The sequence below is a fragment of the Variovorax sp. KK3 genome (assembly GCF_001984055.1).
Taxonomy (GTDB): Bacteria; Pseudomonadota; Gammaproteobacteria; order Burkholderiales; family Burkholderiaceae_C; genus Variovorax.
On record NZ_LYVO01000024.1, the window covers coordinates 1 to 55,175 of the forward strand.

Sequence of the window (55,175 nt, forward strand, 5' to 3'; positions counted from 1 at the left end):
GCGCGCCGCCGAAGGCGGTCTGCGGCCCGGGCTCCTGCTGGGGCGGTCGGCGCTTTGCGCCGACTCCGCTGCGGTGCTCGCCCGAAGGCGGTGCCGCAGAACTCGCTTCGCGCCCTTCGGCCGCTGCGCTCAGACAGCTGCGGCAAGCTAGACAACGAAGCACGCCTGTCCTTCGGCAGGCGTGCCCGCCCTCGGGCTGCGCTCCTCGCCGCCCCAGAAGTCGCCCGGGCCGCAGACCGCCTTCGGCGGATCAACCGGCAGAGAGTTGCTTGCGCCGAAGGCGGGAGCGGGGCCAGGGGCCGGATACCGACACGACCTACCCCCGCAAAGGCGGCTGCGGGTGTGCCGGCGTCGCGCCTCTGTGGCGCCGAGGAGCGCAGCGAAGCCGGCCTGCACGCCTGCCGAAGGACAGGCGTGCTTCGTGATCTGACTTGCCGCAGCTGTCTGAGCGCAGCGGCCGAAGGGCGCGTAGCGAGTTCTGCGGCAGGCCGGCTTCGCGAGCACCGCAGGGAAGCCGAAGCGAAGCGCAGGCCGCCACAGTGAAGCGATGCCGGCACACCCGCAGCCGCCTTTGCAGCGCGCAGGCTTATCTAGCCCGCCCCCAAGCTTCCTCTTCTTCAATCAACGCCAACGCCCGAGCCTTCAGCTTGCGCAAGGCAGCCACCAGTTGCTCCGCCTCGCCTTCATCGAGCACAGAACGAAACGCACGGTCCCGCGACCGAGCCGCACGCGCGAGGCCTTTGATCTTCACGCGCCCTTCGTCGCTCAGCGACAGTTGGGCCGAGCGCGCATCGCTGCTGTGTGCGCTGCGTTCCACCATGCCGCGCTCGACCAGGCCGCTGACGATGCGGCTGATCTGCGCCTTGTCGGTGCTCGAATAGTCGGTGAGGGCGCGCAGCGTCACGGGCTGCAGATGCTCGATGAGCGCCAGCGTGCGCCATTCCATCAGGCTCACATCGTGCTCGCGCCGGAAGCGCAGCGCGGCGCTGCGCCGAAGCACGTCGGAGGTGCTGTTGACCTCGTAGCTCAAGAGCGGCAGAAAGGCGGGCGCGGCTGGCATGCGCCTCAGCCCTTCAGGACGGCCGCGTGATGCGCCACGTGGTCCGCCACGAAGCTTTGCACGAAGTAGTAGCCGTGGTCGTAGCCCTCTTGGCGGCGCAGCACCAGCGGCTGGCCGGCTGCGCGGCAGGCCGCTTCGAGGCGGTGCGGATGCAGCTGCTCGGCCAGGAATTTGTCGGCCAGGCCTTGGTCGACGAGGATGCCCTCGGGGTAGGGCGCTGCAGTCTGCGACTGCATCAACGCGCTGGCGTCGTGCGCGAGCCAAGCCTCTCGGTCTGCACCGAGGTAGCCACCGAAGGCTTTCTCTCCCCACGGGCATTCGGTGGGTGCGCAGATCGGCGCGAAGGCCGACAGCGAGCGGAAGCGGCCGGGATGGCGCAGCGCCAGCGTCAGCGCGCCGTGGCCGCCCATCGAGTGGCCGAAGATGCCGAGGCGATGCAAGTCGATGGGGAAGCGCTGGCCCAGGAGCGGCAGAAGCTCCGTCACGATCCAGCTTTCCATGCGCCAGTGCGTGGCCCAGGGCTCCTGCGTGGCGTCGAGGTAGAAGCCGGCGCCAACGCCGAAATCCCAGCTGTCGCTCTCGCCCGGCACGTTCGCGCCGCGCGGGCTGGTGTCGGGCGCGATCAGGGCCAGGCCGTGCTCGGCCGCGAGGCGCTGGGCGCCTGCCTTGACCATGAAGGTCTCTTCGTTGCAGGTCAGGCCCGCCAGGTACAGCAGCGCCGGCACAGGGCCCTGCGCAACCTGCGGGGGCAGGTACACCGAAAAGCGCATCGGCAACCCGATCTCGCGCGACGCATGTTCGAAGAAGCCTTGGGTGCCGCCGAAGCAGCCGTGTTCGGAGAGGGTCTTGATGTCGGGATTCATGGTCCGGGGAACGCGAGTTCGGCCAGTTCGAGCACCGCATCGGCGAAGGCCTGCGGTTTTTCCTGGGGAAGATTGTGGCCGGCGCCTGGCACCACGCGGTGCTGGTGCGGGCCGGTGAAACGGGGCGCGTGCGCGGCGCTGCCACCGATCGGCATCACGCCGTCGTCGGCCCCGTCGAAGGTGATGGCCGGCACGCCGATGGGCGGCTGCGCGGCCAGGCGGCGCTCGATGTCGTCGTAGGCCGGGTCGCCCGGCACCAGCGCGTAGCGATGGCGGTACGAGTGGATCACCACGTCGACGAAGTCGGGGTTGTCGAAGGCCGCGGCACTGCGCTCGAAGCTCGCGTGGTCGAAGGCCCAGGTGGGCGACCACAGTTTCCACAGCAGCTCGCACAGCGCACGACGGTCCTGCGTCAGCCCGGCGCGGCCGCGCTCGCTGTGAAAGTAGTACTGGTACCAGTAGCGCAGCTCGTTCTCGGGCGCCGCCGGCTTCGACGAGGCCGCGATGTCCTGGATGTTGTAGCTGTTGAGCGAGACCAGCCCCGCGCATCGTTCCGGCCACAGCGCCGCCACGATGCAGCAGGCGCGCCCGCCCCAGTCGTAGCCCGCGAGCACCGCGCGCGGAATCGCCAGCGCATCGAGCAGTGCGAGCAGGTCGGCACCGAAGGCGGCTTGCTGGCCGGAGCGCGGCGTGCCCGCATCGAGAAAGCGCGTGCTGCCGTAGCCGCGCATGCAGGGCACGATGACCCGGCAGCCGCGCGCCGCGAGCAGCGGCGCCACCTCTCCATAGGCATGGATGTCGTAGGGAAAGCCGTGCATCAACAGCACGGGCGGCCCGTCGGCCGGGCCGCTCTCGTGGTAGCCCACGTCCAGCACGCCGGCGCGGACCTGGCGCAGCGGCGTCATGGTCGTGGCCACCGCCGACGCCTCAGTAGACGACCACGCCGCGGATCGACTCGCCGCGCTTCATGAGCTCGAAGCCTTCGTTGATCTTCTCCAGCGGCATGGTGTGGGTGATCAGGTCGTCGATGTTGATCTTGTTTTCCATGTACCAGTCGACGATCTTCGGCACGTCGGTACGGCCGCGCGCGCCGCCGAAGGCCGAGCCTTCCCACTTGCGGCCCGTGACGAGCTGGAAGGGCCGCGTGCTGATCTCGGCGCCGGCCTCGGCCACGCCGATAATGATGCTGCGGCCCCAGCCCTTGTGCGTGCATTCGAGCGCCTGGCGCATCACCTGCGTGTTGCCGATGCATTCGAAGCTGTAGTCGGCGCCGCCGTCGGTCAGCTGCACGATCGCGTCGACCACGTTCGCATGGTCCTTCGGGTTGATGAAGTGCGTCATGCCGAACTTGCGCGCCATCGCCTCGCGCGCGGGGTTGATGTCGACGCCGATGATCTTGTCGGCGCCCACCATCTTCGCGCCCTGGATCACGTTGAGCCCGATGCCGCCGAGGCCGAACACGACCACGTTGGCGCCCGCCTCGACCTTGGCGGTGAAGATCACCGCGCCGATGCCGGTGGTGACGCCGCAGCCGATGTAGCAGACCTTGTCGAAGGGCGCGTCCTCGCGGATCTTGGCCATCGAGATCTCGGGCGCCACCGTGTAGTTGCTGAAGGTGGAGGTGCCCATGTAGTGGAAGATGGGCTTGCCGTCGAGGCTGAAGCGGCTGGTGGCGTCGGGCATCAGGCCCTTGCCCTGCGTGCCGCGGATCAGCTGGCACAGGTTGGTCTTGCGCGACAGGCAGAACTTGCACTGGCGGCATTCGGGCGTGTACAGCGGAATGACGTGGTCGCCCTTCTTGAGCGAGGTGACGCCGGGGCCGACGTCGACCACGATGCCAGCGCCTTCATGGCCGAGGATGGCGGGGAAGATGCCTTCGGGGTCGGCGCCCGAGAGCGTGTAGTAGTCGGTGTGGCAGATGCCCGTGGCCTTGATCTCGACCAGCACCTCGCCGTGCCTCGGACCGTCGAGGTCCACGGTTTCGATCGTGAGGGGCGCGGCGGATTTCCAGGCGACGGCGGCTTTGGTTTTCATGGGGGATGGCAGGGAGTGAAAGGCGCGGAGAGGGTTCCGCGCATCACTTTATGCCATAGAACGCGGCGGCATTCGTGCCGCGGATGGCGGCCTGTGCATCGATGGGCAACGCATCGAGCAGCGTGTCGGCCACGGCAATCCATTGCCGGTAGTCGCCGGCGAGCTCGAGCACTGGCCAGTCGCTGCCCCACATCAGGCGCGTGGGGCCGAAGTGCATCACCAGGTGGTCGACCCAGGGGCGAAGGCGCGCGGCGTCCCAGCCGGGGCCGGCCTCGTTGGCCAGGCCCGAGAGTTTGCAGAGCACGTGCGTCTCGGCGGCGAAGCGCGCCATCTGCGACGCCCAGGGCTCGAACTGCGCGTTCGCGATGTCGGGCTTGGCCGCGTGGTCGATGACCATCGGCAGCCGCGGATGCGCACGCGCGAAGCGGAAGGCGGCGTCGAGCTGATGCGGCTTGATCAGGAGGTCCAGCCGCAGGCCGGCCTCGGTCATCGCATCGACGGCCGGTTGCACGGCAGGGCGAAGGATCCATTCCGGATCGGCGATGTCCTGCAGCATCGGGCGCAGGCCCTTCAGCAGCGGCTCTTGCGCGAGCCGGCGGATGCGCGCGGGCGCATCGGCCGGCTCGAAGTCGGCCCAGCCGACCACTGCGCGCACGCCGCTGTCGGGCTGCGCCGCCAGCACGAGCAGCCGCCAGGTCTCCGCCTCGCTGGGCGCGGCCTGCACGAGCACGGTGCCGTCGATGCCGGCTTCGGCCAGCAGGGGTGCAAGGTCGGCCGGGCCGTAGTCGCGGTAGATCGGCCGCAGCGCGGGCGTGTCCTGCAGCCAGCCGTAGTCCTGGTGCGCGGTCGACCAGTAGTGCTGGTGCGCATCGATGCGCAGCGCGGCCACGGTCAGCGCTCCTGGGCCAGCGCGTCCCACAGCGCATGTGGGATGGGCGTGCGCGCCAGTGCGACGCTCTGGGCGATCTCTTCGGCGCTGCGTGCGCCGACCACCACCGCGGCGGCGGCGGGGCAGTCCAGCGCGAAGCGCAGCGCGGCGGCCGGCAGCGCGACGCCGAAGCCGGCGCACATGGCCGCGATGCGCTCGACGTGCGCGCGCACGGCCTCCGGTGCGGGCCGGTAGTGAAAGTGCGCACCGGGCGTCGCCCCGCTGGCGAGGATGCCGGAGTTGAAGACGCCGGCCAGGATGAGCTTCACTCCCCGCGCCACGCACAGCGGCACCAGCTCGCGCCCGGCCGAATCGTCGAGCAGCGTATAGCGGCCGGCGAGCATCATGCAGTCGAAGTCGCCGGCGGCCAGCGCGTCGCGGCAGACCTCCCATTCGTTCACGCCGATGCCGATGGCGCCGACCACGCCTTCGCCGCGCAGGCGATCGAGCGCACGGTAGGCGCCGTCCATCGCTTCGCGAAAGCGCGCGGGCTGCGCCTCGGCGCCGTGCGTGTGGCGGTCGATGTCGTGGATGAGTGCGATGTCGATGCGCGACAGGCCCAGGCGCTCCAGGCTCTGCTCGATGGAGCGCAGCGCGCCATCGTGGCTGTAGTCGAAGCGCGGCGCCAGGGGCAAGCCGCGCACGTAGCCGTCGCGCTCGACGGGCGGTGCGGGGTCGGGGCTCAGCAGGCGGCCGACCTTGGTGGAGAGCACGAAGTCGTCGCGGGGCTTGCGGCGCAGCACCTGGCCCAGGCGCTGTTCGCTGAGGCCGTGGCCGTAGAGCGGTGCGGTGTCGAAGTAGCGCAGGCCGAGGCGCCAGGCTTCCTCGACGGTGCGCCCGGCTTCGTCGTCGTCGAGCGGCGCGTAGAGGTTGCCGAGCGGCGCGCCGCCCAGCCCGAGCGGGCCGATGCGCGACAGCAGATGCGCGGCTGCACTCATCAATGCGGCCCCTCGGGGCGGACCACGCCCTTGCGCAGCAGCACGTTGCCGTAGAGGCGGGTCTCTGCGGTCTGCACGACGGCGAAGGCTTCGCGCGCGCGTGCATAGAAGTGCTCGCGCGGCAGCGGCTCGACGACCAGCGGCCGCGCTTCAAAGCCTTCCGCGAGGCGCTGGAACGCCTGCACCACCGGCGGCAACGTGTCGGGCGCATCGACCACGGCCATGCTGGCGATCGGCGATTCCACGAAGTCGTCCAGCGGCAGCAGGCTCAGCACCGCGGCCAGCACCTGCGTGGCGTCGGCGCCATCGACACGCACCAGCCGGCGCGCGCAGGCGGCGCCGGGAAAGTTGGCATCGACGATGGCCAGTTCGTCGCCATGGCCCATCGCGGCCAGGGCGTGCAGCAGGTCGGGGCCGAGCAGCGGGTCGAGGGTCTTGAGCATGGGGTGGCGGCCGTGTGCGGATCAGGGTGCCTTGCGGATGTTCCAGTACACCGGCACCGCCGCGTTGAGCACGCCGTCGAGCTTGCCCGAATAAGCGCGCACCAGCGACATCTGGCCGAGCGGCACGTAGGGCACGGTTTCGAGCGCGCGGGCCTGCACGGCGGCGGCGATCTCCTTGCGCTTGGCCAGGTCGGGCGCCACCGCGAACTGGTCACGCAGCTTCTCGACCTGCTCGTCGCATGGCCAGCCGAACCAGGCCTTGTCGCAGTTGGAGCGCAGGCCCAGGTGGCCCAGCGGGTCCATCATGTCGGCGCCGGTGGGGGCCGAGATGAAGAGCGACCAGCCGCCTTGCGCCGGCGGGTTCTTGCTGGTGCGGCGCGCGGTGAGCGTGCCCCAGTCCATCGACTGCGCATCGACCTTGAGGCCGGCGTCACGCATCACCTGCTCGGCCACCAGGCTCAGCACGTTGGTCAGGCCCTCGTTGCCGTGCAGCACCACCACCGGCTCGCCCTTGTAGCCGCTGTCCTTGATGAGCTGCTTCGCTTTCGCCATGTCGGGCTTGGGCCAGCCGGCAGCGGTGTAGTACGGCGAGCCGCACATATAGAAGGAGCCGCAGACCTTGTAGAGCTTCGGGTCGTCGACCGCCGCGCGCAGGAAGGTCTCCTGGTCGATCATCGTCAACACGGCCTGCCGCACCTTCGGGTTGTCGAAGGGCGGCTGCGTGGTGTTCATGCGGAACACGGCCTGCACGCCGAGCGAATCCTGCGGCGCCACCTTCACGTTCTTCGCACTCGCCAGGCCCTTGAGCATGTCGGCCGGCACTTCTTCGAAGATGTCGAGCTCGCCGGCCTGCACGGCGTTGACGGCGCTCTGCGGGTCGGGCATGTAGAGCCATTCCACGCGGTCGACCAATGCGCGCTTGGCGCCGGCCAAACCGCTGGGTTCGTCCTTGCGCGGCACGTAGCCGGGGTTCTTGACGTAGACGATCTTCGAACCGGGCACCCATTCCTCCTTCTTCATGATGAAGGGGCCGGAGCCGGTGGCGTCGGTGATAGGCGTGGTGGCCGGCGTCTTCGCGATGCGCTCCGGCATGATGAAAGGCACGTTCGAGCTCGGCTTGCCGAGCGCATCGAGCACCAGGCCCCAGGGCTCGCGCAGCTTCAGGCGCACCGTCTTCGGATCGACCGCCACCAGCTCGGCCGTGCGGCTCGCCAGCTGCTGGCCCAGCCCGTCGCGCTGGCCCCAGCGCTGCAGCGACGCGACCACGTCGGCCGAGGTGACGGCGCCGCCGTCGCTGAACTTGAGGCCCTCGCGCAGCACGAATGTGTACGTCAGGCCGTCGGGGCTGGCGGTATGGCTCTCGAGCATCTGCGGCTTGATCTGCAGCTTGTCGTCGAGCGCGAACAGCGTGTCGTAGACCATGTAGCCGTGGTTGCGCGCCATGTAGTCGGAGTTGACGATGGGGTCGATGCCCTTGAGGTCGCCGAAAGGCCGCACGCGTAGCGTGCCCTGGGCATGGGCGCCGGCGACGGCGGCGAGCAGCAGCGCGGCGGCGAGCACGCGCGGACGGAACGAGCGGGGCATGGTGGTCTCCTTCATGGTTGTGGCGCGGTCGAATCAGAAGCGGGGGAGCCCGCCACCGCGTGGCAGGCGACGAAATGCGCGGGCTCGATCTCGCGCAGGGCGGGCTCTTCGGCCGCGCAGCGCGCATGGGCCAGCGGGCAGCGGGTTCGGAAGCGGCAACCGCCCGGCAGCGCCGCGGCGCTGGGCACGTCGCCTTCGAGCAGCACGTGCTGGCGGCGCCTGCGCGGATCGATGGCGGGCACCGAGGCCAGCAGCGCTTCGGCGTACGGATGCAGCGGCCGCGCGAAGAAGGCCTGGCGCGGCGCACGCTCGACGATCACGCCGAGGTACATCACGGCGACCTCGTCTGCGATGTACTCGACCACGCCCAGGTCGTGGCTCACGAACAGGTAGGCCAGGCCGCGCTCGCGCTGCAGGTCGCGCAGCAGGTTCAGCACCTGGGCCTGCACCGACACGTCGAGCGCGGAGACCGGCTCGTCCGCGACGATCAACGCCGGCGACAGGGCCAGCGCGCGGGCGATGCCCAGGCGCTGCTTCTGCCCGCCGGAGAACTCGTGCGGATAGCGCGACTGCATGGCCACCGGCAGGCCGACGCGTTCGAGCAGTTCGCGCGCCTGGCGCTCGCGCCCGGCGCGGTCGCCCAGGCCGTAGTTGCGCAGCGGCTCGGCCACGATGTCGAGCGCGCGCATGCGCGGGTGCAGCGACGCGGCCGGGTCCTGGAACACCATCTGCATCTGCCGCCACACGCGGCGCAGCGCCGCGCTGCTGCGCGCGTCGACCGCCTCGCCGGCCACGCGCACCTCGCCCTCGCTCGGCGGCAGTAGCTGCATGACGAGGTTGGCGACGGTCGACTTGCCGCAGCCACTTTCGCCGACCAGGGCCAGCGTCTGGCCGCGGCGCACCTGGAAGGAGATGCCGTCCACCGCGCGCAGTTCGCGTCGCGCGCGGCCCCAGCCGCCGTCCATCTGAAAGCGCTTGGCGAGGTCGCGCACGTCCAGCAGAGGAGCCTCAGTCTGCATGTGCCACCTCTTGCGCGGCAACTGCCGTGGGGCCGGGGTTGAAGCAGGCGAAGCCGTGCCCGGCCGCCGGCCAGGCCATCGGCGGCTGCTCGTGCGCGCAGTGCGGCAACGCACGCGGGCAGCGGCCGGCGAAGGCGCAACCCGGCGGCAACGCGGCGGGCGACGGCACGGTGCCCGCGATCTCCTGCAGCCGCGCGGCGCCGGTGCGCAGCGCGCGGCGCGGCATCGCACCCATCAGGCCCTGCGTGTAGGGATGCACGGGCGCGTCGAAAAGCTGCGGCACGGTCGCCTGCTCGGCCACGCGCCCGCCGTAGAGCACCATCACGCGTTCGGCCATCTCGCACACCACGCCGAGGTCGTGCGTGATCAACACGATGGCGGTGCCCTGCTCACGCTGCAGCTCGGCCAGCAGCGCGAGGATCTGGGCCTGGATGCTGACGTCGAGCGCGGTGGTCGGTTCGTCGGCGATCAGCAGGCGCGGCCGGCAGGCCAGCGCCATCGCGATCATCACGCGCTGGCGCATACCGCCGGAAAGCTGGTGCGGATACATCGCGGCGCGGCGCTCGGCATCGGGAATGCGCACGCGCTCCAGCGCCGCGACGGCTTCGCGCCGGGCCTCGCGCCGGCCCAGGCCGCGGTGCAGCACCAGTGCCTCGGCCACCTGGCGGCCGATGTCGAGCACGGGGTTCAGCGAGGTCATCGGCTCCTGGAACACCATCGCCATGCGGTTGCCGCGCAGGCTGCACAGCGTGTCTTCGTCGGCCTGCAGCAGGTCGCGTCCTTCGAAGACGATGCGGCCGGCCTCGACGCGTGTGCCGTTGGGCTGCAGCAGGCCCATGATGGCCAGCGCGCTCAGGCTCTTGCCGCAGCCGCTCTCGCCGACGATGGCGAGCGTCTCGCCTTCGCGCACGTCGAAGGCCAGCTCGCGCACGATGGGGTGGAAGCCGCCCGGCCCGCGCACCGCGATGCGCAAGCCGTCGACCTGGAGCAGGGGAGGCGCGCTCATCAGGGCAGGGCGCGCGCGAGTCGCGGATCGAGGATGTCGCGGCAGGCGTCGCCGGTCACGTTGGCCAGCAGCACCAGCGCGGCGAGCGCGATGCCCGGAAAGGCCAGGATCCACGGCGCGCGGCCCAGGTAGTTGCGGCCCTCGGCCAGCATGTTGCCCCAGCTCGGAATGTCCGGCGGCGTGCCGGCGCCGAGGAAGGACAGCACCGCCTCGAGGATCATCGCCGAGGCGAAGACGTAGGTGGCCTGCACCAGCACCGGCGACATCAGGTTGGGAATGACGTGGCGGCCCATCAGCCGTGGCAGGCGCGCGCCGTTGGTGATGGCGGCCTGGATGTAGGGCTGCGCGCGGATGCCCAGCGTGAGGCTGCGCACCAGGCGCGCCATGCGCGGGATCTCGGGGATCGTGATGGCGACGATCACCGTGCGGATGTCGGCGCCGAACAGCGACATCAGCGCGATGGCGAGCAGCACGCCGGGGATGGCCATCACGCCGTCCATGCAGCGCATGATCACGCCGTCCCAGCGGCGCAGAAAACCGGCCGCCACGCCGATCGCGAGGCCGATGAGGGTGGTGGCCACCGCGACCGCCGCGCCGATGGCCAGCGACACGCGCGTGCCGTAGGCAGTGCGCACCGCCACCGAGCGGCCCAGGTGGTCGGTGCCGAACCAGTGCTCCCAGCCCGGCGCGCGCAGCCGCTGGATGGGGTTGAGGCTGCGCGGGTCCGGCAGCAGCAGCGGCGCGAGCAGGGCGAGCGCGATGAGAAGAAAGAATACGAGGGCGCTGAAGGCCAGCAGCGGATGGCGCCGGGCTCGCCCGGCCCATGCTCGCAGCCGGCCGCTGGCGGGCGACGAGGGTGGGGCAGGGGTGTCGAGCACGGCGGCCATCGCGTCTTTCACGCTCTTCAATATCGGATGCGCGGATCGAAGAGCAGGTAGCCCAGGTCGACCAGCAGGTTGATGGCCGCATAGGTGGCGGCGAAGAGCAGGATCAGGCCCTGCACGATCGGGTAGTCGCGCCGCGAGATCGCATCGGCGGCGAGCCGGCCCAGGCCGGGGATGTTGAAGACCGTCTCGGTGACGACCACGCCGCCCAGCAGCGCGGCGATGCCGATGCCCACCACCGTCAGGATGGGCACCGCCGCGTTCTTCAACGCATGGCGCAGCAGCACCTGCGGGCGCTTCAGGCCTTTGGCGCGCGCGGTGCGGATGTAGTCCTCGGACAGCACTTCGAGCACGCCGGCGCGCGTGACCCGGGCGATCAGTCCCATGTACAGAAAGGCCAGCGTGATCGCCGGCAGGCACAGGCTGCGCAGGCAGGGCAGCAGGCCCTCGGCCAGCGGGACGTAACCCTGGGTCGGGAACCAGCCCAACTGCATCGCGAACAGGTACACCAGCAGATAGCCGACCACGAAGACGGGCGTCGAGTAGCCGGCGACCGCGAGGCCCATCACCGACCGGTCGAGCCAGCTGCCGGCGCGGTAGGCGGCGATGGCGCCGAGCGGGATCGCGCTGGCGACGGCGATGACGATGGTCAGCATGGCCAGCAGCAATGTGGGCTCGATGCGCTGTGCGATCAGGCGCGACACGGGCTGTCCCGAGAATATGGACGCGCCCAGGTCGCCGGACAGCACGCGCCCGAGCCAGCCGAAGAACTGCTCGAGCACCGGCCGGTCGAGCCCGAGCTGGGTGCGGATGGCGGCGATCTGCTCGGGCGTCGCGTAGTCGCCGGCCAGCACCGCGGCCGGGTCGCCAGGGGTGAGCTGCAGCAGCGCGAACACGAACACGGCCACGAAGCCCAGCACCGGCACGACGGCGAGCAGGCGACGCAGCACATAGGCCATCTGGCGGTCCTTTCGTGGGATGTAAAACGTTTTACGAATTTACGTGCTGCTGCGAATGAGTGGCATCGGTGGAAACCTGTGCAAGGGAAAACACCGAAGGAATTCATTCATTCAGAAGCACTGCAGCGCCGGCGGTGCATCATGATTGAATCGTTTTATTCACCGATGACATGAGCGACGCCCGCCCGCCTTCGAACGCCACCATTCACGACGTCGCCCGCCTGGCCGCGGTGTCGGTGGCGACGGTGTCGAACGTGCTCAATGCATCGCGCCCGGTCGCGGCAGCGACGCGCGAGCGGGTGCTGAAGGCCGTTGCGGCGCTGGGCTACACACCGCATGCGGCGGCGCGCAGCATGCGCGGCCGCGGCAGCGGGCTCATCGGTCTGATCGTGGCCGACATCACCAACCCGTTCTTCACCTCACTGGTCCACGCGGTGGAGCGCGCGGCCCAGGGCGCGGGCTACGCGGTACTGCTGTGCAACAGCGACGAGGACCCGGCGCGCGAGCAGCAGCATCTGCAACTGCTGCGCACGCAGCGGGTGGACGGCATCATCCTCGCCGCCACCGGCCATGCCTCGCACGAGCGCGCCGCCGCGCTGGGCCAGACGCAGGCGCCGGTGGTGCTGGTCGACCGCGGCTCGGCCGAGTTCGGGCGCGATGCGGTGATGCTCGACAACCGCCGCGCCAGCCTGGAGGCGGTGCGGCACATCATCGGCTTCGGGCACCGACGGATCGCGATGCTGTCGGGCCCCGCCACCGTGAGCACCGCTGCCGAGCGCCTGGCCGGCTACCGCGAGGCCCTGCTCGAAGGCGGCCTCGCCTACGACGAGCGCTGGGTGCACGACACCGGCTACCGCGAAGAGCGGGCCTACGACGCGGCCTGCGAGATGCTGCGCACGCGCGATCGGCCGACGGCCGTGTTCGCGGCCAACAACCTGATCGCGATCGGCCTGATGCGCGCGATCGCCGACCTGGGGTTGCATTGCCCGGAAGACGTGTCGGTGGTGAGCATCGACGACTTCGCCTGGGCCAACGCCTTTCGCCCGCGCATGACCACGGTGGCGCAGCCGGTCGCGGCGATGGGCGAGTCGGCGGTGCGCATGCTGCTGTCGCGCATCGACCGCAGCGCGGCCGCGCTGCCGCCGCGCACCGAGATCATGGCGCCCATGCTGGTGGTGCGCGACTCCTGCTGCGCGCCGCCGCAGCGCGTGACGGCCGGCGTGGTGGTGTCGTGAGCGACGAACTGATCCGGCTGTCGGCCAGCCGCGTGGCCGACCTGCTGCGCGCGAAGGCGATCCGGCCATCGGACCTGGTGAAGGCCGCGGCCGCGCGCATCGAGGCGGTCGATGGCCGGCTCAACGCGCTGCCGGTGCGCTGCTTCGAGCGCGCCCGCGCGCAGGCGCGCTCGCTCGAAGAGGCAGGCGACGCGGGAAAGTTGCTGGGCGGTATCCCGATCGTGGTCAAGGACAACAACGACGTCGGCGGCGTCGGCACCTCGGGCGGCACGCCGATCTTTCGCGACCGGGTGGCGGTGAGCTCGGATCGCACCATCGCATTGCTCGAAGCGCGCGGCGCGATTCCGGTGGCCAAGGCGAACCTGTCGGAACTCGGCGGTGCCAACACCACCAACCGCGTGTTCGGCGCGACGCGCCATCCTTACGACCTGGCGTTGACCTGCGGCGGGTCGTCCGGCGGCTCGGCGGTGGCGGTGGCCACCGGGCAGGTGTGGCTGGCGCACGGCAACGACGTGGGCGGCAGCCTGCGCATCCCGCCCGCCTTCTGCGGCGTGGTGGGGCTGCGGCCGACGCCGGGGCGGGTGGTGCGCAAAGAGTTGTGCGACCCGTTTGACACGGTGATGGTCGACGGGCCGATCGCCCGGTCGGTCGAAGACGTGGCGCTGATGTTCGATGCGATGGTGGGCTTCGACGCGCGCGACCCGCTCAGTTCACCGTCGCCGGACGGACCTTTTCGCGGGGCGGGGCGCAGCCCGGCGCGGCCCGGCGGGTGCGTGGCCTTCAGTGCCTCGCCGGGTGGCCTGCCGGTGGATGCCGAAATCGCGGCGGTCTGCGAGCGCGCCGTGCAGCGCCTGGCGGCCGGGGGTCTGCACGTAGTGGCCGACGAGCCCGCGACCGAGGGCCTGCGCGACACCGTGCTGGCGCTGCGCGGCGATGCCTATGCCCGCAGCTGGGAGCCGCTGCTCGATGCCCATCGCGGCGACTTCACGCCCGAGGTGCTGGCAGACATCGAACGCGGGCTGCGCCAGCCGCCGGCAGCGCTGCGCGCGGCGCTGCGCCATCGCGCCGACCTGCAGCGCGGGGTGACCGATTTCCTGCAGCGCCACGACTTCTTCCTGTGCCCGGCCACGCAGGCCATGCCCTTCCCGGTCGAGACGCGCTGGCCCACCGACATCGGCGGCGTGCGGCTCACCGACTACGTCGACTGGATCCTGATCGATTACGCCTGGTCGCTGGTCGCCTGCCCCGTGCTGGCGCTGCCGGTCGGGCGCAGCGCCTCGGGCCTGCCGGTCGGCTTGCAGGTGATGGGCCCGCCGCGCTCCGAGGCGGCGCTACTGCGCTTCGGCGCCTGGATCGAGCGCGAACTGGCGACGCCCACCGCGCCGGTCGACCCTCCCCTCTCCCCGGAGCGCGCCGCACCTGCTACAAACGGGCCATGAAAAAGATCCTCGTCCTCAACGGCCCCAATCTCAACCTGCTCGGCACCCGCGAGCCCGCGCAGTACGGCCACGAGACGCTGGCCGACGTCGAGCGCCTGTGCGCCGAGGCGGGCACGAAACTGGGCGTGGCCATCGAGTGCCGGCAGTCGAACCACGAAGGCCAGCTGATCGACTGGATCCACGAGGCCGGCCGCGACGTGGCCGCCGGCACCATGCTGGGGGTGGTGATGAACCCCGGCGCCTACACCCACACCTCGGTCGCGCTGCACGACGCCATCAAGGGCGCCAGCGTGCCGCTGGTCGAGTTGCACATCTCGAACGTGCATGCGCGCGAGGAATTTCGCCACCACTCGTACATTTCGCCGGCGGCGCGCGGCATCATCGTCGGCTTCGGCGTGAAGGGCTATGCGCTGGCGATCGATGCGCTGGTGCGGGTGAGCACTGCGTCGTGAGCACGGAAGGCTTGTTCGCAGGCGCCGACGGCGCGCTGCGCTGCCGCTGGTGCGAGTCCACCGAGGCCTACCAGCACTACCACGACCACGAATGGGGATTCCCGGTGACCGACGACCGGCGCCTGTTCGAGAAGCTGTGCCTCGAAGGCTTCCAGGCCGGGCTCAGCTGGCTGACCATCCTCAACAAGCGCGAGGCCTTCAGGCGCGGCTTCGCGCAGTTCGACGCCGAGCGCGTGGCGCGCTTCAAGGCCAAGGACGTGGAGCGCCTGCTGGGCGACGCGGGCATCGTGCGGCACCGCGGCAAGATCGAATCGGCCATCAACAACGCGCAGCGCGTGCTGGCACTGCGCGAGGAATTCGGGTCGCTGGCCGCCTATGCCTGGCGCTTCGAGCCCGATCCGGCGTCGCGGCCGTCTCGCATCACCTATGCGGCGTTGAAGACCATGACGACCTCGCCCGAGTCGATCGCGATGTCGAAGGATCTGAAGAAGCGGGGCTGGAGCTTCGTCGGGCCGACCACGGTCTATGCGTTCATGCAGGCCATGGGGCTGGTGAACGACCACGTGGAGCAGTGCCACGCTCGCTCGCTGGCGCTGGAGGCCAGGGCGGGGCTGAAGCCGCCGCGCTGACCAGCCCTGCCTTCTGCCTGTCTGCGGTCTGCTAGGCCGACTGAGGGCCGGCCACCTTGCGGTGGCTGATGCGGCCTTGGCTGTCGACGCTCTCCAGGTGCACGTCGAAGCCCCAGAGCCGGGCCACGTGCTTGAGCACTTCCGACGCGTTGTCGTGCAGCGGCCGGTCGTTGTGCTGGGTGTGGCGCAGCGTGAGCGCCCGGTCGCCGCGCAGGTTGACGCTCCAGACCTGGATGTTGGGCTCGCGGTGGTTCAGGTCGTATTGCCGCGACAGCGACTCGCGCAGCTGACGGTAGCCGCTGTCGTCGTGGATGGCCGACACCTCGAGTTCGGGGTCGGCTTCCTTATCGGTGATGGCGAAGAAGCGGAAGTCGCGCATGAGCTTGGGCGACAGGAACTGGCCGATGAAGCTCTCGTCCTTGAAGTTGCGCATGGCGTAGTCCAGCGCGGGCTGCCAGGGCGTTCCGGCCATGTCGGGGAACCAGCGGCGGTCTTCCTCGGTCGGGTTCTCGCAGATGCGCCGCAGGTCGGTGTACATCGCGAAGCCCAGGGCGTAGGGGTTGATGCCGCTGTAGGCGCGGTGGCCGATGGGCGGCTGGTAGACCACGTTGGTGTGCGACTGCAGCCACTCCATCATGAAGCCGTCGGCCAGCAGGCCTTCGTCGTACAGCGTGTTGAGCAGGGTGTAGTGCCAGAAGGTGGCCCAACCCTCGTTCATCACCTGCGTCTGGCGCTGCGGATAGAAGTATTGCCCGATCTTGCGCACGATGCGCACCACTTCGCGCTGCCAGAAGTCCAACAATGGTGCATTTTTCTCGATGAAGTACAGGAGGTTCTCCTGCGGCTCCGACGGGAAACGCTTCGCGGCCTCTTCTTCTTCGGCCGTGCGGCCGGCGCGACGGGGCAGGGTGCGCCAGAGGTCGTTGACCTGCTGCTGCAGATGGTGCTCGCGCTCCTCGCGCCGAGTTTGTTCCTGGCTCAGCGACAGGCGCTGCGGCCGGCGGTAGCGGTCGACGCCGTGGTTCATCAGCGCGTGGCAGGAGTCGAGCAGGTCTTCGACCGCGGCGACGCCGTGGCGCTCCTCGCATTCGCTGATGTAGTTCCGCGCGTAGACCAGGTAGTCGATGATGGACGAGGCATCCGTCCACATCTTGAACAGGTAGTTGCCCTTGAAGAAGCTGTTGTGGCCGTAGGCCGCGTGGGCGATCACCAGGGCCTGCATGGACATGGTGTTCTCTTCCATCAGGTACGAGATGCAGGGATCGGAATTGATCACGATCTCGTACGCCAGCCCCATGTGGCCGCGCCGATAGTTCTTCTCGGTGCTGATGAACTGCTTGCCGTAGGACCAGTGGCGGTAGATGACGGGCATGCCCACCGATGCGTAGGCATCCATCATCTGCTCGGCCGTGATGATCTCGAGCTGGTTGGCGTAGGTGTCGAGCTTGTAGCCGCGTGCCACGCGGGCGATCTCGCTGTGGTAGCGCTCGATCAGGTCGAAGGTCCAGTCGGAGGGACTGGGCAGAGGTTCCCGTTTCTTGGCGTTCAAACCGTCCCCCTCTCTTTCTTGAACAGGTCGCGGAACACCGGGTAGATGTCGGCCGCGTCCGAGACCTTTCGCATCGCGAAGTTCTTGTGGGAGTCGACCAACTGGGTGTATTCCTCCCACATGTTCTGCTCGGCCTCGGCCACCTGTACGTAAGCGTAGTAGCGCACCGCCGGCAGGATGTGGTCGGCCAGCAATTCGCGGCAGCGGCCGCTGTCCTGGTGCCAGTTGTCGCCGTCGCTGGCCTGCGCGCCGTAGATGTTCCACTCGCTGCTGGGGAAGCGTGCGCGGATGATGTCCTGCATCAGCGTGAGCGCGCTCGACACCACGGTGCCGCCGGTTTCGGTGGCGTGGAAGAACTCTTCCTCGCTGACTTCGCTGGCTTGCGTGTGGTGGCGGATGAAGACCAGCTCGATCTTCTCGTAGTGCCGCGTCAGGAACAGGTACAGCAGCATGAAGAAGCGCTTGGACATGTCCTTGCGCGCCTCGTCCATGGAGCCCGACACGTCCATCAGGCAGAACATCACCGCCTTGGCCGACGGGATCGGCACCCGGACGCGGTTGCGGTAGCGCAGGTCGATCGGGTCGAGGTAGGGGATGTGCCGGGCCTTGGCCTTCAGCTCCTCGATGCGGGCCTCGGTGTCGCGGATCTCGCGCTGCAGCAGGGCGTCGTCCACGCGCGGGCTGCGCTTGAGGTGAAGCAGGTGTGCTTCGAGCTCGCGGATCTCGCGCCGCGAGTCGCCGCCCAGCGCGATGCGCCGTGCCAGCGCGCCGCGCATCGAGCGCACCACGTGCAGGTTGGTCGGCATGCCGTCCTGCGTGAAGCCGGCGCGGTGGCTCTTCCATTCCGGCACTTCGGCCAGCTGGGTACGAATCAGGTGGGGCAGGGCGAGGTCTTCGAAGAAGACCCGCATGAACTCTTCCTTAGTGAGGCGGAAGACGAAATCGTCTTCGCCGCCTTCGCCGTCACCGGCCTGCGAGCCGCTGCCGGAGCCGCCTCCGCCGCCTTGCGGACGCTCGATGCGGTCGCCCTTGACGTACTCGCGGTTGCCCGGATGCACGTACTCGCGGTTGCCGCCGGGGCCGTGCCCGAAGACGGGCTCGGACACGTCACGCTTGGGCAGCGTGATGTCCTCGCCTTGCTCCAGGTCGCGGATGTTGCGGCCGCTGACGGCGCGGCGAACCGCTTCGCCGATCTGCTCGCGGTAGCGCCGCAGGAACCGCTCGCGGTTGCCGATGGACTTGTTCTTGCCCGACAGCCGGCGGTCGATGATCTGCTGCAGCATGGCCACGGCCGAAACTCCTTGTCAGTTCATCCTTGACGCTTCGTCATGAACTCTTTCAGGAGCTCTTGCGCACGCGCAGGTACCACTCGCAGAGCAGGCGGACCTGCTTGGCGGTGTAGCCCTTCTGCACCATGCGGTTGACGAAGTCCTCGTGCTTCTTCATCTCGTCGGCGCTGCTCTTGGCGTTGAAGCTGATCACGGGCAACAGCTCCTCGGTGTTCGAGAACATCTTCTTCTCGATCACCGTGCGCAGCTTTTCGTAGCTGGTCCATACCGGGTTCTTGCCGGCATTGCCGGCGCGCGCGCGCAGAACGAAATTCACGATCTCGTTGCGGAAGTCCTTCGGGTTGCTGATGCCCGCGGGCTTCTCGATCTTCTCGAGCTCGGCGTTGAGGGACACCCGGTCGAACACTTCGCCGGTGTCCTGGTCGCGATACTCCTGGTCCTGGATCCAGTAGTCGGCGTAGGTCACGTAGCGGTCGAAGATGTTCTGGCCATACTCCGAGTAGCTCTCGAGATACGCCGTCTGGATCTCCTTGCCGATGAACTCCGCATAGCGCGGCGCCATCAGCTCCTTGATGTACGACAGGTACTTCTGCTCGGTCTCCGGCGCGAACTGCTCGCGCTCGATCTGCTGTTCGAGCACGTACATCAGGTGCACCGGGTTGGCCGCGACTTCGCTGCTGTCGAAGTTGAAGACCTTCGAGATGATCTTGAACGCGAAGCGCGTCGACGTGCCGGCCATGCCTTCGTCGACGCCGGCGTAGTCGCGGTACTCCTGGATCGACTTGGCCTTGGGGTCGGTGTCCTTGAGGTTCTCGCCGTCGTACACCTGCATCTTGCTGAAGATGCTCGAGTTCTCGGGCTCCTTGAGCCGCGTCAGCGCCGAGAACTGGGCCATCATGCGCAGCGTGCCGGGCGCGCAGGGCGCCAGCGACAGCGAGGAGTTGCGCACCAGCTTCTCGTAGATCTTGATCTCTTCGGAGACGCGAAGGCAGTAGGGCACCTTGACGATATAGATGCGGTCGAGAAAAGCCTCGTTGTTCTTGTTGTTGCGGAAGGCCTTCCATTCGCTCTCGTTGCTGTGGGCCAGCACGATGCCGTCGAAGGGAATGGCGCCGAAGCCCTCGGTGCCCTTGAAGTTGCCTTCCTGCGTGGCGGTCAGCAGCGGATGCAGCACCTTGATCGGCGCCTTGAACATCTCGACGAACTCGAGCAGGCCCTGGTTGGCCAGGCACAAACCGCCGGAGTACGCGTAGGCGTCGGGGTCGTCCTGCGCATAGGTTTCGAGCTTGCGGATGTCGATCTTGCCGACCAGCGACGAGATGTCCTGGTTGTTCTCGTCGCCCGGCTCGGTCTTGGCCACCGCAATCTGGCGCAGCACCGAGGGGTAGCGCTTGACGACCTGGAACTGGCGGATGTCGCCGCCGTATTCTTCGAGCCGCTTCACGGCCCAGGGCGAGAGCACGCGTTGAAGGTAGCGGCGCGGGATGCCGTATTCCTTCTCGAGTATTTCGCCGTCTTCGGCCGCGCTGAACAGCCCGAGCGGCGATTCGTTCACCGGCGAGCCCTTGATGGCATAGAAGGGGACCAACTCCATCAACTGCTTGAGGCGCTCGGCAATCGAACTCTTGCCACCGCCGACCGGGCCGAGGAGATAGAGGATCTGCTTCTTTTCTTCGAGGCCTTGCGCCGCGTGACGGAAGTAGGAGACGACCTGTTCGATCGCTTCTTCCATGCCATAGAACTCCCGGAAGGCCGGATAGATCTTGATGACCTTGTTGGCGAAGATGCGTGACAGGCGCTGATCGTTGCGCGTGTCTACGAGTTCCGGATCCCCGATCGCCTTGAGCATCCGCTCCGGCGCGGTCGCGTAGGCCGCGGGCTCCTTCTTGCAGATATCGAGATACTCCTGCAGGGACAGGACCTCTTCGCGAGTCCGCTCGTAACGAGCGGCGAAGTTACTGATGACATCCATAAACACCTCCATCGAGTCAGCGGGGCGCTGCCCGGAGTCTCCGTGCTGCACACATCGCATCGTTCGCAGGAATGGTGCCAGGTGAGTTGAGCACGCTTAGGAAAAACTCCTCGAGCAGTAACTTGGCTCAAAGCATAGAACAAACGACGCGTCGAGCAAATTGGTTTCCAAAAATAAGAACGTAGCGACCGTCTAAAAGTTCCAGCGCGAAAGACCAGGCCATTCGCACCAGACACACGTGCATCATGCAGGCACTCCGTCCACAGGTATAGCGCTTTCGGCACTTGCACAACAGATGTCGATGTAGGACAGCATCGTTGAACGGCCGGGCCTGCATGAGCGGCATATGAGCAAAGTCCATTCCCGCCATAACGCGGGTGCCCGGAATTGCGTAGACGTAAAAAAAAGGCGGCCCTTGAGGCCGCCTTGATGCGTGGCGCGCAAGCGCCGTTGTCGAGCCGATGCGGTTGCTGAATGTTGCAACGCCGCAAGCTCGGCTTTTCAAGGCCGACGCATCAGCTGAAGAATTCCTTCGCCTTGTCCAACCAGCCCTTGTCGGTCGGGCTGTGCTTGTCGCCGCCCTTCTTCAAGGACTCGTCGAGTTCCTTGAGCAGCTTGCGCTGGTGTTCGGTGAGCTTGACCGGCGTCTCGACGCGAATGTGACAGTACAGGTCGCCGGGGTAGCTGGAACGCACGCCCTTGATGCCTTTGCCGCGCAGCCGGAACTGCTTGCCGCTCTGCGTGCCTTCCGGAATATCGATGGCCGCCGGACCATTGAGCGTGGGCACGCTGATCTCGCCGCCGAGCGCTGCGGTGGAAATGCCGACCGGCACCACGCAGTGCAGGTCGTCGCCGTCGCGCTCGAACAGGTCGTGCTTCTTGATCCGGATCTCGATGTACAGGTCGCCGGGCGGGCCGCCGTTGGTGCCGGGTTCGCCGTTGCCGGTGCTCCGGATGCGCATGCCGTCGTCGATGCCGGCCGGGATCTTGACCTCGAGGGTCTTGTTGTTCTTGATCTTTCCCTGGCCATGGCAGGTGTTGCAGGGGTCGGGAACGATCTTGCCGGTGCCATGGCAGAGCGGGCAGGTCTGCTGCACGCTGAAGAAGCCCTGGCGGATCTGCACCACGCCGTTGCCGTGGCAGGTGGTGCAGGTGATCGGCTTGGTGCCGGGCTTGGCGCCCGTGCCTTTGCAGGTGGCGCAGTCGTCCCAGCTCGGAATGCGGATCTGCGCCTCTTTGCCCAAGGCAGCCTCTTCGAGCGTGATCTCCATGGCGTAGCTCAGGTCGCTGCCGCGGAAGATCTGGCGCCCGCCGCCGCCGCCGCGGCCGGCCCGCCCGCCGAAGACGTCGCCGAAGATGTCGCCGAAGGCCTCGGCGAAGCCACCGAAGCCCTCCGCGCCGGGACCGCGCATGTTCGGGTCGACGCCGGCATGGCCGTACTGGTCGTAGGCAGCGCGCTTTTGCGCGTCCGACAGCATCTCGTAGGCTTCCTTGACCTCCTTGAACTTGCCCTCGGCGTCCTTGCTGGTGTCGCCGTGGTTGCGGTCAGGGTGGTGCTTCATCGCCAGCTTGCGATAAGCCTTCTTGATTTCCTCCTCGCTCGCGTTCTTGGGAACGCCGAGGGTTTCGTAGTAGTCGCGTTTGGTGGCCATGATCGATGGTCGGATGGGTCGGATGGGTCGAAAACGGAAAAAGGCCGGACCGCCTCTGCAAGGGGGTCCAGCCTCGAATCAGGGTCGCGAGATCAACCCTTCTTGACTTCCTTGACCTCGGCGTCGACCACGTTGTCGTCGGCCGGCGCGCTGCCTGCAGCTTCCGGGCCAGCACCTGCCGCCCCGCCGGCTGCTCCTGCCGCTCCCGCCGCGCCCTGCGCATCGGCGTACATCTTCTCGCCGAGCTTCTGGCTTGCCGTCATGAGCGCCGTGGTCTTTTCCTCGATCTGGGCCTTGTCTTCGCCCTTGAGCACGTCTTCCAGCTCCTTGATCGCGGCCTCGATCTTTTCCTTCTCGCCCGCTTCCAGGCTGGCGCCATGCTCGCCGAGCGACTTGCGCACGCTGTGCGCCATCGCCTCACCCTGGTTGCGGGCCTGAACCAGCTCGACCTTCTTCTTGTCTTCGACCGCGTTGAGCTCGGCGTCCTTCACCATGTTCTGGATCTCGTCTTCCGACAGGCCGGAGTTCGCCTTGATGGTGATCTTGTTTTCCTTGCCGGTGCCCTTGTCCTTGGCGCCGACGTGCAGGATGCCGTTGGCGTCGATGTCGAAGCTCACCTCGATCTGCGGCGTGCCGCGCGAGGCCGGCGGAATGCCTTCGAGGTTGAACTCGCCCAGCAGCTTGTTGCCTGCGGCGATATCACGCTCGCCCTGAAACACCTTGATGGTCACGGCCGGCTGGTTGTCTTCGGCGGTCGAGAAGGTCTGCGCGAACTTGGTCGGGATCGTGGTGTTCTTCGTGATCATCTTGGTCATCACGCCACCCATGGTCTCGATGCCCAGCGACAGCGGGGTCACGTCGAGCAGCAGCACGTCCTTGCGGTCGCCCGAGAGCACCTGGCCCTGGATCGCGGCGCCCACGGCCACGGCCTCGTCGGGGTTCACGTCCTTGCGCGGTTCGCGGCCGAAGAACTCCTTCACCTTCTCCTGCACCTTGGGCATGCGGGTCATGCCGCCGACCAGGATCACGTCGTGGATGTCGCTGACCGACACGCCGGCATCCTTGATGGCGGTGCGGCAGGGTGCGATGGTGCGCTCGATCAGCTCGTCGACCAGCGATTCCAGCTTGGCGCGGGTGAGCTTGATGTTCAGGTGCTTCGGACCCGACGCGTCGGCCGTGATGTAAGGCAGGTTGACGTCGGTCTGCGCGCTGTTCGACAGCTCGATCTTGGCCTTCTCGGCCGCTTCCTTCAGGCGCTGCAGGGCGAGCACGTCCTTGCTCAGGTCGACGCCCTGGTCCTTCTTGAACTCCCCGATGATGTAGTCGATGACGCGCTGGTCGAAGTCTTCGCCGCCCAGGAAGGTGTCGCCGTTGGTCGACAGCACTTCGAACTGCTTTTCGCCGTCCACGTCCGCGATCTCGATGATCGAGATGTCGAAGGTGCCGCCGCCCAGGTCGTACACGGCGATCTTGCGGTCGGCGCGGTCTTGCTTGTCGAGGCCGAAGGCCAGTGCGGCCGCAGTCGGCTCGTTGATGATGCGCTTGACGTCCAGGCCGGCGATGCGGCCGGCGTCCTTGGTGGCCTGGCGCTGGCTGTCGTTGAAGTAGGCCGGCACGGTGATGACCGCTTCGGTCACGGCCTCGCCCAGGTAGTCCTCGGCGGTTTTCTTCATCTTGCGCAGGATCTCGGCGCTGACCTGCGGCGGCGCGAGCTTCTTGCCGCGCACTTCGACCCAGGCGTCGCCGTTGTCGGCCTTGACGATGCTGTAGGGCATCAGGTCGATGTCCTTCTGGACTTCCTTTTCCTCGAACTTGCGACCGATCAGGCGCTTGACCGCGTAGATGGTGTTACGAGGATTGGTGACGGCCTGCCGCTTGCCCGAGGCGCCGACGAGGACTTCGCCGTCTTCCTGGTACGCGACGATCGAGGGCGTGGTGCGCGCGCCTTCCGAGTTCTCGATCACCCGGGTGGTGTTGCCTTCCATGATCGACACGCACGAGTTGGTGGTGCCGAGGTCGATGCCGATGATTTTGCCCATGTTGTTAGCTCCTGAACGCGAAAGAAATGTTGTTGTGAACTTGTGGATAACCCGTCTCGATTCAAGGGACGAAGCGGGGATTTCCTGTGAGTTTCCGGTGATCAGCCGGCGGGGGTGACGGTGACCAGCGCGGGACGAAGCACGCGCTCGGCGATGGTGTAGCCCTTCTGCAGCACGCCGACGATGGTGTTCGGCTCCTGTCCCGGAACCGGGACGACCGAGATGGCCTGGTGCTGGTGCGGGTCGAAGCGGCTGCCGGCGGCGGGTGCGATCTCGAGCACCTTGTTGCGCTCGAGTGCGCTCTTGAGTTGGCGCAAGGTGGCTTCGGCGCCTTCGCGGATCTGCTCCGGCGTGCCGCCCTCGTGGCTCAGGCCGGCCTCCAGGCTGTCCAGCACCGGCAGCAGGCTTTCGGCAAAACCCTCGATCGCGAACTTGCGGCCCTTGCTCACTTCGTCGTCGGCGCGGCGGCGTGCGTTCTGCACGTCGGCCTGCGCCCGCAGGAACTGGTCGGCGAGCTCGGCATTCTTGGCCTTGAGCTGGGCGATTTCGCCCTCGGCCGCGGCCAATGCGTCGGCTTCATTGGCGGCTTGCGCGGCCTCCAGTTCTTCGGGGCTGGCTTCGCCTTGCAGGGCCTGTGGATTCGATGAAGGATTTTGCGTGTCGGACATGCTCGAAAAAGCTCAAAAAAGCCGGCGGCCACGCCGGAAACAAGGAAAAAACGATGAATCCCGGGCAAGCTGGGGCCGCCAGCATCGATTTCAAGAAAAAATGCGCCTCGAAAGGCGCATTTGCTGGGGCACCGCCGCGGGCGATGCGCCGAATCATGGGTCAGTGCGTGTCGAGCAGTTCGACGTCGAACTTCAGGGTGGCGTTCGGTGGGATCACGCCGCCGGCACCGCGGGCGCCGTAGCCCAGTGCGGCCGGAATGATCAAGGTGCGTTGGCCGCCGATCTTCATGCCAGCGACGCCTTCGTCCCAGCCCTTGATGACCTGGCCGGCGCCCAGCGAGAAGGCGAAGGGGTCGTTGCGGTCGCGGCTGGAGTCGAACTTGGCGCCCTGCACGCCATCGTTGTAGAGCCAGCCGGTGTAGTGCACGTGCACGTGGTGGCCGGCCTTGGCTTCGGCGCCATCGCCGACGACGGTGTCTTCGTATTGGAGGCCGGAAGGAGTGGTGGGCATGGGGTTCCTTGGGGGGTGACGAAAGCTCCGCAGTTTAGCGAAGGTCGATTCAGGGAGGCTGCTGGCCGGGCGAGGAGGGCGCGTCGGGCGCGAGCGGCTCCGCGGCGCCGGGCCGGGACGGCGGCAGCGTGCTTTTTCGGGTCTGGTTCAGGTGCCACTTGACCGCGAAGGCCTGCAGGTCCGACAGCCGCTTGAGCAGATCCTGGCCGCTGGGCGTGAGGCTGTAGCCGTCGCCGCCGTGGCCGACCAGGCCGGCTTCGCGCAGTTCCTTGATGCGGGTGTTGAGCGTGTTCGGTGTGATCTGGCCCACGCTGTCCTGCAGCAGCCTGAAGGTCTGGGCGTGGCCGTCGCGCAGCGCCCAGAGCACACGCAGCGCATAGCGGCCTTCGAGGAGCGCAAGCAATTGACTGATCGCCGCGTTTTCCTTGCTGCTCATGGAACGAAGTCTCCTCTGGACGAAGGCGGCTGCCGTGCCCTTCACTCAAGTCCCCAGGCAGCGCCCATTCTTGTGCTGGACCCGACCGACCGACCGGGGTGGGGACTATATCCGAGAAGACGCTGTGCTACTGGTTTTATAGCTGGCTTCCAAGCCTGGCCGCGGGCTGCAGGCGATGAAGGAATCGCGTATGAAGCCGAGGCTCAGCCTGCGGCGTAGTTCGCCATCGCCTCGCCCAGACGAACCGCGCGGCCCGGCGCCCAAGCCGGATTGAATGCCAGCGCGGGCTTGGGAAACAGCATCACGACAGTGGAGCCGAGCAGGAAGCGGCCCATTTCGTCGCCCTGGGGCAGCACCAGTTGCCGGTCGTAGTGCCACTCGCGCAACTCGCCCGCGCGCGGCGGATTGACCACGCCGTGCCAGACGGTGGCCATGCTGCCCACGATGGTGGCCCCCACCAGCGCCAGCACGAAGGGCCCGTGCGCCGACTCGAACACGCAGACCACCCGCTCGTTGCGCGCGAAGAGCCCCGGTACGCCGCGCGCCGTGACGGGGTTGACCGAAAACAGCGTGCCCGGCACGTAGATCATGCGCAGCAGCCGCGCCGCGCAGGGCATATGGATGCGGTGGTAGTCCTTCGGGCTCAAGTACAGGGTGGCGAAACTGCCGTGCTCGAACTTCGCGGCCAGCGCGGCATCGCCGCCGACCAGCGCGGTCGTGCTGTAGCGGTGGCCCTTGGCCTGGATGATCTGGTCGCCCTCGATCTTGCCGAACTGGCTGATCGCGCCATCGACCGGGCAGACCAGGTCGGCCTCGGCGATCGGCCGCACGCCGGGCCGCAGGGCGCGGGTGAAAAAGTCGTTGAAGCTGCGGTAGCTGGCGATGTCGCTGTCGAGCGCTTCGCCCATGTCGACGCCGTACTTGGCCACGAAGCGCCGGATGATCCAGGTGGTGACCGCTCCGCGTTCCTTGCCGGCGACCCAGCCGGCGAAATTGGTCAGTGCCTGCTTGGGAAACAGGTACTGCGGCAGGACGGAAAGGCGGTCGGACAAGTCTGGTGCTTCCTGGGAAGGAAGGCGATTCTAGCCAGCGCCCCCTGTGCCGCTTGCGGGACGGCGCCTACCCGAGCGTCGGTGCTGCGACGTGTCGAAGCCCCGGATACCGAAAGATGTCAGCGGCTCACCGCACGCACGGCACTCACCGCACGCACGGCACTCACGGCACTCACGGCGCTCACGGCGCTCACGGCGCTCACGGCGCTCACGGCAGTTCGACGATCTCGACCCAGTTCGGGTTCTTGCCCAGTGGCAGCTGCTGGGGCGTGCCGAGGGCGCCGCTCGCGGCGTCGATCGCGTAGACCGACGCGCTGTGGGAGTCCTGCCCGACGGCGACCAGGAAACGGCCGCCCGGATCGATCGCGAAGCTGCGCGGCGTCTTCTCGGTCGGCGTCTGGCCCAGCGGCTGCAGCCGGCCGGTCGCGGCATCGACCTTGAAGCCCGACAGCGTGCTGCTCGTGCGCTCCGATGCATACAGATGGCGGCCGTCCGGCGTCAGATGCAGGTCGGCGGCCCACGGCTTGCCTGTGAAACCCGCGGGCAGGACGGTCGTGCTCTGCTGCAGTTGCAGCGTGCCGCGCGCGGCGTCCCATGCATACACGTGCAGCCCGGCGTCGAGTTCATCGAGCAGGTACAAGAAGCGCTGCGCCTTGTCCCAGACGAAGTGGCGCGGGCCCGATTTCGGCGCGCCGGTGGTCAGCGGCGGATCGTTGGGCGACAGGTTCCCGGTCTGCGCATCGAAGCGCCAACTCGATACGTTGTCGCCGCCCAGGCTGGTCGCCAGCACGAAGCGGTTGGCGGCATCGGCCTGGATCGCATGCGCATTGGGCGCCGTCGGTATCAGCTGCTGGATGGCGCCGACGCTGCCCGTCTTCGGATCGATGCCGTTGACGGTGATCTTGTGGCCCGGGTAGGAGGCTGCGAACAGCCAGCGCCCGGTGGCGTCGGTGGCGATGTTGGCCATGCTGTCGGCCAGCGGCGCCTCGCCGAGCTTCTTGAGCTTGCCGCTGGTGCCGTCGATCGCGAAGCTCGCGACGCGAAAGGGTTGCGAGCGCAGCGCCGCATACAGATAGCGCTTGTCCGGGCTCACGGCCATCGGCATCACCATGCCGCCGACGTTAACCGTCTCCACAGGTTTGAGCGTGCCCTGGCCACGGTCGAGCTCGAGCACCGAGATGTCCTGGCTGTCCGCGTTGGACACGTAGACCCAGGTGGCCGCGTGGACGCCGCCGCCTGCCGCGACGAGCGCCGGGGCCAGCAGCAGCGCGATGCGGCGCAGTGTGTGCGATGTCGTCATGGTGCGGATCGGATCGTTTATTTGGGCGCGGAGAATAGATCGGGCAGCCAGAGCGAGAAGGCCGGCACGTAGGTCACCAGCATCAGGCACACCAGCAGCGCGCCGTAGAAGGGCCAGATCGATCGCATCACCTGCCCGACCGACACGCCGCCGATCGCGCACCCGATGAACTGCGTGGTGCCCACCGGTGGTGTGTTCAGCCCCAATGCGCAGTTGATCAGCATGACGATGCCGAACTGCACCGGGCTCATGCCGAACTGCATGGCGATGGGCAGAAAGATCGGCGTGCAGATCAGGATCGTGGCCGCCATGTCGAGAAAGGTGCCCAGCAGGAAAAGCAGCACGTTGATCATCAGGAAGATGACCCAGGGGCTGCTGGACACGGATGTCATCAGCTCGCCGGTTTTCTGCGGCACCTCGTACAGCGCCATGAAATAGCCGAAGGCCGACGAGATGCCGATCAGCAGCAGCACCACGCCGGTGGTCTTGCAGGCCTTGGCGCAGGCCTTCAGAAAGTCGTGCCAGCTCAGCGAGCGGTACACCAGCACCGTCACCCCCAGCGCCCACAGCACGGCGGTGGCCGCCGATTCGGTGGCCGTGAACACGCCCGACAGGATGCCGACCAGGATGATCGCCACGATCAGCAGCCCGGGCAGCGCGCCGATGAAAGCCGTCAGCACCTCGCCCCAGCCCGGGAACGCGCCGCGGATCGGGTAGCCCCGCTTGATCGCGACGTAGTAGGCGGCCGCCAGGTTGCACAGCGTCAGGATCAGCGCCGGGATGAGCCCCGCGAGGATCAGGCTGAGCACGCTGACCGAGGCGATGCCGGTCGTCGCGAGCGTGAAGATGATGAGGTTGTGCGACGTGGGCATCAACGCGCCCACCAGCGCCGCGTGGGTCGTGACGTTGACGGCGTAGTCCGCGTCGTAGCCCTCCTTCTTCATGAGCGGGATCATCACCGAGCCCATGGCCGACACGTCGGCCACCGGCGAGCCCGCCACGCCGCCGAAGAGCGTGCAGCCCACCACGTTGCTCATGCCCAGCCCGCCGCGCACGTGTCCCACCAGGCTGTTGGCGAAGCGCACGATGCGCTGTGCGATGCCGCCGTAGAGCATGAGCTCGCCCGCGAACACGAAGAAGGGGATGGCCAGGAAGGAGAAGATCTGCATGCCGCCGACCATCTTCTGGAAGACGACGGCGGTCGGCAGGCCCGCGTACCAGACCGTGGCCACCGAGGCCAGGCCGATCGAGAAGGCCACGGGCACGCCCAAGATGAGGAGTGCCGCGAAGGCGATGGTCAGGACAGTCAGTTCCACGCTGGCACCACTTCCTCGCCGCGCAGCAGGGCGACGATATGTTCGATGGAGAAAAGCACGATGAGAATGCCGGCGACCACCAGCGCCAGGTAGTCGGCGCCCACGGGGATGTGGAGCATCGGCTTCAGGTCGGTCCACTTGAGCGTGGTCCACATCCAGCCGCTCCAGATCATGATGGCGCCGAAGAAGGCGACCAGCGCATGAATCAGGATCTCGACCTTCAGGCGCAGGCCTTCGGGCAGCAGCGACACGAGCGAGTCGAGCCCGATGTGGCCCGCGTCGCGCACGCCCACGGCCACGCCGAGCGCGGTGACGTACAGCACCAGTTGCAGCGCCAGGTCTTCGGCCCAGGTCGGGGTGTCGTTGAACACGTAGCGGCCGACCACCTGGTACTGCACGCACACGATGATGGCGATGAGCATCACCACGGCCAGCATCAGGCTGTACTTGGAAAGGAATGCGCAGATGCGCGAATAGAGATGGCGCGCGGGCGGACGCGCGTGCGCGTCATCCAGCTCGGGGAGCTGGAGCGGCACGTCGGGTACGTCCGTGGCCGCCTCTGCCGGTGGGGCAGCGAGGGTCATGGATGTCTCTTCGAGATGAAACCGGGGCCGTCCCCGGCGGCACTGCGCCGCGGGGACGGGCTTGGCGCTTACTTCGCGCCGTCCTGCACGGCCTTCACCAGGCGCTGCAGGTCAGGCGTGTTGATGAACTTGGCGTAGACCGGCGCCATGGCCGCGCGGAACGAAGCCTTGTCCACGTCGGCGACGATGGTCGCGCCGCCCTTGGTCACCACCTCGAGCGACTTGGCTTCCTGCTCGTCCCACTTCTTGCGCTGGAAGGGCACGGAGTCCTTGGCCGCCTGGCGGAACAGTTCCTGGTCGGCCTTTGACAGCTTGTCGTAGACCGCCTTGGACATGACCAGCATCTCGGGCGCCATCGAATGCTCGGTGCGCGAGTAGATCTTCACCGCCTCGTAGTGCTTGAAGCCGTCGTACGACGGGATGTTGTTTTCGGCCGCGTCGATCAGGCCGGTCTTGAGTGCCGTGTACACCTCGCCGGTGGGCATGGGCGTCGGGTTGGCGCCCATGGCGCTGGCCAGTGCCACCCACAGGTCGGACTGCTGCACGCGGATCTTCAGGCCCTTGGTGTCGGCCACCGTCTTCACCGCTTTCTTCGCGTAGATGGAACGTGCACCGCTGTCGTAGAAGGCCAGGCCCACCAGGCCTTCATGTTCGCAGCCCTTGAGGATCTCCTCGCCGACCGGGCCGTCGAGCGTCTTGCGCATGTGCTCGATGGAGCCGAACAGGAAGGGCATGGTCGGCACCAGCGTCTTCGGGCACATCGAGTTGAGGGCGCTGATGTTCACGCGGTTCATCTCGAGCGCGCCGATCTTCACCTGGTCGAGCGTTTCCTTCTCCGAGCCCAGCGCGCTCTTGTTGAAGACCTTGATCTTGTATTTGCCGTTGCTGCGCTTGTCGAGCAGCTCGCTCATGTGCTTGACGGCGGCCACCGTGGGGTAGTCGTCGCTGTTGTGCACGTCGGCCGAGCGGAACTCGACCGCGTGCGCGGCCAGGGCGCAGGCGCTCGCGGCGAGCGCGATCAGGTGGCGGGCGTATTTCATTTGTCTTCCTCTTTGGTGGCTGGTTGAGATTGGATGGAACGCTGAAACACTGATATTCAAAAGCGGCAGTCGGGCTCGGGCAACCCCGTCACGCCGGGCCGCAGCGCGAACACGCCGCCGGCCAGCGGCTGGTCGGACAGGTCGCCGCCGGGGCGGATGGAGGTCACGAAAAGCGTGTCGAGCCCGCTGCCGCCGAAGGCGCACATCGCGGGCTTCTTCACCGGCACGGCTAGCGAGCGGTCGAGTCGGCCCTCGGGCGTGAAGCGGTGCACGAGCCCGGCGTCGTTGCCGCAGATCCAGTAGCAGCCGTCGGCATCGACCGCGGCGCCGTCGGGCCGGCCGGGCAGGGGCTTCATGTCGACGAACAGCCGCCGGTGGTGAGGCGCGCCGGTGTCGATGTCGTAGTCGAAGGCCCAGATGGCCTGCACGTTCGGATGCGAGTCCGACAGGTACATGGTGCGACCATCGGGGCTGAAGGCCATGCCGTTGGGCACGATCATCCGGTCGAAATGGACGCGCAGCGCCGCTTCGGCGTTGACGTCGCTCTGATAGCGATAGACGCGGCCCACGTCGCGCGCGGCCGCCATGTCCATCAGCATGGTGCCGGCCCAGAAGCGGCCCTGGCGGTCGCAGCGGCCGTCGTTGAAGCGCATGCCGTGCTGCTCGTGCGCAACCTGCGCCACGGGCGTGGCAGCGAGGGTGCCGTCATCGCGCGTCGCGATGGCGAAGAGGCCGCTTTCCATGCCGGCGATCCATTGGCCCGGGTGCCCGGCGCGCGGCGCGACGCAGGCCAGCATTTCGTCGCCGGTCCAAGCTCGATGCGCGCCGGTGGCCGGGTCGAGGCGATGCAGCTGGCGGGCGGGGATGTCCACCCAGTAGAGCGCCTGCTCCTGCGCATTCCACACCGGGCTTTCGCCGGTGCCGCAGCGCGCGTCGAGGATGAGTTCGGCTTGCATGCGTGGCAACGCGGCAAGCGCGTCAGTCGCCGAACGGCCCTTGGGCGGTGAAGGCGCCGCCCTGGTAGATGGCGTTGGGGTCGGTCGGCGCCACCGGGGGCTGCGCCTCGACCTTGGCGCGGAACACCTCCGATGTGTCTTGCGGCGCGAAGCCCAGGTGCGCTGCCGCGCTGTTGTCCCACCACAGGTCGCGATTGGCCGACGCGCCATAGACGATGGTGTGCTTCACGTCGGGCGTGAACAGCGATTTCTCGATCAGTTGCGTGAGGTCGCGGTAGCTGAGCCAGGTGCTCATCATGCGGCGATTGGCCGGCTCCGGAAACGACGAGCCGATGCGGATGCTGACGGTCTCGATGCCGTAGCGGTCGAAATAGAACTGCGCGACGTCTTCGCCGAATGACTTCGACAGGCCGTAGTAGCCGTCGGGGCGGCGCGCGGCATGCGCGTCGATGGTGTCGGTCTGCTTGTGGAAGCCGATCACGTGGTTCGAGCTGGCGAAGACGACGCGCTTCACGCCGTGGCGGCGCGCGCCTTCGTAGAGATGGAAGATACCCTTGATGTTGGCCTCGAGGATTTCCTCGAAGGGCCGTTCGACCGAAACGCCGCCCAGATGGACGATGGCGTCGCAGCCGGCGACCAGCGCATCGACCGCGGCCTTGTCGGCCAGGTTGCAGGGCACGACTTCCTCGTGGGCGCCGGTGGCCGGCGCCAGCGCGGCGATGTCGGACAGGCGCAAGGTACGGGCGAAAGGCCGCAGGCTTTCGCGCAGGACCTTGCCGAGGCCGCCGGCCGCGCCGGTCAGGAGCAGGCGATTCAGCGGCTGGGCCGACGGGGCGGCGGAAGCGGGAGTAGCGGATGTCGCGGATGTAGCGGGTGCACTCATGTCTCGGGTGTGTCGTAAGTTATCGGTTGTCGTACAACGCTCGGTTGATTATCATCACCGCATGTCGAGCGTGTCAACGGGGTCAACCTCAGCCGCCGAAGCGTTTGCGCTGGCGGGTGCGCCGCGCCGTCGGGGTCGCGGCCTGGCGCATGGCCTGGTGGACGATCTCGGCGAAAAAATCCGCAGCCAGCAGCTGCGCCCCGGCGACAAGCTGCCCACCGAGTCGGCCATCATGCAGGCCTACGGCGTCAGCCGCACCGTGGTGCGCGAGGCGCTGTCGAAGCTGCAGGCCGGCGGGCTGGTCGAAACCCACCACGGCATCGGCACCTTCGTGCTGCAGCCGCGGGCGGCGGGCATGTTCAGGCTCGAAGCCTCGGACATCGCGGCCACTGTCGACGTGCTGGCCGTGCTCGAACTGCGCATCAGCCTCGAAACCGAATCGGCCGGCCTGGCCGCCAGCCGCCGCACCGACGAGCAGCTCACGGCGATGCGCGAGGCGCTCGACGACTTCGAAGGCAACGTGGCGGCGGGCGGGGACACCATCGCGCCCGACTTCCGCTTCCACCTGCAGATCGCCCAGGCCACCGGCAACCCGTATTTCGCGGACATCATGAGCCACCTGGGCACGTCGATCATTCCGCGCACGCGCATCCCGGCCATTCGCAATCACGACCGTCGCGGCGAGTACCTGAGCCGCGTCAATCGCGAGCACGAGGAGATCTATGCCGCGATCGCCCGGCGCGATCCGGAATCGGCGCGTGCCGCCATGCGCATCCACCTGACCAACAGCCGCGAGCGTCTTCGGCTCGCGCAGGAAGCGGCGCAGCGCGAGACGAGCCCGGCAGCCGTCGACGGAAGCGCTTCCGCGTAGCAGGGCGATCTTTTTACTGGACAGCCTGCGCGCCTAGTTGTACGATGACTGATAACTTAGAACAACACGACACGATTCGCGTGCCCATGACGGCACCTCTCTTTCCATCCCCTCCAGGAGACACAGGAACATGAGCCTCAATCGACGTGAACTCGTCCTCGGCGCCTTGGGCGCAAGCGCGCTGGCCGCGGCTCCCGCGATGGCCGCCGACGCCTGGCCAGCCAAGCCCATCAAGCTCGTCGTGCCTTACCCGCCGGGCGGGTCGTCAGACATCATTGCCCGCGCGATCAGCCAGCCCCTGTCGGAAGCGCTGAAGCAATCGGTGATCGTCGAGAACCGCGCCGGCGCCAACGGCAACCTCGGCGCCGAACTCGTTTCGCGCGCACCCGGCGACGGCTACACGCTGCTGTTGTGCGACGTGGGCGCGCTGGCCATCAGCCCCTCGGTCTACACCAAGCTGTCCTTCGACCCGTCGAAGGATTTGCGCGGTGTGACCATGCTGGCCTATTCGCCCCACCTGCTGGTGGTGCACCCGTCGGTGCCGGCGAACAACCTCAAGGAACTGATCGCGCTGTCGAAGAAGTCCGACCTGAACTTCGCCGTCACCGCCACCGGCAGCGCGCCGCACCTGGCCGGCGTGGCGCTCGAACGTGCCAGCGGTGCGCGCTGGCAGTACGTGCCCTACAAGGGCGGCGTGCAGGCCATTCAAGACACGGTCGGCGGCCAGACCCAGGTGCTGATGAACGGCATGCTGGCCACGCTGCCGCACGTGCAGAGCGGCAAGCTCAAGGTGCTGGGCGTCTCGAAGCCGACGCGCATGCCGCTGATCGGCGACGTGCCCACCATCGCCGAACAGGGTGTGACCGGTTTCGACTCGGGCACGTGGCAGGGCATCCTGGCGCCGCGCGGCACGCCCGAGGCGGTGATCCAGCGCCTCAACAAGGAACTGGTCACGATCATCCGGTCGAACGACATCCGCTCGCGCATGGCCGGGCAGGGCGCCGAGGTCGTGACCATGACGCCGGCCGAGCAGGAACAGTTCTTCAACAAAGAGCGCGCGCGCTGGGCCAAGGTGGTCGACGCCGCACAAATCAAGCTGGACTAAGCGTCCTTCCGTTCATCCCTTCACATCCATCAGACCCGCATGAATCCGCAAGAACTCAAGACCATCATGGGCTCCGGCCTGCTGTCCTTTCCGCTGACGGACTTCGACGCCGAAGGCAACTTCGACAAGAAGGGCTACATCGAGCGCCTGGAATGGCTGGCACCCTATGGCGCGACTGCGCTGTTCGCCGCCGGCGGCACCGGCGAATTCTTTTCGCTGACCGGCGACGAGTACCCCGGCATCATCGAGACCGCAGTGCAGACCTGCCGTGGCAAGGTGCCGATCATCGCGGGCGCCGGCGGCCCCACGCGCTTCGCGATCCAGTGCGCGCAGGCAGCCGAAAAGGCTGGCGCGCACGGCATCCTGCTGCTGCCGCACTACCTCACCGAAGCCGGCCAGGACGGCCTGGCCGCACACGTCGAGGCGGTGTGCAAGAGCGTGAAGTTCGGCGTCATCGTCTACAACCGCGGCCAGAGCAAGCTCTACCCCGAAACGCTCGCGCGCCTGGCCGAGCGCTGCCCCAACCTGGTGGGCTTCAAGGACGGCATCGGCGACATCGAGCTCATGAGCTCGATCTACCTGACGATGGGCGACCGCTTCGCCTACCTGGGCGGCCTGCCCACGGCCGAGGTGTACGCCGCTGCGTACAAGGCGCTCGGCACGCCGGTGTATTCGTCGGCCGTCTTCAACTTCATCCCGAAGACCGCGATGGACTTCTACGAGGCCGTGCGCACCGACGACATCGCCACGCAGCACCGCCTGCTCAAGGACTTCTTCATGCCCTACCTGGCCATCCGCAACCAGGGCCACGGCTATGCGGTGAGCATCGTCAAGGCCGGCGCGAAGATCGTCGGCCACGATGCCGGCCCGGTGCGCACGCCGCTCACCGAACTCAAGTCCGACGAGTACGAAGCGCTCGCGCGGCTCATCGACAAACTCGGCCCGCAGTAAGGCTTGCAGGGGGCGTAGAGTCCTCTTGCGCGCGGGGCCGCTCGAGCGGCCCTTTCTTTTTTCGACACATCTTTCCGGAGGAACCGGCCATGCAGAACTTCGACAACCTCATCAACGGCGAATGGCGCGCCGGCGCGAGCTACAGCCCCAACATCAATCCCAGCAACCTCGACGACGTGCTGGGCCAGTACACCCAGGGCGATGCCGCCCAGGTCGACGAGGCCGTGGCGGCCGCCACCGCCGCGTTCCCTGCCTGGGCCACAGGCAGCGTGCAGGCGCGCTCCGATGCGCTCGACAAGATCGGCACCGAAATCCTCGCGCGCAAGGAAGAGCTGGGCACGCTGCTGGCGCGGGAAGAAGGCAAGACCAAGGCCGAAGGCATCGGCGAGGCCACGCGTGCCGGCCACATCTTCAAGTTCTTCGCGGGCGAATGCCTGCGCCTGTCGGGCGAGCTGCTGCCCTCGGTGCGCCCCGGCATCGGCGTCGAGATCACGCGCGAGCCGATCGGCGTGGTGGGGCTCATCACGCCCTGGAACTTCCCCATCGCCATCCCGGCATGGAAGATCGCGCCGGCGCTCGCCTTCGGCAACTGCGTGGTGCTCAAGCCCGCCGACCTGGTGCCGGGCTGCGCCTGGGCGTTGGCCGAGATCATCAGCCGCAGCGGCATTCCGGCCGGCGTGTTCAACCTCGTGATGGGCCGCGGCAGCGTCATCGGCAATGCGCTGGTCGACCATCCCGGCATCCATGCCATCAGCTTCACGGGCTCGGTCGGCGTGGGCCGCAACATCGCCGTGCAGTGCGCGACCCAGGGCAAGAAGGTGCAGCTCGAAATGGGCGGCAAGAACCCGCAGGTGGTGCTCGACGACGCCGACCTGAACCAGGCCGTGGAGCTCAGCGTGCAGAGCGCGTTCTATTCCACCGGCCAGCGCTGCACCGCGTCGAGCCGGCTGATCGTCACCGAGGGCATCTACCCGAAGTTCATCGAGGCGATGAAGGCGCGCATGGCCAAGATCAAGGTCGGCGATGCGTTGGCGCAGGGCACCGACGTCGGGCCCGTGTCGAGCAGGAGCCAGTTCGATCAGGATCTGGAGTACGTCGAGATCGGCCAGAAGGAAGGCGCCACGCTCGCTGCCGGCGGCGAACGCCTGAAGCTCGCGACCGAGGGCTTCTACATGTCGCCGGCGCTGTTCAGCGAATCGGTGGCGACGATGCGCATCAACAAGGAAGAGATCTTCGGCCCGGTGGCCAGCGTGATCCGCGTCAAGAACTACGAAGAGGCGCTCGCCACGGCCAACGACACCGAGTTCGGCTTGTCCGCCGGCATCGCGACCACGTCGCTCAAGCACGCGACGCACTTCAAGCGCCATTCGCAGGCCGGCATGGTGATGGTGAACCTGCCGACCGCCGGCGTGGACTACCACGTGCCTTTCGGCGGCCGCAAGGGTTCGAGCTACGGGCCGCGCGAGCAGGGGCGTTATGCGCAGGAGTTCTTCACCGTGGTGAAGACCGCGTACACCTCCGCCTGAATTACTCCCTCTCCCGGAGGGAGAGGGAGCAAGACCCCGCACCGCGTTCGTGCGCCCCGCACCACAACAAGGGTAACTACCCACCCGCTGGCTCCATACCCCGTGCCCCGCTGGCACTTTGGCCTGCAGGGCGATGGGTGCAAAGTCCATCTCGATTCACCTACAGGAGAACCGAGATGAGCTTGCCCCGGCGTTTCAAACACTCGTGCGCGGTCTTCGCCGCCACCCTGGCCTTCGGCACCGGCATGTCGGTGCAGGCCCAGACCAAGGAGCTGACCTTCGCCCACCAGGACATGCTGGTGCCGCTGCGCCTCGTGATGGAGTCGGGCGAGGTCGAGAAGGCCACCGGCTACAAGATCAACTGGCGCATGTTCTCGGGCGGCGGCGACGTCATCCGCGCGATGGCCTCGGGCGACGTGCAGATGGGCGAGACGGGTTCGAGCCCGCTCACTGCGGCTGCCAGCCAGGGTCAGGACATCAAGCTGTTCTGGATCTCGGCCGACATCGCCGACGCTGAGGCGCTGATCGCGCGCAACGCCTCCGGCATCGGCAGCATCAAGGACCTGGCGGGCAAGAAGGTTGCGACGCCTTTCGTGTCAACCGCGCACTACCAACTCATGGCCGGCCTGAAGATGGACGGCGTCGACGCCAAGTCGGTCAACGTGATGAACATGCGTCCGCCCGAGATCGCGGCGGCGTGGGAGCGCGGTGACATCGACGCCACCTTCATCTGGGACCCGGTGCTGTCGAAGATCAGGTCGAGCGGCAAGACCATCGCCACGTCGGGCAGCATCGGCAAGCGCGGCGCGCCCACCTTCGAAGGCATCGTGGTGAACGCCAAGTGGGCTGCCGCGAACGAGCCTTTCATGGTCGCCTTCGTGAAGGCGCTCAATCGCGCCAACGACGAGTACAAGGCCAGCGGCAAGAGCTGGACACCCGACTCGCCGCAGACCAAGGCCATGGCGAAGTGGACCAAGGCCGACCCGAAGGACGTGGGCCCCGCGATGTCGCTCTACACCTTCCCGACGATGGCCGAGCAGCTGTCGCCCACCTGGCTGGGCGGCGGTGCGGCCAAGGCGATGGCCAACACGGCCGTGTTCCTCAAGGAGCAGGGCCGCGTGCAGGAGGTCAAGCCCGACTACAGCGCCTTCGTCACCACCACCTACGTCGAGAAGGCGATGGCGAAGTAAGGCGCCGAGGACTGTTCATGCCCACGCTCGACATCCGCGACCTCACGGTCAACTACGCCGTCAAGGGCGGCACCCTGCAGGCGCTGGCGCCGGTCAACCTGCAAATGCGCGACGGCGACTTCGTGGTCGCGCTCGGTGCCTCCGGCTGCGGCAAGACCACGCTGCTCAACTGCATCGCCGGCTTCCTGCCGCCGTCCACCGGCGAGATCCTGCTCGACGGCCAGCCGGTGGCAGGCCCCGGCGCCGACCGCGGCGTGGTGTTCCAGAAGCATGCGCTGATGCCCTGGCTCAACGTGCGCGACAACGTCTCGCTGGGCCTGCGCCTGGCGGGCGCGGGCAAGGCCGAGCGCGACCGCATCGCCGTCGAGAAGCTCGGCCTGGTCGGCCTGGAGAAATACGCCGACCGCGCCGTCTACGAACTCTCGGGCGGCATGCAGCAGCGGGTGGGCATCGCCCGCGCACTGGCCAGCGACCCGGCCGTGCTGCTGATGGACGAGCCCATGGGCGCGCTGGACGCATTCACACGCGAGCAGGTGCAGGAAATCCTGCTGAAGGCCTGGTCGAAGTCGAACAAGATGGTGTTCTTCATTACGCACTCGGTGGAAGAGGCGCTGTTCCTGGCGACCCGGCTGATCGTGATGAGCCCGAGCCCCGGGCGCATCTCGCACGTGTACGACGAGGTGCCGTTCTCGCGGCAATTCCTGTCGCACGGCGACTCGCGCAAGGTGAAGTCGGAGCCCGAGTTCATCCGCATGCGTGAAGAAGTGCTGTCGATCATTCATCATCGGGAGGCTGCTCATGCCTGACGCCACCATTGCCGCCCCAGTCGCCATGACAAAGGTCTCGCCACCGAACACCACCGCTGCCGGCGCCCACGCGGCCTCGGGTGCCAAGCTCAAGACGAGTGCCTTCAAGGTGCCCGGCGCGGGCTCGAGCGTGGGCATCAGCGTGGTCACCGTGATCGTGCTGGTGGCGCTGTGGTTCATCGTCACCAACATGGGCTGGGTCAAGCCGCTCTTCCTGCCGTCGCCACAGGCTGTGGCGCAGCAGTTCTACGAGTACGTCACCGGGCAGGCCAACGACAAGCCGTTGTGGCAGCACTTCCTGGCCAGCATGTTTCGCGTGTTCTCGGCCTTCGCGCTCGCCTGCGTGACGGCCATCCCGATCGGCATCGCCATGGGCATGAGCCGTGTGGCACGCGGCATCTTCGACCCGCCGCTGGAGTTCTACCGGCCGCTGCCGCCGCTGGCCTACCTGCCGCTGATCATCATCTGGTTCGGCATCGACGAACTGCCCAAGGTACTGCTGATCTTCCTGTCGTGCTTCGCGCCGCTGGCCCTGGCCGCACGCTCGGGCATGCGCAGCGCTTCGCAGGAGCAGATCAACGCGGCCTACTCGATGGGCGCAAGCTACATGCAGGTCATCCGCCACGTCATCCTGCCCTCGGCCATGCCCGACATCCTGGTCGGCATGCGCATCGCGATCGGCTTCGGCTGGACCACGCTGGTGGCGGCCGAGATGGTGGCGGCCAACATGGGGCTGGGCCAGATGGTGCTCAACGCGTCGAACTTCCTGCGCACCGACATCGTGATCATGGGGATCATCGTGATCGGCGTGGTGGCCTATCTGTTCGACCTGCTGATGCGCTGGCTCGAACGCCGCCTGGTGCCGTGGAAGGGCCGCATGTAGCGGGTGCGCATCGACGAAGAAGAAAGGGGCCGGATGGCCCCTTTTTTCTTTGTCAGGTCGACGCCGGTGTGCGGCTTGGAATGCTCAGCCCGCGTGCGACCGCGGGGCGCGCGACGAAGGCGTCGAGCGCGCGCCGCACGTGCGGAAAGCCGTCCCATTCCACCAGCTCGGCGGCTTCGTAGAAGCCCACCAGGTTGCGCACCCAGGGAAAGGTGGCGATGTCCGCGATGGTGTATTCGTCGCCCATGATCCAGTCGCGGCCCGCGAGCCGCGTTTCCAGCACGTGGAGCAGGCGCCTCGACTCCGCCACGTAGCGGTCGCGCGGCCGCTTGTCGTCGTAGTGCTTGCCGGCGAATTTGTGGAAGAAGCCGACCTGGCCGAACATCGGGCCGATGCCGCCCATCTGGAACATCAGCCACTGCAGCGTCTCGTAGCGCGCAGCGGGGTCGGCCGGCATCAGCTTGCCGGTCTTGTCGGCCAGGTAGACCAGGATCGCGCCCGATTCGAACAGCGCCAGCGGCTTGCCGCCGGGGCCGTCGGGGTCGAGCATGGCCGGGATCTTGTTGTTGGGGTTGAGCGAAAGGAATTCCGGCGACATCTGGTCATGCGTCTCGAAGTTGACCAGGTGGGGCTCGTAGGGGAGCCCGGTCTCTTCGAGCATGATCGACACCTTCACGCCGTTGGGCGTGGGCAGCGAATAGAGCTGCAGTCGCTCAGGATGGGCGGCGGGCCACTTCCTGGTGATGGGGTAGGCGGAGAGGTCGGTCATCGGAATCCTTCTTGTCGTGAATGACGCAAGGCCGGATTCTGCTACCGACGCGGCCCCTCCGCCGCTAAAAAATGGCCTAGCGCCCGGCGCCGCTCGCGCGGTAGCTCCGGCCGTCGGCATGTGGCTCGACCACCGGCGCCGAGCGCCCGATGAGCCAGGCGCAGATGGCCGACACCACGCCCGCGAACAGCACGTACATGCAGATCTGCCAAGGCTGCCCGCCGCCGGACTTGAGCAGGGCGGTCGCGATGATCGGCGTGATGCCCGAGGCGAAGATGCCCGAGAACTGGTAGACGAAGGAAATGCCCGTGTAGCGCACCTTCGCATCGAAGAGGTCGCAGAAGAGCGCCGCCTCCGGCCCGTACACCGAGGCGTAGAAGATGCCGAAGGGCACGATGATCGCGAGCCAGATCAGGAACACGTTGCCGCCGCTGTTCGTCATCAGCCAGAAGCCCGGGAAGGCGGCGACCGCGGTGATCAGCGAGCCCCACATGTAGACCTTCGGCCGGCCCAGCCGGTCGGACAGGCGTCCGAAGAAGGGAATGGTGAAGATCATCACCACCGCCGCCGCCATCACGCCGAGCAGCGCTTCGGTGCGGCTGATCTTGAGCGTGCTCGTCAGGTAGTTGATCGAGAACACGCCGAAGATGTTGAAGAACACGCCGTCGATGTAGCGCGCGCCCATGCCCTTGAGCACGTTGCCGGGGTAGCGCTTGAGCATGTCGAAGAAGGGAATGCGCAGCTCGGCGTTGCGCGCCTTCACCGCGGCGAACTCCGGCGTCTCCTGCACGTGCAGGCGGATGTACATGCCCACCACGACCATCACGCCCGACAAGAGGAAGGCGATGCGCCAGCCCCAGGCGAGGAACTGCTCGTCGGTCAGCAGGAACGACAGCAACGCGACGACGCCCGAGGCCATGCACAGGCCGATGGCCAGGCCGATCTGCGGCAGCGAGGCGTAGAAGCCGCGCTTCTCCTTCGGCGCGTATTCGTAGGCCATCAGCACCGCGCCGCCCCATTCGCCGCCCAGGCCGATGCCCTGGGCCACGCGCAACAGCAGCAGCAGGATCGGCGCCGCGATGCCGATCTGCGCGTAGGTCGGCACCAGCCCGATCAGGAAGGTGGCCACGCCCATGATCATCAGCGTGAGGATCAGCATGCTCTTGCGGCCGATCTTGTCGCCGAAGTGGCCGAAGATCACGCCGCCCAGCGGCCGCGTGACGAAGCCCACCGCGAAGGTGGTGTAGGCCAGCAGCGTCGACACCACCGGGTCGCTGCCCGGAAAGTAGAGCTTGTTGAACACGATGCCGGCCACCACGCCGTAGAGGAAGAAGTCGTACCACTCGATGCTGGCGCCTACCAATGCCGACGTCACCACCCTCCGGATCGCCTTCTCGTCGCCTGTTGCTGCACTCATTGCTGTCTCCGATGAAGTTGTTGTTGAAACACCCCTGCGCGAGGGGCTGCGGACTGCGAAAGAAACTCAGGCGGCGAGCGCGGCGACGGGTGCCGTGGCGTCCTCGCGGATCATGTCGACGGCCTTCTCGGCCATCATCACGGCCGGTGCATTGGTGTTGCCCGACACCAGCGTAGGCATGGCCGAGCAGTCGATGACGCGCAGCCCGCCGATGCCGTGCACGCGCAGGCGCGCGTCGACCACGGCCAGCGGGTCGCTGCCCATGCGGCAGGTGCCGGTGGGGTGGAAGATGGTCGCACCGTTGTTGCGGCAGAACTCCAGGAGCGCCTCGTCGTCGGCGGCGTCGGGGCCGGGCTTGATCTCGCGCCTGACGTAGGGCCGCATCGCCGGCGCGGCGGCGATGGCGCGCGCCGCCTTCACACCGGCGACCGTGGTCGCGCGGTCCAGCTCGGTCGACAGGTAATTGGGCTGCATCTCCGGCGGCTCGGCCGGGTCGCGCGAGCGGATGCGCACGTGGCCGCGCGATTCGGGCCGCAACTGGCACACCGAGAAGGTGAAGCCCGACCAAGGATGCACCTTGCCACCCGCCATGTCGGCCGACAACGTGGCGACGTGGAACTGGATGTCGGGCGTGGGGGCCACCGGCCTGCCGTGCGCATCCTTCAGCGCGCGCATGAAGCAGCCGCCCTGGTTGATGCCCACCGCCAGCGGGCCGGTGCGGTGCATCAGCCATTCGAGCCCCAGCTTCGCTTGGCCGACCCAGGAGTTGAGCTGGTCGTTGGTGGTGATCGGCTGCGTGCACTCGTAGCTCAGGCGGATCTGCAGGTGGTCCTGCAGGTTCTCGCCCACGCCCGGCAGGTCGTGCACCACGGGCACGCCGTGCCGTTCGAGCAGCGCACGCGGGCCGATGCCCGAGAGCTGCAGCAATTGCGGCGACTGCAGTGAGCCGGCAGCCAGCAGCACCTCGGCGCGGCAGCGTGCGGTCTTCTCGACGCCGCCTTGCCGGTAGCGCACGCCGACGGCACGGCGGCCTTCGAGCACCAGTGCGCTGGCCAACGCTTCGGTCTCGATGCGCAGGTTGTCGCGGTGCCGCGCTGGCGTCAGGTAGGCCTTGGCCGTGCTGCAGCGCCAGCCGCGATGCGTGGTGAGCTGGTAGTAGCCGGCCCCTTCCTGCGCGGCGCCGTTGAAGTCTTCCGTGCGTGGCACGCCGATCTGCTGGGCGCCGGCGATGAAGGCCTCGATCAGCTCGTTCTTCGCGCCGATGTCCGAGACCTTGAGCGGCCCTTCGCCACCGTGAAACGCGTTCGTGCCGCGCTGATTGCCTTCGGACTGGATGAAGTAGGGCAGCACCTCGTCGTAGCCCCAGCCCTCGTTGCCTAGCGCGGCCCAGTGGTCGTAGTCCTCGCGCTGGCCGCGGATGTAGATCAGGCCGTTGATCGAGCTCGATCCACCCAGCGTCTTGCCGCGCGGCCAGTAGATTCGGCGGCCGTTCATGCCCGGGTCGGGATCGGTTTCGAAGCGCCAGTTGTAGGTGGGGCTCCACATCGTCTTGCCGTAGCCGATGGGCAGGTGGATCCACAGCGACTTGTCCTCGGGGCCGGCTTCGAGCAGCAGCACGCGCGTGGCCGGGTCTTCGCTCAGCCGGCCGGCCAGCACGCAGCCGGCCGAACCGGCGCCGACGACGATGTAATCGAACTCTTCTTCAACTGGCATTCAGGGCTTCCGGCAGTGAAACAATCGCTACGGTCACCGATGCTAGGTGATGGATTTTCGGAACACAACGTTCCGTTTTAACTCTTTGCTAGAGGTTTTCCCGTATGACGCAACCTGCGCGCGAAGCTGCCGCCGCCCCCGCCACCACTGCCGCCGCCCAGGTGAAGAAGCGCGCCGCGGCTGCTTCCGACGCGCAGGCGGAAGAGCCCAGCACCGGTTCGTCGGCCGAGCGCAGCCTGCGCCTTCTGACGCTGTTGGCCAACGAGGGCCGCGCGCTGTCGCTCGCCGACCTGGCCGCGCAGCTTTCCTTGCCCAAGGGCACCGCGCACCGCATCTGCACTCAACTGCTGGCCACCGGTTTTCTCGCACGCGACGTGGACGAGCGCATGTTCAGCGTCGGGCCTGCCCTGCGGCGGCTGGCCTTCGACACGCTCAACCACGGCGTGGTGCGCGGCCTGCGGCACGACGTGCTGTCGGAGTTGGTCAAGCAGGTGGGCGAGACCTGCAACTTCACCACGCTGGACGGCACGCAGGTGCTCTACCTCGACCGGGTCGAGGCGCAATGGCCGCTGCGGCTGACGCTCGACGTGGGCTCGCACGTGCCGCTGCATTGCACCGCCAGCGGCAAGCTGTTCCTGGCGCAGATGGCGAAGAAGGAGCGTGAAGCCGTGATCGGACAGATCACGCTCGAGCGCATGACCGCCAACACCATCACGGACACCGACGCACTGCGCGCCGAGTGCGACGCGATCGCCGCACAGGGCTACTCCTGCGACCGCGAGGAATTCATCGCGGGCCTGGTCGCGGTGGCGGTGCCGGTGCTGGACGAATCCGGCAGGCAGCGCGCCGCCATCGCCGTCCACGCCCCGACCGCACGGATGACGATGGACGATGCGATGCAGCGCATCGATGCATTGAAGGCTGCGGCGAAGCGGATGCGCACGCTGCTCTAGCCCGCGGCACGGGGCGATGGTTGCGCCCGACGCCACCCGTGATGGATGTCACACCCGCCGGAGGCCGCGGAACGAGTTTCTCGCTTTTTGTGGATGCCATCGGCGTGAGCAGAGGCCGGTTCGAACAATGGCGGCCTCATGCTCGAACCCGCTGCAACTGCCCGGATGCCTGCTCCTTCCCGCTGGCGCACTCCACGAAAGTCCATCTCCATCAGCCCGGCGCTGTTGCCCGATCCGCTTCGCGAGCGATTCGAATCCATGCTGCCCGTGGCAGCCAAGCGCAGCGTCGTGCAGTGGGAGCTGTGCAGCGAATCCGATGCCGACGTCGTGCTCCGCGAGCACGGCGTCCGCGGCGATGACCGGGTCAGCGTGTACGTCTCGGACACCGCGGTAGTCGACGGCGCGAACGGACACCTGCGCATCCAGCGCGAGTTCCGCGTCAATGCGCTGATGGAGGTGCTGGAGCTGGCAGCCGCCCGCGTGCTCGACCGCCGTGACAGGGCCGTGCGGCACGTGCAGAGCGTGCTGGGCATGCAGCCCGAGCCTGCCGAGCCGGCAGCCAGCCTCTATCAGCTCAAGTACTGGATCGTCCCCGGCGATCGGCCTCCGTTGGCCGTGCTTTGCGCGCTCGCCGGCATGACGCGCAGGCCGGTCTCTCGCGAATGGCTGATGGCCGAGGCCGGTCTCGGTGTCGCCGCGGTCGATGTCCTGCTGGCAAAGCTCGACCGGCTGGGAGCGCTTCGCACGAATCCGCTGCCCCCCGCCGTTCCCCCGCAGCCTTCGGGCCTGGCCGCGCGACTGCGCCGATGGCTGCGCGGCGGTCGCGCGGCGTCTCTGTCACCGGCATCGCCATGACGCCTCGCATCGTTCTCTTCGGCCCCATGGGCATCGGCAAGACAACGGCGATTCGCTCGCTTTGCGGTGACGCGCTGAGCAGCTGCGAAGTGCCGAATCTCGCGGCGACGATGGAGGCCAAGCCGACGACCACCGTCGGTGCCGAATTCGGCGTGGTGCGCTTGCCGTCGAGCGACGAGGAACTCCACGTCTATGGCAGTCCGGGTCAAGACCGCTTCGGATTCCTGCGCCGATGGTTGCTGGGCTTCGCGGCAGGCGTGCTGGTGCTGGTCGACGTTCGCGAGCCCGACGCGCTGGGCCATGCCATGAGCATCGTCACTCAAGCCGCAGCGCTCGATCCGAGCCCCGCCGTCGCCGTGCTGGCGGCGCGCGCTGTGGATCGGTCCCAGCTCGAACAGTTCTCCCGAACCCTGGCGGAGCAGGCCGGCATGGCGGTGCCGGTGCTCGAAATCGACGTCCGCGATCGCGCGCAGATGCTCGATGCGCTGGAGTTGCTGGTCGCGGTGCTTCCCGACTGACCGGCCCCGCATGTCCACACCGAAAACCCGAGCGCAGGCGCTGGCCGCGCACCAAGCCCTGGCCGGCCGCTACACCGAGATCCTGCATCGTCACACCGAGCAAGCGCTGGACCTCACGGCTGCCGTCATCGCCACCGTCGATGGAATCGAGATCGCCTCGCTCGCCGGCAAGCCGGGGCTGAGGCCCGCGCAGCTGGCCGCCATGGCCAGTTCGCTGATGGCGGTGGCCGTCGCCGCAGGCCGCGAGGTCGGCCACGGGCCCTGCGAGCGCCTCTTCATCGAAACGAGGGCGGGCACGTTGCTGCTCAAGCCGATCGGGCGCGCCGGCGACCTGGTGCTGTGCATGGCGCTGACGCCCCGCACGGTGCTGGCCAAGGCCTTCTGGGCCGCGGACGAAATCGGAAGGGCCGTCGCGACGAGCTGATCGTGCCGCGTTCGCGCGCTGCACCCATCGCGTGTTCACCCACCTCCCTTCGCATCTCGCCGCATCTCGCCACATCTCCCCGCGCCCTCCGCTGCTCCCGCTCCTTCTCGCATCTCTTCCACCCATTTTTTCCACTCTAGAAAGCGACTGCTATGGCTTCAATCAACGACTCTCTCGCCGCCATCATGGGCATCGACGGCGCACTCTGCTGTGCGCTGGTCGACAGCGGCTCCGGCATGCTGATGGGCCAGGCCGGCTCCGGCATCGACATGGAGATGGCGGCCGCCGGCAACACCGAGGTCGTGCGCGCCAAGCTGCGCACGATGAACTCGCTCAAGCTCAACGATTCCATCGACGACATGCTGATCACGCTGGGCAAGCAGTACCACATCATTCGTCCCTCGGCCGCGCACACCGGCCTGTTCATGTACGTCGTGCTCGACAAGGCCCGTGCCAACCTCGCGCTCGCGCGTCGCAAGGTGCAGGACGTCGAATCCGCGATCAGCCTTTGAACGCATTCGCGCCGATGCCGCCCTAAGGCACGAACATCGACCACGGCGTCTCGCCTTCGCGCAGCGGACGCCGCGCGGTCAGTTTCGACAACGGCTCGCCCGCTTCGAAGCGCGCGTGCATCTCGTCAGGGTCGAAGCGGATGCCCATGAAGTTCTCCTCGTAGGCGCCGCTCGCGAAGAAGGCATCCAAGTCTTCCGCACGCTCGAACACGTCGTACTGCAATTCGAGGCGATGACCGTCCGGGTCTTTGTAGTACAGCGAAATCGTCGGGCCGTGGTTGATCGTCCAGTAGGGCTGGATGCCGTGCTCCAGCAGCCGCCGATAGGTCGCCAGCAACTCACCCAGCGACGCATAGGTGAACGCGATGTGTTCGAGCCCCGTGTGCGCATCGCCGGCGTGGCCCAGCTCGGGCCGCGCGATCAGGCCGACGCGATGGTGCTCGTCGTCGTAGCTGAGGAAGCACACCATCTCGTTCTCGAAGGCCGGCCTGGCTTCCAGCACTGTCAGGTACCAATCGCGCGAACGTCGGAGCTCCGATACGCGCAGCACCACATGGGCCAGCTTTGCAGGCCGGATGGGCCCGGCGCTCATGCGCGCTCTCCAGCGGGTTCATCGATGACCACATTCTCGATCGCACCGATCGACTCGATCTCCACGCGCACCCGGTCTCCTGCACGCAGGTAGCGCGTTGGCGTCATGAGTCCACCGCAGCCGGCCGGGCTGCCGGTGGACAGCACATCGCCAGGTTCCAGCGTGAAGGCGGCAGACAGCTCGACCACCATGTCGTCGATGCGGTGGATCATCTCCGCGGTACTCGCGTCCTGCCGCAGCTCGCCGTTGATCCAGGTGCGCAAGCGCAGGGCATGCGGGTCCGGTATCTCGTCGCGCGTGACCAGCCAGGGGCCGAAGGGACCATGCGTGTCGAAGGACTTGCCCAGCGTGTGGGTGGGCGCGCGCAGTTGCCAGTCGCGCACGCTCATGTCGTTGACCGCGACGTAGCCTGCCACCACCGACGCGGACTCGCCGGCGCGCACGTGGCGGCAGCGGCGCCCGATCACCACGCCCAGCTCGCCTTCGTAGTCGAGCTGCCCCGACACGCGCGGCAGGTGCACCGCATCGAACGGGCCATTGACGCAAGACACCTGCTTGTTGAACCACACCTGCCCCGAGGCGCCGCGCGACAGTCCTGCGCGCGCAGCTTCGTCCAGATGCGAGGCGTAGTTGCCACCCAGCCCCAGAAACTTGCGCGGTTCGGGAATGGGCGCGCGAAGACGAACGTCCGACAGCGGCAAGCGCCGTCCATGCGTCGTTGCCGCTCTTCGCATCCACGCCAGACCATCGTCGCCCCATGCCAGCAACTCGCGCAGGTCCCCAGGCGCGCCGGCCACCTCGCTGACGTCGACGACGGCATCGCCTTCTGCCAGTCCGAAGCGATCGCGGCCGAGATAGTGGAAGGTCGTGAGTTTCATCCTCGTGTGTCTCCTTGAAGTGCTGCCGACGATGATGCGGATGGAACGACGCGCGGACAATCCCTTCAGAATGAACGCAACGTTCCGCCAGCAGAACGATCCGCGCGCCATCATGTGCAACCCCAGGAGCACGCCCCTGCCATGGAAGATCTCAACGACCTGCTGTTCTTCGCCAAGGTGATCGAGCACCGAGGCTTCTCGGCCGCAAGCCGGCAACTCGGCGTGCCCAAGTCGCGGCTGAGCCGGCGCATCTCTCAACTGGAGCAGCGGCTCGGCGTGCGCCTGCTGCAGCGCAGCTCGCGCCGGCTGGTGCTGACCTCGGTCGGCGAGCTTTTCTATGAACGCTGCCAGCAGATGGTGGCGTTGGGCGAATCGGCGCACGAGCTGATCGACGAAGCGGTCTCGCAACCCCAGGGACTGCTGCGGGTCAGTTGCCCGATCTCGCTCGCGCAGTTCTGGCTGACGCCCCTGTTGCCGGAATTCATGAAAGCCTGTCCCGGCGTGCGTCTGGTGCTCACGGTCAGCAACCGCCGCGTCGATCCGCTGGAGGAACCGATGGACGTGGTGATACGCGTGCGCCGTCCGCCCTTCGACGACTCCAGCCTCGTCGTGCGCCCGCTGGGTCGCACGCAGGATGTGCTGATGGCCAGCCCCGCGTTGTTGCGCGAGCGAGGGACGCCGGCCGACTTGCAGTCGCTCGGCGCTTGGCCCACGCTGTCGCTGCCTGCCGAGGGCGAGCGCTACGCATGGCGGCTGGCCAAGGGGAACCAGGCCGACGAGTTGCTGCATGCCCCGCGCATGGTCTGCGGCGACATGCTCGCGCTGCGCCATGCGGCCATCGAAGGCCTCGGCGTCGTGCTGTTGCCGCAGATCCTGTGCCGCGACGAACTCGCCGATGGCCGTCTGGTCCGCCTGCTGCCCGACTGGAGCTGTACCGACAGCGAGGTCCAGGCGGTGTTTCCCACGCGCCGGGGCATGTTGCCGGCCGTCCGCGCGCTGGTCGACTTCCTCGCCCGGCACGGCCCGACCTGAGGGGCCTGCGCCGCGCCCTGGGTTAGCCTGTCGCCATGGATTCCCTCATCGCCGCAGCCGGGCGCGCGCTCGCCACAGGCGACGCGCTCGGCGCGCTGAAGCGTGTCGCGCTGCGCGAAGACCCGCCCGCGCTCGCCCTGCGTGGCATCGCCATGGCGCAGCTCGGCGAGCACGTGCGCGCCCGTGAATTGCTGCGGCGTGCCGCTCGCGGCTTCGGTGCGCACGAGGCGTTGGCGCGCGCACGCTGCGTCGTGGCCGAGGCGGAGGTCGCGCTGGCCATGCGCGACATCGGCGGCTCGCCGCGCACCCTGGCCGCGGCGGAAGCGGCGCTCGAGGCGCGGGGCGACCCCCAGAACGCCTTGCAGGCGCGCCTGATCGCGGTGCGCCGACTGCTGCTGCTGGGACGGCTCGACCAGGCCGCAGCCGCACTCGAAGGGCTCGACGCCACAGGCCTGCCGCCCGCGCTGGCTGCGGTGTCGGCATTGGCCGCGGCCGAACTCGCCTTGCGCTCCCTGCAAACCGTGCCGGCGAGGCAGGCTCTCGCGCGCGCTCAGGATGCAGCCTTGCGTGCCCGCGTGCCCCAACTCGTGGCCGAGGTGGCGGACTTGAGGGCCACGCTCGATCGCCCGGCCGCGCGCCGTCTGTCTGCCCTCGACGAGCACGTCCTGCGGCTCGATGAAGCCGCGGCACTGCTCGACTCGGGCAGCCTCGTGGTCGATGCGTGCCGCCGCGGCCTGCGTGTCGGCGATGCATGGCGGCCGCTCGCGCGCCGGCCGGTGCTGTTTTCGCTGGCGCAGACGCTCGCCGCAGCCTGGCCCGGCGACGTCGACCGCGAGACGCTGATCGCGAAAGCCTTCCGCACCCTCGACCCCGACGAGACGCACCGGGCCCGCCTGCGCGTCGAAGTCGGGCGGCTGCGAGCGCTGGCCCGTGGCATGGCGCGCATCGAGGCGACCGCGCGCGGTTTCGCGCTGCAGACGGACGAAGGCCGGGATGTCGCGCTGCTGGCTCCGCCCATCGACGGCGAGCAGGCTTCGATGCTGGCGCTGCTCGCCGACGGCGCGGCCTGGTCGACCTCGGCGCTCGCACTGGCGCTGGGCGCCAGCCAGCGCACCGTCCAGCGTGCATTGGTCGAGCTCGAGGCCGCGGGCCGCGTGCGCTCCACCGGCCGTGCGCGCGCGCAGCGCTGGCTCGCGCCGCCACTCGCGGGTTTCACGACGATCTTGTTACTCCCCGCTGCGCTGCCGACTGGATAGATTCGTCTCCACGGCGCCGATGTCCGCGCGCTGCAAGGAGCAAATCGATGACAAGCAAGAGCAACCCCCAACCGCGCACGCAAGCCGCAGAAATCGTGCGCGAGTACGGCCCCTTCGCCGGTGCAGAAGCCGTGCACGGCGTGACCCACGACGGCCGCAACGTGTGGGCCGCCACCGGCGCTGCGCTGGTGGCCTTCGATCCGGCCAGCGGCGAATCGACGCACACGCTCGCCTGCGCGGGCGACGCCGGCACCGCCTTCGACGGCAAGCACCTCTACCAGATCGCCGAGGCACGCATCGACAAGATCGACCCGAGCACCGGCCGGGTGCTGGCCTCCATTCCGGCGCCGGGCCAGGGCAGCGATTCGGGCCTTGCCTGGGCCGAGGGCAGCCTGTGGGTGGGCCAGTACCGTGAGCGCAAGATCTACCAGGTCGATCCCGACACCGGCAAGGTCATCCGCACCATCGAGTCCAACCGATTCGTCACCGGTGTCACCTGGGTCGACGGCGAACTCTGGCACGGCACCTGGGAGGGCGACCAGAGCGAGATCCGCCGCATCGATCCGCAGAGCGGCGCCGTGCTCGACCGCCTCGAGATGCCGGCCGGCACCGGCGTCAGCGGGCTCGAGTCCGACGGGGCCGGGCTCTTCTACGCGGGCGGTGGCGGCAGCGGCAAGGTGCGTGCCGTGCGGCGGCCCAAAGCCGCAGCACATTGACGCGTCGATCGCCAAGCGATCCGCAACCGCACGACTCATTTGCAGGAGACCTGGATGGACAACCCACGCATCACGACCGAAACAGGCACGGCCCGGCACGCCGTCGTCTCCATGGACCAGTGGCTGGCCGAGCGCCGCGCCTTCCTGGCGCGAGAAAAGGAACTGACCCACCTGCGCGACCAGGTCGCGCGCGAGCGCCGCGCCTTGCCGTGGGTGCGCGTCGACAAGGACTACGTCTTCGCCAGCCCCGACGGGCCGCAAAGGCTCGCGCACCTCTTCGACGGCCGCAGCCAACTGCTGGTGCAGCACTTCATGTTCGCGCCGGGGTGGGAGCAGGGCTGCCCCAGTTGCTCCTACATGGCCGACCACACCGACGGCATGACCGTGCACCTGGCCCAGCGTGACGTCAGCTTCGTCGCGGTCTCGCGCGCGCCGCTGGAAGAGATCGAAACCTTCCGCCGGCGCATGGGCTGGCGGTTCCGCTGGGTGTCGTCCTTCGACACCGAGTTCAACTTCGACTTTCGCGTGAGCTTCACGCCCGAAGAAGTGGCCACCGGCAAGATCGACTACAACTTCGGCGACTGGCCCTGGGCGTCCGAAGAATGGCCAGGCATCAGCGCCTTTTACAAGGACGAGGCCGGGCAGATCTTCCGCACCTATTCGACCTACGGCCGCGGCGTGGAAGCGATGATGGGCACCTACGCGATGCTGGACCTCATGCCCAAGGGCCGCAACGAGCGCGACGTCGACAACAAGATGGAGTGGGTGCGCCACCACGACCGATACGGGCCGGCGCCGCAAGCAGCTGCGGAACAGGCATCGTGCTGCCACCACGGCGGCGGCAGCGGCTGACGCCTCGGCTTCACCAGCGTCGATTCAACGCCTGCACAGCCCCAGCACCAGCTCCTGCTCGGTGCAAGCCCGCGAAGGCCGCTCCGATACGGGCGAGGGCGCAGCCGTGCTGGCCATGCGCGAGGCCATGCAGGCACGCAGCCGCTTTTCCATCGGCGGGTAGTAGCGCCACCCTTGCGCCAGCGGCGGCAGCTCGAGCTTCACCTGCTTCCACTTGGGATGCCCGTTCGCCTGCAGCTTGTCGAAATTGGTGCACAGCGATTCCGCGAAGCGCGCCAGGTTGCCCACCGTCGACTGCAGGCCGTAGTCGTAAGTGGCCAGGTAGGCCTTCACGGTCAGCGTCGGGATGTCGGCCTGCAGCCAGCTCGGATAGCTCGACGTGCGGATGGTGGCCGGAAAGTAGGTCTTCTTGGCGCGCGCCGTCTCGGGCGCCGCGTCGTCGAGCTTCAGGATCTTGATGAAGTTGCGCGCCTCGGGCTTCATGTCCGAGAACAGCTTGGCCGGCTGGCCAGCCACGATGATCGCCACGTCGATGGTCTTGTCGACCGTGAGCTTGACCAGCGCGTCCTCGTTGGTCAGGTATTGCGCGTTGGCCGACGGCAGCGGCTCGCCGAACATCAGCTGGTAGAGCGTGCGCGAGGTCAGCGCCGTGCCGCTGCCCAGGGCGCCCACCGCGATCTTCTTGTTCTTGATCTCGTGGATCGAATTGAAGGGCGCATCCGCGCGCGCCACGAAATAGATCTCTTCGTCGTAGAGCGGCATGATCAGCCGTAGCGGCTTGATGATGTTGCCCGCTTCGCCATTGCCTGCCTTCGCTTCATCGAGGAAGGCCTGGTACACGTCGGATTGCACGAGCGCCAGCTTCACGCCCTGCTCGAAGCGCATGCGCTGCACGTTCTCGGCCGAGCCCTTCGACTCCAGCACTTCCAGGTCGATCCCGGCCGGGTCGGCGACGTACTGGGCCAGGTCGCGGCCGATCTGGATGTAGGTGCCGGTCTTCGACGCCGTGACGATCTTGTAGGGCGTGCGGGTCTGCGCGACCGCTGCCGACGTCAGCAGCAGGGCCATCGACATCAGCCCCGTCAGCAGTGTTCCGATTCGCATGGTGGCTCCTTTGAAGCAGGCAGGGCGTTTCAACGCGCGGGGGGCTGTGGCTGCGCGGTGTCGGTGGAAATGCACAGCGAGAGCGCGGCGAGCGTGTCGCTGCAGGGGCTGGGCGCGGGTGCAGGCGGGGCGGTCTGTGCCACTGCCGGTTCGGTTGCGGATGCGGCTGCTGCTGCGGAAAGCGCCGGTGCCGTCTGTGGCGTAGCCGGCGGGTCTGACAGGCCCGAAAGGCCCGAGAGGCCCAGCGCCTGGGCGGCCTGCTGCGCCGCGTCGACGGTGGGTTCACGATCGCGCGGCCCGCGTTCTTCTCGCGGCACCTGCGTGGCGGCGGCGAGGGCAGGCGCCGCCGCCGCGACTGCGCCGGCCGCCATCCCTTGCACCGGCATCGGCTCCGCCTGCGGTGCCTGCTCGGCCCTGGCCACCGGCTCCTGCGCCCGTTCCGGCTCGTCGCGCTGGCCGGGCTGCACGTAGCCGATCACCAGCGCGAGCACCGACAGCACCAGCGCAGTGCCGATCGCCGCGGGTTTCACCAGCAGTTCGGCCAGCCGCGACTTCGGCGCGTGCGGCTCCACGGTGATCACGGCCGGCAGGCCTTCGGGCCATTCGAAGGCGGCGGGGCCCAGCAGCGCGGTCTCGGGCTCCGGCGTGCCGCGCGGGGCCTTCGGCGCAGCGAGCACGGACGGCATGCTGGCCTTGCGCCGGCTACGGGGCTGCGGCTGCGCCACCGCATCGATCGAGAGCTGCGGCATCGGCGCCACGGCACTGTCGGCCGCGTGGCTTTCGACTGCCGTCACGCCGACCAGCGCGGTCGCCGCCTCGGCCCCCATGGCGGCTTCCTCACCGCCGCAGTAGGGGCAGAAACGCACCACGCCGTGCAGCGGCTTCGCGCAATGCCTGCATGCCATCGGAGACGCCCAGTCCAGGTCGGTCGTCGTGTTCGCCATGGTCGTTCAGGGTTCGATGCGCCAGCCGGCCAGGCGGCGCTTGTCGGGGTGGTGGAGGTACAGGTGGCCTGCGTACACGAAGGGCCGCGTGGCCCAGGGCCTGGACATGCGGGCCATCCAGAACTGCACGTCCTGCTCGCCGCCCTGCAGTTCGAAGGTGGCGGTGCAAGTCTCCGAAGACGCGAGCAGGCCGTCCACGGCCCGGGTGTGCGGCACGCGCACGCACAGCACGGTCGATGCGGAGGTCGATTCCATCAACGGGAAGATCACTTCGTCCGCCTCGGGCGGCATGCACTCGTCGGGCTCGAACCAGGGCGCGAGCCGCAGGCGCGTGTCGAGCTGGAAGCACGATGCGCCCGTGCTCAAGCGTGGCGAACTCGCGGGCCGCAGCTCCGGCTCGGCCAGGCCGAGCTGGACGAACACGAACTGCGCCGCGTCGCCCTCGGCCCGCACGCATTGCTGCCAGAGGTTGCCGGTGCGCGACAAATACGGGCTGCCCATGTCGAGGCATGGCGCCAGGCCCGTGGGCCAGGGCAGGAAGACGGCGCGCGGCGTGGCGCCGTCGCCTTCGCGATCGACGAGCAGCTG

55 protein-coding genes (1 of these 55 running past the window's edge) are annotated in these 55,175 nt (G+C 67.8%); 20 read left to right on the top strand and 35 right to left on the bottom strand.

Going from position 1 to position 55,175, the window contains the following annotated elements; all coding sequences use genetic code 11:
• Positions 1–586: 586 nt before the first annotated feature.
• Genes B0W80_RS13665 through B0W80_RS13720 form a run of 12 tightly spaced genes read right to left on the bottom strand, consistent with a single transcriptional unit; the run spans position 587 to position 11,718 of the window.
• Positions 587–1,060 (bottom strand): MarR family winged helix-turn-helix transcriptional regulator, encoded by a 474-nt coding sequence (locus B0W80_RS13665; protein WP_076999696.1) that lies wholly within the window; start codon positions 1,058–1,060, stop codon positions 587–589.
• A gap of 5 nt (positions 1,061–1,065) precedes the next feature.
• Positions 1,066–1,923, bottom strand: coding sequence for an S-formylglutathione hydrolase (gene fghA, locus B0W80_RS13670; RefSeq protein ID WP_076999697.1), 858 nt, complete (start codon positions 1,921–1,923; stop codon positions 1,066–1,068).
• Positions 1,920–2,828, bottom strand: coding sequence for an alpha/beta fold hydrolase (locus tag B0W80_RS13675; protein WP_076999766.1), 909 nt, complete (start codon positions 2,826–2,828; stop codon positions 1,920–1,922). The genes fghA and B0W80_RS13675 overlap by 4 nt, the downstream gene beginning before the upstream one ends.
• Before the next feature lie 22 nt (positions 2,829–2,850).
• Entirely contained in the window at positions 2,851–3,957 is a 1,107-nt protein-coding gene (locus B0W80_RS13680; RefSeq protein ID WP_076999698.1) for an S-(hydroxymethyl)glutathione dehydrogenase/class III alcohol dehydrogenase, read from the bottom strand.
• Positions 3,958–4,000: 43 nt separating this feature from the next.
• A complete protein-coding gene (locus B0W80_RS13685) occupies positions 4,001–4,846 on the bottom strand; it encodes an amidohydrolase (RefSeq protein ID WP_256856569.1) in 846 nt (281 codons plus the stop codon).
• A gap of 2 nt (positions 4,847–4,848) precedes the next feature.
• Positions 4,849–5,823, bottom strand: a complete 975-nt coding sequence (locus tag B0W80_RS34905) for an aldo/keto reductase (protein WP_076999699.1) — start codon at positions 5,821–5,823, stop codon at positions 4,849–4,851.
• Complete coding sequence (locus tag B0W80_RS13695) at positions 5,823–6,266, bottom strand: RbsD/FucU family protein (RefSeq protein ID WP_076999700.1); 444 nt, start codon at positions 6,264–6,266, stop codon at positions 5,823–5,825. Before B0W80_RS13695 ends, B0W80_RS34905 begins: the two co-directional genes overlap by 1 nt.
• Before the next feature lie 21 nt (positions 6,267–6,287).
• Positions 6,288–7,850: an ABC transporter substrate-binding protein gene (locus B0W80_RS13700; RefSeq protein ID WP_076999701.1), complete on the bottom strand. Its 1,563-nt coding sequence runs from the start codon at positions 7,848–7,850 to the stop codon at positions 6,288–6,290.
• Positions 7,851–7,861: 11 nt separating this feature from the next.
• A complete protein-coding gene (locus B0W80_RS13705; RefSeq protein WP_076999702.1) occupies positions 7,862–8,869 on the bottom strand; it encodes an ABC transporter ATP-binding protein in 1,008 nt (335 codons plus the stop codon).
• Entirely contained in the window at positions 8,859–9,875 is a 1,017-nt protein-coding gene (locus B0W80_RS13710) for an ABC transporter ATP-binding protein (protein ID WP_143684613.1), read from the bottom strand. The genes B0W80_RS13705 and B0W80_RS13710 overlap by 11 nt, the downstream gene beginning before the upstream one ends.
• The gene (locus tag B0W80_RS13715; protein ID WP_256856570.1) at positions 9,875–10,774 is read right to left on the bottom strand and encodes an ABC transporter permease; all 900 of its coding nucleotides are present in this window, start codon (positions 10,772–10,774) and stop codon (positions 9,875–9,877) included. Before B0W80_RS13715 ends, B0W80_RS13710 begins: the two co-directional genes overlap by 1 nt.
• Positions 10,775–10,779: 5 nt before the next feature.
• Positions 10,780–11,718: an ABC transporter permease gene (locus B0W80_RS13720; RefSeq protein ID WP_076999703.1), complete on the bottom strand. Its 939-nt coding sequence runs from the start codon at positions 11,716–11,718 to the stop codon at positions 10,780–10,782.
• A 170-nt stretch (positions 11,719–11,888) separates the two neighbouring features.
• On the opposite strand from B0W80_RS13720, the gene B0W80_RS13725 reads away from it, so the two are divergent.
• The 4 genes from B0W80_RS13725 to B0W80_RS13740 are packed head-to-tail and all read left to right on the top strand — an operon-like array spanning position 11,889 to position 15,473.
• Positions 11,889–12,953, top strand: a complete 1,065-nt coding sequence (locus B0W80_RS13725; protein ID WP_076999704.1) for a LacI family DNA-binding transcriptional regulator — start codon at positions 11,889–11,891, stop codon at positions 12,951–12,953.
• Positions 12,950–14,392 (top strand): amidase, encoded by a 1,443-nt coding sequence (locus B0W80_RS13730; RefSeq protein WP_179106913.1) that lies wholly within the window; start codon positions 12,950–12,952, stop codon positions 14,390–14,392. Before B0W80_RS13725 ends, B0W80_RS13730 begins: the two co-directional genes overlap by 4 nt.
• Positions 14,389–14,844, top strand: a complete 456-nt coding sequence (aroQ, locus tag B0W80_RS13735) for a type II 3-dehydroquinate dehydratase (protein ID WP_076999705.1) — start codon at positions 14,389–14,391, stop codon at positions 14,842–14,844. The genes B0W80_RS13730 and aroQ overlap by 4 nt, the downstream gene beginning before the upstream one ends.
• Complete coding sequence (locus tag B0W80_RS13740; RefSeq protein ID WP_076999706.1) at positions 14,841–15,473, top strand: DNA-3-methyladenine glycosylase I; 633 nt, start codon at positions 14,841–14,843, stop codon at positions 15,471–15,473. Before aroQ ends, B0W80_RS13740 begins: the two co-directional genes overlap by 4 nt.
• 31 nt (positions 15,474–15,504) lie before the next feature.
• On the opposite strand, the gene B0W80_RS13745 is transcribed toward B0W80_RS13740, so the two are convergent.
• From B0W80_RS13745 to B0W80_RS13815, 15 genes are all read right to left on the bottom strand, one after another.
• Positions 15,505–17,133: a SpoVR family protein gene (locus tag B0W80_RS13745; protein ID WP_143684621.1), complete on the bottom strand. Its 1,629-nt coding sequence runs from the start codon at positions 17,131–17,133 to the stop codon at positions 15,505–15,507.
• Entirely contained in the window at positions 17,019–18,305 is a 1,287-nt protein-coding gene (locus B0W80_RS13750; RefSeq protein ID WP_179106916.1) for a YeaH/YhbH family protein, read from the bottom strand. The genes B0W80_RS13745 and B0W80_RS13750 overlap by 115 nt, the downstream gene beginning before the upstream one ends.
• Before the next feature lie 55 nt (positions 18,306–18,360).
• Positions 18,361–20,283 (bottom strand): PrkA family serine protein kinase, encoded by a 1,923-nt coding sequence (locus B0W80_RS13755; protein ID WP_076999709.1) that lies wholly within the window; start codon positions 20,281–20,283, stop codon positions 18,361–18,363.
• 515 nt (positions 20,284–20,798) lie between these two features.
• On the bottom strand, positions 20,799–21,935 hold the full coding sequence (dnaJ, locus tag B0W80_RS13760; protein ID WP_076999710.1) for a molecular chaperone DnaJ: 1,137 nt from the start codon (positions 21,933–21,935) through the stop codon (positions 20,799–20,801).
• A 92-nt stretch (positions 21,936–22,027) separates the two neighbouring features.
• A complete protein-coding gene (dnaK, locus tag B0W80_RS13765; RefSeq protein ID WP_076999711.1) occupies positions 22,028–23,974 on the bottom strand; it encodes a molecular chaperone DnaK in 1,947 nt (648 codons plus the stop codon).
• Positions 23,975–24,075: 101 nt separating this feature from the next.
• On the bottom strand, positions 24,076–24,642 hold the full coding sequence (gene grpE, locus B0W80_RS13770; RefSeq protein WP_076999712.1) for a nucleotide exchange factor GrpE: 567 nt from the start codon (positions 24,640–24,642) through the stop codon (positions 24,076–24,078).
• A gap of 160 nt (positions 24,643–24,802) precedes the next feature.
• Positions 24,803–25,153: an FKBP-type peptidyl-prolyl cis-trans isomerase gene (locus tag B0W80_RS13775; protein WP_076999713.1), complete on the bottom strand. Its 351-nt coding sequence runs from the start codon at positions 25,151–25,153 to the stop codon at positions 24,803–24,805.
• A gap of 49 nt (positions 25,154–25,202) precedes the next feature.
• Positions 25,203–25,589, bottom strand: coding sequence for a helix-turn-helix domain-containing protein (locus B0W80_RS13780; RefSeq protein WP_076999714.1), 387 nt, complete (start codon positions 25,587–25,589; stop codon positions 25,203–25,205).
• Between the two features lie 203 nt (positions 25,590–25,792).
• Positions 25,793–26,641, bottom strand: coding sequence for an archaetidylserine decarboxylase (asd, locus tag B0W80_RS13785; RefSeq protein ID WP_076999715.1), 849 nt, complete (start codon positions 26,639–26,641; stop codon positions 25,793–25,795).
• A 208-nt stretch (positions 26,642–26,849) separates the two neighbouring features.
• The gene (locus B0W80_RS13790; protein ID WP_076999716.1) at positions 26,850–27,941 is read right to left on the bottom strand and encodes a beta-propeller fold lactonase family protein; all 1,092 of its coding nucleotides are present in this window, start codon (positions 27,939–27,941) and stop codon (positions 26,850–26,852) included.
• 17 nt (positions 27,942–27,958) lie between these two features.
• Positions 27,959–29,257 (bottom strand): TRAP transporter large permease, encoded by a 1,299-nt coding sequence (locus tag B0W80_RS13795; RefSeq protein ID WP_076999717.1) that lies wholly within the window; start codon positions 29,255–29,257, stop codon positions 27,959–27,961.
• The gene (locus B0W80_RS13800; protein WP_256856572.1) at positions 29,248–29,694 is read right to left on the bottom strand and encodes a TRAP transporter small permease; all 447 of its coding nucleotides are present in this window, start codon (positions 29,692–29,694) and stop codon (positions 29,248–29,250) included. The genes B0W80_RS13795 and B0W80_RS13800 overlap by 10 nt, the downstream gene beginning before the upstream one ends.
• 215 nt (positions 29,695–29,909) lie before the next feature.
• Positions 29,910–30,881 carry a TRAP transporter substrate-binding protein gene (locus tag B0W80_RS13805; RefSeq protein WP_076999718.1) on the bottom strand — a complete coding sequence of 324 codons (972 nt, stop codon included), beginning with the start codon at positions 30,879–30,881 and terminating at the stop codon, positions 29,910–29,912.
• Positions 30,882–30,937: 56 nt separating this feature from the next.
• Positions 30,938–31,837 carry an SMP-30/gluconolactonase/LRE family protein gene (locus B0W80_RS13810; RefSeq protein WP_076999719.1) on the bottom strand — a complete coding sequence of 300 codons (900 nt, stop codon included), beginning with the start codon at positions 31,835–31,837 and terminating at the stop codon, positions 30,938–30,940.
• Between the two features lie 22 nt (positions 31,838–31,859).
• Positions 31,860–32,720, bottom strand: coding sequence for an NAD(P)-dependent oxidoreductase (locus tag B0W80_RS13815; protein ID WP_083745379.1), 861 nt, complete (start codon positions 32,718–32,720; stop codon positions 31,860–31,862).
• 61 nt (positions 32,721–32,781) lie between these two features.
• Between B0W80_RS13815 and B0W80_RS13820 the strand changes: the two genes are divergently transcribed.
• The 7 genes from B0W80_RS13820 (at position 32,782) to B0W80_RS13850 (ending at position 40,052) form a co-directional block, all read left to right on the top strand.
• On the top strand, positions 32,782–33,591 hold the full coding sequence (locus B0W80_RS13820) for a FadR/GntR family transcriptional regulator (protein WP_076999720.1): 810 nt from the start codon (positions 32,782–32,784) through the stop codon (positions 33,589–33,591).
• A 130-nt stretch (positions 33,592–33,721) separates the two neighbouring features.
• Positions 33,722–34,696 carry a tripartite tricarboxylate transporter substrate binding protein gene (locus tag B0W80_RS13825; protein WP_076999721.1) on the top strand — a complete coding sequence of 325 codons (975 nt, stop codon included), beginning with the start codon at positions 33,722–33,724 and terminating at the stop codon, positions 34,694–34,696.
• A gap of 39 nt (positions 34,697–34,735) precedes the next feature.
• Complete coding sequence (kdgD, locus tag B0W80_RS13830; protein WP_076999722.1) at positions 34,736–35,647, top strand: 5-dehydro-4-deoxyglucarate dehydratase; 912 nt, start codon at positions 34,736–34,738, stop codon at positions 35,645–35,647.
• Between the two features lie 89 nt (positions 35,648–35,736).
• Positions 35,737–37,173, top strand: coding sequence for an aldehyde dehydrogenase family protein (locus B0W80_RS13835; RefSeq protein WP_076999723.1), 1,437 nt, complete (start codon positions 35,737–35,739; stop codon positions 37,171–37,173).
• A 176-nt stretch (positions 37,174–37,349) separates the two neighbouring features.
• Positions 37,350–38,363 carry a taurine ABC transporter substrate-binding protein gene (gene tauA / locus B0W80_RS13840; protein WP_076999724.1) on the top strand — a complete coding sequence of 338 codons (1,014 nt, stop codon included), beginning with the start codon at positions 37,350–37,352 and terminating at the stop codon, positions 38,361–38,363.
• 17 nt (positions 38,364–38,380) lie between these two features.
• Positions 38,381–39,169, top strand: coding sequence for a taurine ABC transporter ATP-binding protein (locus tag B0W80_RS13845; protein WP_076999725.1), 789 nt, complete (start codon positions 38,381–38,383; stop codon positions 39,167–39,169).
• Positions 39,162–40,052 carry an ABC transporter permease subunit gene (locus B0W80_RS13850; protein WP_083745380.1) on the top strand — a complete coding sequence of 297 codons (891 nt, stop codon included), beginning with the start codon at positions 39,162–39,164 and terminating at the stop codon, positions 40,050–40,052. Before B0W80_RS13845 ends, B0W80_RS13850 begins: the two co-directional genes overlap by 8 nt.
• Before the next feature lie 52 nt (positions 40,053–40,104).
• On the opposite strand, the gene B0W80_RS13855 is transcribed toward B0W80_RS13850, so the two are convergent.
• From B0W80_RS13855 to B0W80_RS13865, 3 genes are all read right to left on the bottom strand, one after another.
• Positions 40,105–40,821 carry a glutathione S-transferase N-terminal domain-containing protein gene (locus B0W80_RS13855; RefSeq protein ID WP_076999727.1) on the bottom strand — a complete coding sequence of 239 codons (717 nt, stop codon included), beginning with the start codon at positions 40,819–40,821 and terminating at the stop codon, positions 40,105–40,107.
• A 76-nt stretch (positions 40,822–40,897) separates the two neighbouring features.
• The gene (locus tag B0W80_RS13860) at positions 40,898–42,238 is read right to left on the bottom strand and encodes an MFS transporter (protein WP_076999728.1); all 1,341 of its coding nucleotides are present in this window, start codon (positions 42,236–42,238) and stop codon (positions 40,898–40,900) included.
• 66 nt (positions 42,239–42,304) lie between these two features.
• Entirely contained in the window at positions 42,305–43,951 is a 1,647-nt protein-coding gene (locus B0W80_RS13865) for a GMC family oxidoreductase (RefSeq protein WP_076999729.1), read from the bottom strand.
• 104 nt (positions 43,952–44,055) lie between these two features.
• On the opposite strand from B0W80_RS13865, the gene B0W80_RS13870 reads away from it, so the two are divergent.
• The 5 genes from B0W80_RS13870 to B0W80_RS13890 all read left to right on the top strand — a co-directional run bounded on the left by B0W80_RS13870 (position 44,056) and on the right by B0W80_RS13890 (position 47,213).
• Positions 44,056–44,904, top strand: a complete 849-nt coding sequence (locus B0W80_RS13870; RefSeq protein ID WP_083745381.1) for an IclR family transcriptional regulator — start codon at positions 44,056–44,058, stop codon at positions 44,902–44,904.
• A 138-nt stretch (positions 44,905–45,042) separates the two neighbouring features.
• Positions 45,043–45,759, top strand: coding sequence for a hypothetical protein (locus B0W80_RS35470; protein WP_179106914.1), 717 nt, complete (start codon positions 45,043–45,045; stop codon positions 45,757–45,759).
• Complete coding sequence (locus B0W80_RS13880; protein WP_076999774.1) at positions 45,756–46,277, top strand: ATP/GTP-binding protein; 522 nt, start codon at positions 45,756–45,758, stop codon at positions 46,275–46,277. The genes B0W80_RS35470 and B0W80_RS13880 overlap by 4 nt, the downstream gene beginning before the upstream one ends.
• Positions 46,278–46,287: 10 nt before the next feature.
• Entirely contained in the window at positions 46,288–46,701 is a 414-nt protein-coding gene (locus tag B0W80_RS13885; protein WP_076999731.1) for a roadblock/LC7 domain-containing protein, read from the top strand.
• A 152-nt stretch (positions 46,702–46,853) separates the two neighbouring features.
• Entirely contained in the window at positions 46,854–47,213 is a 360-nt protein-coding gene (locus tag B0W80_RS13890; RefSeq protein WP_076999732.1) for a hypothetical protein, read from the top strand.
• A gap of 22 nt (positions 47,214–47,235) precedes the next feature.
• On the opposite strand, the gene B0W80_RS13895 is transcribed toward B0W80_RS13890, so the two are convergent.
• Both B0W80_RS13895 and B0W80_RS13900 read right to left on the bottom strand, forming a co-directional pair.
• Positions 47,236–47,805 carry a VOC family protein gene (locus B0W80_RS13895; protein WP_076999733.1) on the bottom strand — a complete coding sequence of 190 codons (570 nt, stop codon included), beginning with the start codon at positions 47,803–47,805 and terminating at the stop codon, positions 47,236–47,238.
• Positions 47,802–48,683 carry a fumarylacetoacetate hydrolase family protein gene (locus B0W80_RS13900; protein WP_076999734.1) on the bottom strand — a complete coding sequence of 294 codons (882 nt, stop codon included), beginning with the start codon at positions 48,681–48,683 and terminating at the stop codon, positions 47,802–47,804. The genes B0W80_RS13895 and B0W80_RS13900 overlap by 4 nt, the downstream gene beginning before the upstream one ends.
• A 141-nt stretch (positions 48,684–48,824) precedes the next feature.
• Between B0W80_RS13900 and B0W80_RS13905 the strand changes: the two genes are divergently transcribed.
• The 4 genes from B0W80_RS13905 to B0W80_RS13920 are packed head-to-tail and all read left to right on the top strand — an operon-like array spanning position 48,825 to position 52,539.
• Entirely contained in the window at positions 48,825–49,715 is an 891-nt protein-coding gene (locus B0W80_RS13905) for a LysR substrate-binding domain-containing protein (RefSeq protein WP_076999735.1), read from the top strand.
• Between the two features lie 35 nt (positions 49,716–49,750).
• Entirely contained in the window at positions 49,751–50,971 is a 1,221-nt protein-coding gene (locus tag B0W80_RS13910; protein ID WP_076999736.1) for a helix-turn-helix domain-containing protein, read from the top strand.
• 47 nt (positions 50,972–51,018) lie between these two features.
• Positions 51,019–51,687 carry a hypothetical protein gene (locus tag B0W80_RS13915; RefSeq protein ID WP_076999737.1) on the top strand — a complete coding sequence of 223 codons (669 nt, stop codon included), beginning with the start codon at positions 51,019–51,021 and terminating at the stop codon, positions 51,685–51,687.
• A 54-nt stretch (positions 51,688–51,741) separates the two neighbouring features.
• The gene (locus B0W80_RS13920; protein WP_076999738.1) at positions 51,742–52,539 is read left to right on the top strand and encodes a thioredoxin family protein; all 798 of its coding nucleotides are present in this window, start codon (positions 51,742–51,744) and stop codon (positions 52,537–52,539) included.
• A gap of 24 nt (positions 52,540–52,563) precedes the next feature.
• On the opposite strand, the gene B0W80_RS13925 is transcribed toward B0W80_RS13920, so the two are convergent.
• The 3 genes in view from B0W80_RS13925 to B0W80_RS13935 are tightly spaced (at most 29 nt apart) and all read right to left on the bottom strand, a layout consistent with a single transcriptional unit that may run on beyond the window.
• Positions 52,564–53,643 carry a TAXI family TRAP transporter solute-binding subunit gene (locus B0W80_RS13925; protein WP_076999739.1) on the bottom strand — a complete coding sequence of 360 codons (1,080 nt, stop codon included), beginning with the start codon at positions 53,641–53,643 and terminating at the stop codon, positions 52,564–52,566.
• A 29-nt stretch (positions 53,644–53,672) separates the two neighbouring features.
• Positions 53,673–54,587: a hypothetical protein gene (locus tag B0W80_RS13930; protein WP_076999740.1), complete on the bottom strand. Its 915-nt coding sequence runs from the start codon at positions 54,585–54,587 to the stop codon at positions 53,673–53,675.
• 6 nt (positions 54,588–54,593) lie between these two features.
• On the bottom strand, positions 54,594–55,175 hold the final stretch of the coding sequence (locus tag B0W80_RS13935) for a hypothetical protein (protein WP_143684615.1). Its footprint extends 927 nt past the window's final position; the window shows 582 of its 1,509 coding nt (coding positions 928–1,509); its start codon lies off the right edge, out of view; it ends in the stop codon at positions 54,594–54,596.

Excerpts from the sequence above, each read along its gene's own strand:
- B0W80_RS13860 (WP_076999728.1), bottom strand. The coding sequence starts at position 42,238 with ATGAGTGCAGCAACAGGCGACGAGAAGGCGATCCGGAGGGTGGTGACG.
- B0W80_RS13695 (WP_076999700.1), bottom strand. The coding sequence starts at position 6,266 with ATGCTCAAGACCCTCGACCCGCTGCTCGGCCCCGACCTGCTGCACGCC.
- B0W80_RS13720 (WP_076999703.1), bottom strand. The coding sequence starts at position 11,718 with ATGGCCTATGTGCTGCGTCGCCTGCTCGCCGTCGTGCCGGTGCTGGGC.
- B0W80_RS13930 (WP_076999740.1), bottom strand. The coding sequence starts at position 54,587 with ATGGCGAACACGACGACCGACCTGGACTGGGCGTCTCCGATGGCATGC.
- B0W80_RS13755 (WP_076999709.1), bottom strand. The coding sequence starts at position 20,283 with ATGGATGTCATCAGTAACTTCGCCGCTCGTTACGAGCGGACTCGCGAA.
- B0W80_RS13845 (WP_076999725.1), top strand. The coding sequence starts at position 38,381 with ATGCCCACGCTCGACATCCGCGACCTCACGGTCAACTACGCCGTCAAG.
- B0W80_RS13820 (WP_076999720.1), top strand. The coding sequence starts at position 32,782 with ATGTCGAGCGTGTCAACGGGGTCAACCTCAGCCGCCGAAGCGTTTGCG.
- B0W80_RS13835 (WP_076999723.1), top strand. The coding sequence starts at position 35,737 with ATGCAGAACTTCGACAACCTCATCAACGGCGAATGGCGCGCCGGCGCG.
- B0W80_RS13725 (WP_076999704.1), top strand. The coding sequence starts at position 11,889 with ATGAGCGACGCCCGCCCGCCTTCGAACGCCACCATTCACGACGTCGCC.
- dnaJ (WP_076999710.1), bottom strand. The coding sequence starts at position 21,935 with ATGGCCACCAAACGCGACTACTACGAAACCCTCGGCGTTCCCAAGAAC.
- B0W80_RS13920 (WP_076999738.1), top strand. The coding sequence starts at position 51,742 with ATGGACAACCCACGCATCACGACCGAAACAGGCACGGCCCGGCACGCC.
- B0W80_RS13855 (WP_076999727.1), bottom strand. The coding sequence starts at position 40,821 with ATGACCGACCTCTCCGCCTACCCCATCACCAGGAAGTGGCCCGCCGCC.
- B0W80_RS13865 (WP_076999729.1), bottom strand. The coding sequence starts at position 43,951 with ATGCCAGTTGAAGAAGAGTTCGATTACATCGTCGTCGGCGCCGGTTCG.
- B0W80_RS13900 (WP_076999734.1), bottom strand. The coding sequence starts at position 48,683 with ATGAAACTCACGACCTTCCACTATCTCGGCCGCGATCGCTTCGGACTG.
- B0W80_RS13850 (WP_083745380.1), top strand. The coding sequence starts at position 39,162 with ATGCCTGACGCCACCATTGCCGCCCCAGTCGCCATGACAAAGGTCTCG.
- B0W80_RS13895 (WP_076999733.1), bottom strand. The coding sequence starts at position 47,805 with ATGAGCGCCGGGCCCATCCGGCCTGCAAAGCTGGCCCATGTGGTGCTG.
- grpE (WP_076999712.1), bottom strand. The coding sequence starts at position 24,642 with ATGTCCGACACGCAAAATCCTTCATCGAATCCACAGGCCCTGCAAGGC.
- B0W80_RS13870 (WP_083745381.1), top strand. The coding sequence starts at position 44,056 with ATGACGCAACCTGCGCGCGAAGCTGCCGCCGCCCCCGCCACCACTGCC.
- B0W80_RS13710 (WP_143684613.1), bottom strand. The coding sequence starts at position 9,875 with ATGAGCGCGCCTCCCCTGCTCCAGGTCGACGGCTTGCGCATCGCGGTG.
- B0W80_RS13915 (WP_076999737.1), top strand. The coding sequence starts at position 51,019 with ATGACAAGCAAGAGCAACCCCCAACCGCGCACGCAAGCCGCAGAAATC.
- B0W80_RS13700 (WP_076999701.1), bottom strand. The coding sequence starts at position 7,850 with ATGCCCCGCTCGTTCCGTCCGCGCGTGCTCGCCGCCGCGCTGCTGCTC.
- B0W80_RS13810 (WP_076999719.1), bottom strand. The coding sequence starts at position 31,837 with ATGCAAGCCGAACTCATCCTCGACGCGCGCTGCGGCACCGGCGAAAGC.
- B0W80_RS13905 (WP_076999735.1), top strand. The coding sequence starts at position 48,825 with ATGGAAGATCTCAACGACCTGCTGTTCTTCGCCAAGGTGATCGAGCAC.
- B0W80_RS13815 (WP_083745379.1), bottom strand. The coding sequence starts at position 32,720 with ATGAGTGCACCCGCTACATCCGCGACATCCGCTACTCCCGCTTCCGCC.
- aroQ (WP_076999705.1), top strand. The coding sequence starts at position 14,389 with ATGAAAAAGATCCTCGTCCTCAACGGCCCCAATCTCAACCTGCTCGGC.
- B0W80_RS13910 (WP_076999736.1), top strand. The coding sequence starts at position 49,751 with ATGGATTCCCTCATCGCCGCAGCCGGGCGCGCGCTCGCCACAGGCGAC.
- fghA (WP_076999697.1), bottom strand. The coding sequence starts at position 1,923 with ATGAATCCCGACATCAAGACCCTCTCCGAACACGGCTGCTTCGGCGGC.
- kdgD (WP_076999722.1), top strand. The coding sequence starts at position 34,736 with ATGAATCCGCAAGAACTCAAGACCATCATGGGCTCCGGCCTGCTGTCC.
- B0W80_RS13675 (WP_076999766.1), bottom strand. The coding sequence starts at position 2,828 with ATGACGCCGCTGCGCCAGGTCCGCGCCGGCGTGCTGGACGTGGGCTAC.
- B0W80_RS13665 (WP_076999696.1), bottom strand. The coding sequence starts at position 1,060 with ATGCCAGCCGCGCCCGCCTTTCTGCCGCTCTTGAGCTACGAGGTCAAC.
- B0W80_RS13800 (WP_256856572.1), bottom strand. The coding sequence starts at position 29,694 with ATGCTGGCCGTGGTGATGCTCATCGCCATCATCGTGTGCGTGCAGTAC.
- B0W80_RS13680 (WP_076999698.1), bottom strand. The coding sequence starts at position 3,957 with ATGAAAACCAAAGCCGCCGTCGCCTGGAAATCCGCCGCGCCCCTCACG.
- B0W80_RS13825 (WP_076999721.1), top strand. The coding sequence starts at position 33,722 with ATGAGCCTCAATCGACGTGAACTCGTCCTCGGCGCCTTGGGCGCAAGC.
- B0W80_RS13775 (WP_076999713.1), bottom strand. The coding sequence starts at position 25,153 with ATGCCCACCACTCCTTCCGGCCTCCAATACGAAGACACCGTCGTCGGC.
- B0W80_RS13705 (WP_076999702.1), bottom strand. The coding sequence starts at position 8,869 with ATGCAGACTGAGGCTCCTCTGCTGGACGTGCGCGACCTCGCCAAGCGC.
- B0W80_RS13790 (WP_076999716.1), bottom strand. The coding sequence starts at position 27,941 with ATGACGACATCGCACACACTGCGCCGCATCGCGCTGCTGCTGGCCCCG.
- dnaK (WP_076999711.1), bottom strand. The coding sequence starts at position 23,974 with ATGGGCAAAATCATCGGCATCGACCTCGGCACCACCAACTCGTGCGTG.
- B0W80_RS13750 (WP_179106916.1), bottom strand. The coding sequence starts at position 18,305 with ATGCTGCAGCAGATCATCGACCGCCGGCTGTCGGGCAAGAACAAGTCC.
- B0W80_RS13880 (WP_076999774.1), top strand. The coding sequence starts at position 45,756 with ATGACGCCTCGCATCGTTCTCTTCGGCCCCATGGGCATCGGCAAGACA.
- tauA (WP_076999724.1), top strand. The coding sequence starts at position 37,350 with ATGAGCTTGCCCCGGCGTTTCAAACACTCGTGCGCGGTCTTCGCCGCC.
- B0W80_RS13890 (WP_076999732.1), top strand. The coding sequence starts at position 46,854 with ATGGCTTCAATCAACGACTCTCTCGCCGCCATCATGGGCATCGACGGC.
- B0W80_RS34905 (WP_076999699.1), bottom strand. The coding sequence starts at position 5,823 with ATGAGTGCAGCCGCGCATCTGCTGTCGCGCATCGGCCCGCTCGGGCTG.
- B0W80_RS13780 (WP_076999714.1), bottom strand. The coding sequence starts at position 25,589 with ATGAGCAGCAAGGAAAACGCGGCGATCAGTCAATTGCTTGCGCTCCTC.
- B0W80_RS13925 (WP_076999739.1), bottom strand. The coding sequence starts at position 53,643 with ATGCGAATCGGAACACTGCTGACGGGGCTGATGTCGATGGCCCTGCTG.
- B0W80_RS13805 (WP_076999718.1), bottom strand. The coding sequence starts at position 30,881 with ATGAAATACGCCCGCCACCTGATCGCGCTCGCCGCGAGCGCCTGCGCC.
- B0W80_RS35470 (WP_179106914.1), top strand. The coding sequence starts at position 45,043 with ATGCTCGAACCCGCTGCAACTGCCCGGATGCCTGCTCCTTCCCGCTGG.
- B0W80_RS13885 (WP_076999731.1), top strand. The coding sequence starts at position 46,288 with ATGTCCACACCGAAAACCCGAGCGCAGGCGCTGGCCGCGCACCAAGCC.